We start from the raw sequence: 57671 nt of genomic DNA on the forward strand, positions 1-57671 counted from the left end.
GATATCTTTAGAGAGGAGCCCCCATTTTAGCTTTAAGGTAAATGTCAGATCAAAGTGTGTACTTTGCGCGTACTTTGATCAATTTAAGCCTGCGCCATATTTCCGCGGTTTTATACCCCTGTCAACATGTGCGAACCATTTTCTTAATATGATTTCTCTCTTATAGTGTTTATAAGTCTTTGGCAGGAGCTTTTCCTCTTCCTCTGTAATAGAAAAGCCTAATTCTATCCAACTTTCAATTTCCTTTTCGTTATTCACATTGTATGGTTTATCTCTTTCATCTACATATTTATAACCCTCATGTTCATAAAAAATTCTTAATGCATCAATAATGGTTGTTTTTCCTGCATTGTTAGCACCAACTAGTAGAGTGTAATCAGAAGGATTAAACTTTATTCTATTTATAGTGCGAAAATTCTGTATTTCAATTCTAATTAATTTCATATTAGTCCATTAATAAATTCTTTTGATGTCTCTTATCAAACTGCATTTATAATTTTAGGGTTTGAATTGAAAATTATAGACTATTTAATTTTGCATATGACCTTTTATTCATTACTTAGGAATATGCAAAGAAAATACTCTACGTGATGGACGCAAGGTTAAGGACACTAAACACCAGCGATTAAGGATTAATTTATAAGTAGTTACATATGACCTGAATCAATAGAACGGAGGATCTGCGCTCATCTTATGTCAAAATTTCATTCCTTAAGATAAGGCGAACATCATGCGTTCAAAATCATGTGTTTTTGGTATTCAATAAACCCATTTGATCTTGACCTTACTCAAAAAGATTGCCCTTAGTTAATTTTACAATAGTATAAAATTCTTTTTTCTTTAGATTGGCGGTAATAAAAGGATATTGTGTCGTCGACATTTGAGGTGTTATGTCATAATATTTTCCGTCGGGTGCTTTGATTACGGAATGAGCAACAAATTTCCCAATCATATCAAAGTATAACCATCCATGAACAGCATAGTATCCTGGAATGTTTCTAGTTATGGTAAATACGTTTTGGTGACACAAATTTGGTTGAGGATTCCAATCTCCAATTGATACACACCTTAATGGGACATAAAAAGCCTCTTTTTTTCTTTTTACTAATTCATTTTTATAATTAATAAGTTCGTATTTTTTTTTTAGAAGCAATTCAATAAAATTTAGTTTATTCTTTCTAAATTGAACTTTTGCAGAATTTTTTTTGATTTTGCGATTTTGCTTTTTTTGATTGTCTTGTTTTCTACCCATCTATCTCTCCAAAGCCTTTAGGAAGGTCTTTATATTACTGGTTGAGATATTTATAAAGTGTAGTCTTTCCTACACCAACCATCTTACAAATGGACTGAATTGAATGTTTTTTATTAGCATAAAGCGTTTTAACTAGCTCTTTTTGTTCATCATTGAGCTTTTCTGGCCTCCCTCCTTGTCGTCCCCTAGCTCTTGCAGCTTCAAGTCCTGCAAGAGTACGCTCTTTTATTAAATTACGTTCAAACTCAGAAAGGGCACCAAATACATGAAACATAAATTTTCCAGAAGGAGTTTCAGTATTAATAGCTTCTGTTACACTATGAAAACCAATTCCCTTTTCTTCCAACTTACTTACATAAGAAATAAGGTGTTTGAGAGATCGCCCTAACCTATCCAATCGCCAAACAACTAAAACATCTCCTTCTCTAAGAAAATTTTCGACTTTTTCTAATCCAGGGCGTTCGGATACTGATCCACTAATTTTATCCGTAAAAATTTGTTCACATCCTGCTTTCTTTAACTCATCAAGTTGCAAGTCTAAATTTTGTTCATGTGTAGAAACTCTGGCATACCCTACTCTCATTATTATTCCTTTTGTTCAGAAAAACTAAAAGAATAGATTAAAATGAACTTTGATTAATGTATAGAGTTTTCGAACTAGTTTTTGCAGTGAATTACAAATTTTTGAGCATTAATTTCGGGCGTCCACAAACCCATCATTTTACGAACCATGTAATCTATCGATGAAATGCGTCTTTGAATATAGGATTAAGTTAATCTTTTATTTATATGTAAGGAGCGTGAGGAAGCATCTAGCGTGACAAGACTACCAATTGGTAAAACACAGTTATTCACTCCATGACTATATGGAAAATTTTTAAGACAAGGAATTTTAAAACAAGATGCCCATTCATTAATAACGTCATCAATAGTTCCCTCTGTCTCGTCTTTCGAAATACAATTCTCAAATTGACCAAATACAATCCCTGAAACCTGGGCTAATATTCCTGCCAAATGTAAATGAGAAATCATTCTATCTATATTATAAGGTTCTGTTGCTACGTCTTCTAATAATAAAATTTTATTTTTAAAATCAGGCTGATAAGGTGTCCCTATTAGGGAGGTAATCAGTGATAAATTCCCACCAACCAACTCACCTTTAATTTTACCTGAATGAATCATCTCTCCACCTTGAACGGTATAATCTTCATTAAATATGCACGATAAAAATGTCTTTTCTAATAACGGATTAAACGGGAGAGTTAGTGTATATCCGCTGTAGGAAATTAAGCCTGTTCTTTTAAGAATTCCTAATTGTAAAGCTGTGGTATCGCTGAACCCAACAAGAATTTTCGGGTTATTCGATATAATAGGATAATCAAGCAAGGGTAAAATTCGTTGTGAGCCCTGCCCTCCTCTACTCACAATAATAGCTTTGACTTCAGGGTCTTTAAAAAAATCCATTATATCTTTTGCGCGATGTTCATCGCTTCCAGCTAAAAATCTATCCTCTTCTTTAAAATGAGATCCAAATGCTATCTTAAATCCCAGATCTTGGAGATAATTAATCCCTTCATCAATTGATTTTGCTCTCAACGGACTCGAAGGAGAAACGACTCCAATGGTATCTCCTTTTTTTAAAGGCTTTGGATAAATAATTCTCATAGATACATAAATTGCCACTGTATTAGATTTGTATTTTAATATGAATTTTGTACTATAAACCATATCAAAAGATATATTCTTCTTAGGTTTTGTCGTCACATTTACGATTTTTATCACTTCACTTATCCGAAAAACAGCGGCTTGTCCGAGGAAATCCCAATTCATGAAGATTTGAAAATACTCTTCTCTAATTGTGGTGAAGCCACGATGAATCAATAGTAAAAAATCAATTCTATATCAATTAATTATATGCAAAGGGGGCACTTTTATTACGAACTACTAGCTCTCTCATTGAGCTATTTCCTTCTAATTGATTTGAATTGTCATATACCTTATTATCTCGTCTCGAAATCAAATCCAGAGTATAAAATAAATGCAAAATGCAAGAAAATATTTAGCTATAGCGCTAATCACGCTGACTCCTAGCCTATCTTTTGCGACTCTAAAAAAATTTACTAACAGAGATTGCGCCGCTTTAGCAATGCCTAAAACAGTCTTATTAGTTCATGCCTCATGGTGCTCACACTGCAAGGCTTTCTTGCCAGTTTATGAACTAGTCTCTGATAAAGAAAAATACAAAGATTGGATTTTCTATCAAATGGTAAATGATAAGTTTGTAAATGTTTGTGGTACTGCTATTAAGGGTGTTCCTGTCACTTTTAAAAATAATATGAAAAACAATATTATGGGAAACAGAACGCAATCAGCTCTGGAAGAATTTTTAGATTCGAATGCATAATGAATGCGCTAAGTTCCTGAGCAGTTTGGGGGAATCATTTTCCCCAACAGCAACTCAATAAAAAAACATCAAACAAACCAATGGCGGTCAGGCCCCGAACTGTGAATTATGCTATAGTTTCGTAAATTCACAACTCAAGACCTGACCCCGTAAGTTTCAGAACCGCATCGATTTGTTTAAATTTCATTATGGCTACTTTTAGTAAAAAAGAGCCGGCAGGTAAATTTATAATCATAGGTGATTTCACTAAAATCATTTGAGCAAGAATAAATTCAGTTTGCCAATTTATCTTGACATATAACCTCGGTGCGTTCTTAAGGCGTAACCAAGGTTTTATTTACAGTATGAAAAACAACGTAGCCACTTTTAAAATCATGTGATGGAGTTAATATTTGTTTAATAATTTTCAAGTATAATCAAAAATTACTTTAATTGTGCTTTTTTAGGCCTTATAAGTAATGAATGAGAAACTTGAGACTCTCTCTGAAATGAAACTGACAGTGGATGTATCTTCTGCCTTCGATAATTGTTTCTTTCATGATTATGCCCTCTACTTATTATCGAATAAGTTACCTTTGCCAAAAGATTTATTTCACTTTAAATCTCTTTTGTCTCATAAGAGCCCAGCTGAAAAACTACACCATTTCTTTTCAGATCCTAGTGCGTTAAACCTATTTTCCTCATTAGCACCCCAGGTAGAAGACGAGTCCCCTACTTACATTTTTGAAAAAACCTTGGTGCTAGGCGTTTTATTAAGAGAATGGTTTGCCACACAATTAGTCGCTAATTCAGAACATAAAATAAAGATGCTAAAGGGAGACAGGGGTGTATTAAATGCGTTTAAAAGCTATAAGGAATATAGAGAATATATGCCTAAAGAAGATTTATATTCAGGAGAGTTTGGACTGTTATATGAGTCTAATGCCGCTTTTTTAGAGCATTTTGTTAACCGTGCTCAAGATGAAGACAAAAAATCACCTTTTGAAAAGTATTTTTCTGACTCACAATCAGCTGAAGAGGCAATTAGGAATTATTGGATTGATGAGGGATACGAATTATATTGTCAACGTATAGCTCAACTTTACATTAAACTTTCCCCTTTAGAGATCATGCCGATGATGAAAATCATCGATCAATCATTAACCATATATTACACCAATGGTAGCTCCATACTTGCCGAGTATATCGGTACGGATGAAAAACGTCCTGAATTTAAAATAGCTTTTGATGCTCAACAAGGTCATTATTCTCTTTTCAAAACCAAAGAGACTCAGGCTGATTTGGAAGAATATCAAAGAAGTTATACTCAATATAAAGCTGACCGCAAAGCTCTCCTTCACGGCGACACCCTGCCTGTAACCTCTATATTAGTTAGAGTAATTTGTCCGAAAGGTCTTCTGGATGAAGAACCTTTGGATGTTTTGCTTAAACTCCTTTCAGAACAAACGGAAAAGCAAAGTAATGTTGTATTGTCCAATCAAACCGCACCAAACTACAGTTTCTTAATGCGAGTAGGAGTATCCATGGTAGGTACTACTGCGACAGTAGCTACTTTGTTTGGAATTGCAATTCAAACCAATCAATATGATCAGGGGGCTAGCTTGATGGAAGAGGCCTTTCTAACGCTTGGTTTTTCTACTCTCACGGGTTTGGGCTATGGATTATATAATTTTTTTCAATCCCAGCCGACAATTAAAGCTCCCAAAGACAAAGAATCAGAAATAGAACTGGATCCCTCGGGTTCACCGCATCCAAAATTAAGTTAATTTGGCCGAGCTACACATTGTCTCTTGCGTTCCTCTCTGCCGGCTCCGATACCCTAAACCAGCCCTCTCTAGTTCTAGCTTATCTGTCTTAAAATATCATCCATATATTTATTGGTATCAATCAATTTAATCCATAGGTAAGGACTGGCAATTATTTAGATCTACAGAGCTCAATACTGAATCCATATAATTGATGACATTAAGGTTGGGTCTTTTCGACCCAACAATCAGGTATTCTCAATCCCCTCTTTTTGCTCCTCAATCCAGGCTAAAAATGCCTCACGATCCACATCAGACAGGCTTCTAAATTTATTCTTGACTGATTCAATAGGTGGTAGCTGCTTCCTAGGGGTTGGTGCGGGCAATACATCTTTTAACGCTACTTCGCCTTGCACGACTTTATTGTATGTCTCTTGATCGTTATTCCTCAGCTTAAGAAGCTGGCCATCATTTGATTTAGACCGTGACGGCAAATAGGTGATTGTTTCCTCAATATCGGGATTTGTGTGTTTACTATCTAATGCAAATAAATTTTTATCTAACTCTTTAATTGGAATTTTATTTTTCCTAGCATAAGTCCTGACGGAGCCATCAACTTCATTCAGAACATCACCCCATTCAACGGCATGCTGGCCATGAATATCCATAGCACACTTTAAGAGCCATAACCTGTGATTATTGGTAATACTTAAACCAGAAGATGATTGGGTCAGTGCATACTCTCCGAAGTTTTTATAGTTTTTCTCTTTCCAAACTTCATGTTCTATAATTTGCTCAATGATTTTCGGCAGTTTTTGAAATACAAGATACTGTGCTTCCAAAATACATTGATTGGCTTGTGTATGAATGTCTTCTTCGGATAATTTCACTGAATCCGTGTTGTTACTTGGTGTTTCTACAAAATTGTCCATCGCAATCCTATTTCTTTAAATTTATCAGGGCATCATTAACAAAATATCCACAGTTCCCGCTAAAACTGGTGGTTAGTTCTCAAATAGAGAATATAGCCACTAAGAACATCTCTTCTATTAAAATCAATTTTCACTCATTTGACAAACTTCTAATAATGAGGATTTTATTCAATACAAATTTAAAAAGTAATACTTTATTTAATTCGATAATCAATTAAATTCTGGGTCCCTTTGATTCAATTACCCTAATCTTAATTTTGGACTTTGGGGAATAATCCCATAATCCGCTTTGCTCCATTTTCCTACCATATAAAAAAATTGTATAACCAAGATACAAATTTTCAATTTCATTTTTTATTGTCTCATCGGTAGGATACGGAGCGATCATTTTGTACTGTCCAACGTTGCATCTCGCGGAGCATTCATATCTCCCTTGAGCGATGACTGTCCATAATGGGAACTTCTAAATATTACGTTATGGAAAAAATAACAATGACTGCATTGAAATTAGAAATTTTAAAAAAAAGAGCAAAAATTGAAAATAGCTTTACAAAAGAAGCTCATCATCAGAAACAAATACTACAAGAGATTCAAGAGGAACTCGAGCTCGAGAAAAAAAAGCTATCCCGTAAAGATCGCCTCGCATTAGAGGATGTCTTTTTCTGGGGAACGTTCACAAAGGAGTCCGAGCGGTTATCTCATGCGCTCGTAACAAAAGCAGTATTATATTGTAAGCTCAGAAAAATACTGGAAGAGTTAAACCACTTCATCGATGATCACTTTTATCGAGAACTCGGCATCAAGGAAACGTTAAGTAAAAAAGAAATCGAGCGCATCTTATGCGATTTTTTCAGAGATGTTGATGACGCAATTGAACTTATCAAGGATAATCGATCATTATATGAGTTCGGAGTGGATTTTTTAAAATCAGCCCTTAATATTGTTTGTTATGTATTGTCGTTTACCGCACACCCTGGATTCTTTAGTACATCAGCACAACCATTGTATGAAACCAAATCGAGCGTCATAAAACTCATCAATTTAAAAAATGAATTAGCTCAATTATCCAACCTTGATGCAAAAGATGATGAAGATTTACAGACATCACTAAATACAGGAAAGAAATTCTGAATTGTCGGGCAACCAATTGCCCTACTCTAATCCCGCGCTTTCGAATAAGACCAATGGGGTCAAGCCTTGAATTTTGAATTTAAAAAGCTACATGATTTTTTAACTATTTTACTTACACGGAAATAATGGCCAATTCAAAAATTCAAGGCATGACCCCACTTGTTGCAGGTTTTCGTTAACTAAGCTGATCTTAAACCTTATTTATGGCCTCATTTCAATAATACAAATTCCTGTTACCTTAGCACCTATTTACAAAAGAACTTTGGAAATCCATTTTCATATTCGGCGTTATTTCTTTTAAAAGTTATTTATTCCTTGCTCACCCATTGCTTCCATTTGACGAAATGAAAGATGCAACCATGAGGGCATATCTTTTGCACTAACGGCATATGGAAATGCTGATTTTATTTCCGTCAAGGAAAGATTAGGGTTATCTAACAAATATTGTTGTAAGTTGTATATATACTCTTTCGCCTGATCATTGCTTTCAGGTGTAAAACGGGGAGCATATTGTGACACAGGCCTCATCTGATTAAGATTAAATAAAATTTCTAAAATTTTAACTACAATTTCTGACATATCGAATATTCCTGTGTAAAAGCCTATTTCCGCACAATATTGACTGTTGACACTAATGGTTATGCCCGATCTCCTTAATTGTTCAAATTAAACAAGTTTATGAATACAACAATCTCTCCCTGACCAATGGGGTCAGGCCTTGAATTTTGAATTCAATGATTTCTGAGTGTGTGGCTTCAATTCAAAACTCAAGGCCTAACCCCATTAGTTGTTTCAATTTTATTTATTCATTTTTCTACCTATTTTTAATATAAGCAGTTAACTTGAGCAGAACCCGTAGAGGTCACATGAGAAACTAATCATCGCCTGATACTATACATAAAATAGCAAGTAGCAAGACTGAGACATTTTTCCCCAACAATTTTAAGTTCTTGCCAGAGAGAGTAGCTTAATCCCGACAATTCATTAATAAAATATAGAGAAAAAAGACATTACTTTAAACCAAAGAATTTACTGATAATCGCAATGAATTCTCTTCAAAGCTACATCTGCTAAATCTATTGCCATTTGAAAAGTATCTCCTTCGGTTATAACAGCACACAACAAATTGTCATATCCTTGTGGCGGAACCTTAACAAACTCATTGACCTGTCGCAGAAGTTTAAAATCTCTTACTCCAGGTTGATTGCTCATTTCCTCAGTATGTTTCCAATCCATAACGATACCATTCTTGGTCGCAAATAAATTTCGTTCACATGCGAATTTATTTTTAGTTGCTTTTAACTCAATAGCTTCGCCAAGTGCGGTTTGAATGCTCGCTTTAGCCAAATCAATTCCTGATGCTAATGGAACAAGATGACTTGAAACAAAGCCCCCTGCCATTCGTGAGTTAACTTCAACAATTTTGGGGCCTTCTTTGGTTAATATAACCTCCACATGAAAAGCACAGTTGTTGATTCCCACAGCATCAATAGCCTGTTCAACGACGTTATAAATTGCAGAACACATATCTGTCTCGTAAGGAAAACAATGCATCCATTCTGTAAAACCAGGTTTTTCTACGAATTTTTTGGTTATCCCTGCAAAATGTATTTTGGATTGATTAATGATTCCTTCAACACTTACCTCTTGTCCCTTCATAAATTCCTCAGCAATATACTCATCAGTATACAACCAATAAGATACACGTTCACAGGTACTCATCAGTGTAAATGCATCTTCAAGTTCCGCTTGAGTATTTAATTTAAAAACAGCGACACTTGTTGATGCAGCTACTGGTTTGAATATTAATGGGAACCCGATATTATTTGCAGCATTTTGCAAATCTTGGAATGTTTTTACAAATTGAAATTTTGGATGGGGAACCCCGCTTCTCCTCAAAGCTTCTCGCATTTTGTATTTATGTTTCACTGTAGTTGCCGCTGTAAGTGAGCTACCTGGCAATTTAAATTCTTCAGCGATTGCAGCAACCAATTCAACACTTTTATCTAGTATGGTAATTACACCATCAAAAGGTGTCTCTTTATACTCTTCCTTTAAAACAGAAATAGTCTCACCAAAATTGGTAGTATCAGCCTGGATAAATTTATCAATTATATCTTTTGCCCAATCAGGTAAATTAGGAGCTACCAAAAAAACCTTAACCCCTAGTTTCTTCGCGGCTTCTATTTTTACTAGATTATGTTCATCAGAAACATTCACAAATAAAATCGATCTTCTCATATTTACTCCGTGTTATTAGACTTCTTTTGAAACTCGCTGTAGTAAACAAAATAGGAGGAAATGCAGAACCCGAGTGTATACAACAAAGTACTTGAGGATTCGAGCACCGTATCGACAAGAAACCTGCGCTACAGTAGAGTTTCGAAAAAAGTCTATAAAATGTTCTTCCCTAATGATTGCTCATAAGGTCTGGGTTTTCTGCATTCACCTAAATAAACAAAAAAATATGAAATCAATGACAGAAGTCCAATGATGATAAAAAGAATCTGCCCCCCAAAAAATTCAAGAATCGCTCCGCCTAAAATAGGGCCAAAAGACAAACCTAATTCTCTAAAGGCTAATGCTCCAAAATAAGAACCTTTCAAATGCAATGGAGCCATATCATCAACAAACAAGAATGCAAAAGGAAATATGAACAGCTCACCTACAGTGATAATTAAAATAGAGTAATAGAAGTAGCTTGCTTTATTGCCACAGCAAGAAAAACCCACACAACCAAGAAAAAATAGAAAGCATCCATAAAAAATAGCTTGATGCTTTGGTATTCCTTTACATAAAAGAAAAATAGGCACTTGCCCAATCAGGACAAACAATGCATTTAATGCAATCGTTAAGGAATAAATCCGTGGACCATCGTTGAATTGCTGAGATATGTATTGGGCTAATGTTGAATCAATTTGCGAATAGCATAAGGCAAATACAATGTTAAAAAGAATAAAATTTAATAACCTACGATCTAAAGAAATAACGCGCAAAGTAGCCGATAACGAGACATTACTCTCTTTTTTTCTAGCAAATTGTTTTTGTTCTTTTAGCAGAATGATATATAAAAAACAGCCAAAACCAACATAAATTAAACCCGCGATGTAAAATGCAATGGAAGATAAAGTTACACCTAAATATACTGCTAATAGAGGACCTAATACAGCGCCAATATTCATTGCTGAATAACGTAAATGAAAAAATAATTCTCGATGTTCTTTGTCAACTAATTCGCTGAGTAATGCAAGCGCTGCAGGTTGAAAAAAAGAAGAAAATAAACCAAACATCCCATTTAGAATGCTGATCATTATTAATTGAAGATAGCGAGAATTAATTTGACAGCTCAAACCTATTAATATGAAGATACACGCCGATGTGAAAATCGAAATATATAATAAAGGAATTCGTCCATATCTATCTGATAATTGCCCACCAATAAAACCACCAAATATTGAACAAAAGGGAGCAATTCCACAAACCAGACCACTTATCCATAACGAAACATGAGTGTTATAATTAAGAAATAAGATTAAAAAAGGAAGACACATAAATTTTGCTATATTCACGCAAACAATGCCTGAGAGTAAACACCAAATCAGCTTTAAATTAGGGCTAGAAAATCTCATCATTATTCCCCTAATTAAGCCATTCAATTTTTGTTAAAATTGCATTTACATGTATTTCAATCGTATCAAACAGTGGAAAATTAACATCTGTTTTAGAGATCAATAGAGGAAGTTCTGTACAACCAAGAATCACCCCATCTAAATGGTAACTCGAAGCTAATTTATTAATAATATTTAGAACAGTCTTTTTCGATATATCCGTGACAATACCATGACATAGTTCATGATAAATGATCTGATGAAGTAACTCCCGATCATAAGCATCGGGAATTACAACTTGCAGTCCTTTTTTAAGCAATTTATTTTTATAAAAATCTTGCTCCATTGTATAACGAGTGCCAATTAAACCCACTTTCTTTGCACCCAAATAATGTAAATAATCACCGGTTGCATCAATAATGTTAATTAACTTTTTATGAATCGTTGCATCCAGTTGATTCGCCAGCTTATTCGTAGTATTGGAACAGATTGCGATTACATCTGAACCTGCTTTATCAAGCAAAATCACTTTTTCTTGAAGCAATCTTAACTCCATTACTTCATTTTGTTTTTTTTGATGCTCAAGAATCTCTTCAAAATCAAAACTATATAATACTATCTTGGCTGAATGATTTTTCCCTTTTTCTTTATTGATAGTTACATTAAGTCGCTTATAGTACTCCATTGTAGAAGCCCAACTTACGCCGCCCAGTAAACCAATGCACTTCATGCTGCACCTCGCAAATCCATTTCCTCACTAAACTGAATTGTTTTATTCTTCCTGTTTAAGCTATTTTTATAGGTCATCTGAATAAAATCAGACATAGAGATATTAATTTCTTTGAGCATTTTTGGGAAAAAGCTGGCGTAGCTTAATCCGGGTAATGAATTTACTTCAAGGAAATAAATCTTCCCTTCTGAAACAATAAAATCAAGGCGAAACATATTTTCAAACATCAAATCAGAAAAAATTCGTTTTGAAATATCGGCTATTTGAGTTGTAAATTTATTATAAGATTGGGGAATAATTCGTTCACTCACTCCAAACTTACATAATTTTTCTCGACGTCCAAAAAATCTATTTCGGGTTCGCACCAATATTAGAGGCAGCACTTCGATGTTACTCAGAATTTCGATACAGCCACAAGAATATTCTTCACCTGGAATATACTTTTGCACCAAAGCAATATTATCGACTTTTAAAATGTCAATGATTAAGCTTGAAGCATCATTAATTGATTTCTCATTAAGCACCATACGCTCAGTGAACATACTTGTGCCAAGTGAATTAGGCTTAATCACTATTTCTTGGTTATAAAAAGGCAATAATTTTTCCTTTATACTCGACATATCTGTATCTCTAATAGACACCATCGGTATTGGCTCTAATTGTGGATACATTGATTCAATGTATTTTGAGCAGTGAAATTTACTTTTAGTTAGGCTAGAGGAAAGCACTGAGCCAAAAGAATTTTTTATATCTAATATCTTTCCTAAACCCTGAACATGTCCGTCCTCACCAAATTGTCCATATAATAAAGAAAATATGTATTCGTTATTTTTTTTAATTTGTTGGAGGGCTTCGATAATTGATAACGGGGCTCTTTTGCTCGTCATGTAGTAGTCAGGATCTTTGTCAAAATTAAATGGTTTTCTAATCACAAATCCTTTTTCAGTTATATAGTAGACATATTGATAGAAGTCTTTATTTTTTGCTTCACACTGCAATTCAGAATAAATGCTGTGAAAAGTTCTCAAAGAAAGATCTCGTTCTACTGAAACACCACCAAAGATAAGACTAATTTTTGGATTTACAGTATTGTCCATAATAATTCTCCAATTGATGCAAATAGTTATCTTGAAGATAACAATTTAGTTTTAATATTTTTGTTATTTGAATTTTTTGATCACATTAATTTATAAACAATGTATTAGGTAATTCCTGGTCTGAATGACTATGGATGGTGTTATCTTCATTCATAAAAATAACTTTGGGGATATGATTTGATACCTGATGTTCATTAAGGTTGCAGTAACAAATGATTATAATCTTATCACCTTCGTGAACAAGCCTTGCAGCAGCTCCATTCACACAAATTTCACCACTTCCTTTACGCCCTTTTATTACATAAGTTTCAAATCGAGAACCATTATTGATATTCACAATTTGAACTTTTTCATTTTCTTGGATATCTGTTTCTAATAGTAGATTTTCATCAATCGTAATACTGCCTATGTAATTCAGATTTGCCTGAGTTATTGTCGCTCGATGAATTTTTGCTTTTAACATTGTAACTAACATGATTGCTCCTTTTTATTATTAATTCCTTATCGCCGAGAAATTTAGTCGTAATTGAATTATGAAAAAATTCTTTTTTTTGCATGTAAATTTTTAATGGAAAATAATAGTCTTACTGATGTTTTTATAGACATTTTAGTTAAACTTATCTTGACAGTTCTATTTTTAGAAAATTAGAATGCAACATTTTTTTAAGGTCATGTACGAAGGGAATTGTATTAATGTTTACGGCCATTGATGAACGAAAGGGATTAGTAAAAGTATGTTGGACTGATGTTCGTCTGCGAGTTACAGAAATAGAACCAGTCTTTGCAGCTATTATAGATGAGTTAAGCCCAGATCAATCATATCCTCTTTATTTAGCATATTATCCATATGGTGCAACTGATGCAGATACACAAAGCTCGCTTTTCCCTAATACCAATGGTGGATATTATCGGATAACTGATCCTAATGTGCCAAAAGATATAATTCACCACCTTGGATATAGTGCAAATAACACACCCCTGGGAATAGTTCTTGATAAAGAAATTGAATGTTATATTGATCTGAAAAATGACAACATTACCATCCCCTGGCTTATCTATAAACCCGGAGATATATTTCCTCTTTCTACTGTGTTAAGTAAGGTTAATGATAGAGTTTATGCTCCTAACGGCCTATTGTCATCTACTGCGGGTGTGAGATCTACATTTATGCTTCCCAACATTGGTGCGACAATAAACCATTCAAATTTACAACGTGATTTTAATGTTAAAAGTCGGGTACCAAAATCGCTGTATGAGCATTGGCAAGTTTTTCGGGAAATAGCTAATAGCAAAGTAATCAACTCAGACTGGCGTTGTTGTGTAATGTATTTTTCGGAAAAATGGTTAATTAGTTTACATAACGACATTAAATGGAAAATTTTAAAGCAGTATTTACATGAGTTAGCATGGTATCGATATGAATATGAAAGAAATCGAGTCTTTTATGATATTACATTTTCAATCATACAAAAAAATCGAAATTTGAAACCTAACCCGTATTTAACTGATACAGCTAAACATTTATTTGCGACAGCTCTGGGCGCTGCACCTGGATATGTACCATCAATAGATAATAGAGCTTTACCTGTAGATGTCTTGCAGCAGGTTTTTATAGAGTCATATGGCTTGAGAAAATATATTCCAACAATCATGCAACCAAAACACTTTAATTTTGAGGAAGATTCTTTTCCCATATATTACTCGTTACAGCATCCAGCTACCCATGTGTTTTCACCTAGATCAAGACAGGTTACAAGCACAATTTATGAGATGCGTGAATTAGAGCATATAATGAGGATTTTTATCCACGAATTGTCAAAAGATAATGCCTTATCCTCTGATACAATTATTGGAAAAATAGCAAAGTTTGTTGAGTTTAACTACTTTCATAATACTCAAGACATACACAATGTCATGCAAAGTTCACTTGAAATATTAAATATTGATAGTCGATTTAATAATTCAGACTTCACAAAAGAACAACAAGGAGCTATCTTTGCTGCAGACGCTTCATTCTTACGAGGTTGTGTCAGCATTAAAACGGCTAAAATACCAGCACAGCAGAAAGCAAAATACTCCAATGATTGTGCTACAATACCATAATATATTTCCACCAAAATATTGATAAATAAAGCTTCCTAGCCAAGGACCAACTACATTACTAATAGCAAAAGTAGATTGAAAAAGACCTAAACCTTGTCCTTTTCTCTTATTATCGCTGTTTTCATAACATATCAGTTGAGCGGTAGATATAAATAGCATTTCACCTGTTGTCCAAACAATACAAGATAGAATAGCCACTGAAAATATGAAGGAAAAACGTAAGATCAACATTCCTAAGCCCATGAGTAAAGCACCTAGCCCAGTAATTAGTAGTTTATTTTGTTTACTTACTAATACGGTCAGTGGCGCTTGGAACATCACAATTAAAGCAGTATCTAAAAGAAATAAGATACTAACCGCCATCACATTTAATTCGGGAAATGACTCTTGAACATATAATGGATAAGTGGAGCTCAATTGTGCAATAATAAGCCCTATAAGAAAAACGCAGGAGAGAATTAATATATTAATTTTAGTGGCTGTATTTGTTTTATTTGGATGGAGCTCTACAGTTCTTTGTTCTGAAATGAGATTGGTTATATTGCCTTGTAATATTAGATAAATTGCTGAAACAAATAATATTAAACTTGATAAGCCCAAAAGAATAGTAAAACCATATGCTCCGACACCAGCAATAAAAATACCTGATAACCCCAACCCTAAATTTGCTGCCACATGAGAAATACTGATGGTTCTATATCGTAAATCCAAATCATTGGCGCATAAATTTAGCAAACCCATGTTATTTGATATTTTAAAACTATATGCAGATATCCCAAGTAGCAACAGATCAAGCATTAAGCTAGGGGTGGAATGCAAATACATTAAAAGAAAAAAACTAGCAGATTGAATGCAAAGACTGATGATTGAAACAACATATGGGGTAGTTTTGTCGGAGAGTTTACCTCCCACAATACCACCGATCATGGTACCTAAACCATAACAAGAAAGAAGTAGTCCAACATTTGAAATGTTTAGTTTTTGGTCATTCACAAAATACAACGATAGAAAAAAACAAATGCCTATGGTTGATGCATTGATACAAATTAAGCTTATTTTCTGCCAACAAAATTTAGGTAGTCCCAAATAATTTTCCGAGTATTCTTTGATAAAAGTTATAAAATAGTTGTACATTTTTATACTAGTTCAAGGGCCTTTAAAATGGTTTGATCACAAGCAGTAATTTTAGCAGGCGGTATATATAAAGTTGAAAGATTTGACAATTGAATATCAGACAAATATTTTAATTGAGTTTGTGTGATCACGGGTTCAAATCCAGGATATTGCGCCGCCTCGTAAATAATGATCCTATCTGTAACTTCATAATATTTTGTTAAATAATCGAGTAGCAATAAAATTCCCACTTTCTTATTGTTTGTTGTTTCATGATTTAGAATTCCCACAGCATTAATTTGCCAAAGAATTAAATGAGAGCTTATATCAAATTGGCGCTGATGAATCAGAAAATCGCTAGCTTCAAATGATTGACACCCTGATGAACCAGGATCAACTAACAAATCAGCAAAAAGACAGGCTTCCGCTGAAATTGCAGGTAGAATTTTTGCATAATATCCTTTTTCCTTTGCTTTCTTTACAGCATCTAAACCGGGTTTAGCATATACACTAGGATGTCCATAAAGAACAAAGCATACATGTTTATTTTGATATAAATTTTCTAAAACATAATCTGTTATCAGGGAATAGGAATCAGCGCGATTTGGGCATGAAAAATATACTTGATCTAAGGACTCTGTATATTGATTTTGCTGTTGGATCCACAATTTTAGGATAGGATCATTTACTAGATAAAGTACAACATCAGATTGTTTAATATACGCAATTACCTCTTTCGTCATATGGGCAAAAAATTTAATACCACAACCAACAACAATTAATGAAGCTTTATCTGACATATCATACATTAAATCTATATTTCGAAAATTGTAGTTCGATCAGCGAAAGCTACACTCTCATTTAAATTATTTTTTAAAGATACAGCATCGTTATAAATAAAAGCGTTTTTAATTGTTGAAGGTTTATCCTTTAATAATGTGTCAAGATTGATTTTATGATGGGCTGTAGTAGCTAATTGCTCTAGAAGCGTTATGATACTCATGACTTAACTCCCTTCAAGTTTAAATTAAGCTAAAGCATACCATATTGATTACTCAAGTTTAAGTAAGATAAAATAATCATTAAATGAAATCCATTATTTATTTAATATTTTTTCTTTTTAAGATCGCTCTTTATTCACACTAAACATAATTCTACTATTTCTGTTTTTTCCCAATAAAATTGCATCACATATCGAGCATCAAACATCCTATTCCTCACGACTACTCAACTCCTTACCGCCATCTTTGCTTTTCGAAATGAAGCAATTTAGATATGGCGCGACTAACAATCAAAGAATGAATTGTTCTAAAAAATTGTACTGATACTGAGATACTTCTTGACAAAATTGTTTCATTTGATTCACTTACTCAGAAAGCGTCTCCCCAGTTTCTTCCCGTTTTTGCGGGTAAAATCTTTCATTTTCAAATTACATTATGCCTTATATAAGAAATCCACAAATAATCATAATTTTATAAGCATTCTAGCGAATAAAAACTTATCTGGATTCGAGTGTCTTGATGATTCATCAATGTAGGTGCCTCAATTTATTCTCTTCAACCCCTAAAGAGAAATGTACCTTAAAGGTCGGAGCCCATAATTTTTCATCATAGACGTATTATTTTTTTGCTTTATAGATATTTTATCGATTATTTGATGAGGCGACTTGGGTAATATATAATCACAAACGCTAAATTATTAGCACCAAAAAACAGGGCAATATTCTCGAAATAGGGACTTATATTAGAGGCTACAAATGACTACTGAAACAACACAAGTTAAACCCAATTATGTCATTCATATAATCTATGCCGCGGCATTTGTATTGGCAGTACAGATAGTCGTTGTTTATCTTATATGGAACAAAATTCAAATAAATAATGAGATAAAGGCAAATGAAGAGAAAACCCGGCATGAGCAGGAAGCGCAAGCATTTAAAGAAAAAGAGCGAACCCTAATCGTTTCAACGTGTCAAAAACTTGTCTCTAACTTGCATAAAAAATCATTGACGGAAGCGTGTATTACTCAAAATAATACGAGTATGAAACGATATAAAAATTGTTTAAATGAAGCTAAAAACTGGGTTGACTATAATGCTTATTATCCTCAACAAAAAAATGAACTCTATACTTATGAAGTAAATGAATGTAAAAGACGATACAGCATGAGCTCAAAGTCTAATTCAAATTGTGTTTTACCTAAATCGATAGCAAGTAAAATAAACGCTGATTTTAATAAAATGCAACAAAGTTGTAATAATGTAACCTAGCACATTTACGCCAACTATGTGTCATTCCCGCACAGGCGGGAATGACACCATATTAAAATTTAACCCATCATGACTCGAAGATACCTTAGGTTAAATGACCCACTCTAGCTCCAAAATCAGACTGTTCGCGCTAAATTGATTAGGATAATTATTAGATTGGAGAGAATACTACTTCTCTGTTTTCTTCATTTTGTTTCGTTTTTTGAAGTGCTTGATTTAAGTTATTTGTTTGCGCCAGCGTTATATTATAAGGTATTGGTTGCTTTTGGGCATTCCAAAGCTCAAAATTATCACCAAATACAAACTTACTTTTCTGGGCAAGCATCTTTTGAATCGTCGTGCCAGGGAATAGATTAAGAATACCATCTCGGTTAAATCCCACAGTTTTTCCATACGCTAAATCCGCTTTTGTTTCTATATTTTTATAGAGCTCGCTGGTCGAAACTACTTGATAAGCCGTACTATCAATATCAAAAGAAACAATCTCCCCCTCAAGTTCTTCAGCTAGAGCGATTTTCTCATCATCCAATTCATTAGCAACATCACGATTTTTTCGGAAATCCCCAAAATTACCCAGGACAATGTGGCATACATCCTTAGCACCCACAGGTAAAGTAGCCGTTACAAACTGGTCTTTAAACTCTTCACCAGCAATTTTAATGGAAGGAAATTCTGTCTTGCATGCATTGAAAGCACTTGCCAATGTTGAAATTTCGTGGTCACCAATTTGAGTAATTTCGAGAGACAAAAAATAATCATTTGGAAGTTGTTTTTTTACCCAAGCATCTTTTCGCCCTTCAGTTTTCTGTAAGTGAATCGTTCCTGTTATTTTCATGAGTTCTCCTTTTTCTTGTTACAATTAATTTACCTGCTGGCATAATTCAGGAAAGGCGCGGCGATACTAACATATGATTATTTAAGAACAAAACGACTGACTTACAACTCGTATTTGAAGTAAAACTATAAGTTTTCAGCAAAACTAAAAAATCAAAGTTAAACCTAAATTTCTAACTCAATATTTATATTTCGTCTTCCAATATTTTGTGCAAATCGCAGCATGTAGCCATCAGGATCTAATACTATAAATTGACGATTACAAATTTCCTTGTTACCTGCTCGATACCATTTATCTTCAATAGGTAAAAAAATATTGGCCCCTAACAATATGCAACGCTCATATAATTCATCAACTTTTTTTGTTTTAATTTCCAGGTTTATCCCTCTGCCAAAAGGAGGCTCCATGGGAGCTGATATCCATGTTCTTTTGGTTATGGTTTTCGAGGTATCCGCTATTTCATCCAACATAATCCGTGAACCTTGACGTTCGAGCATGGCGAATCCCTCTTCAAGTCGCTCATATTGAATTTTAAATCCGAGCGTTTCGATATAAAAAGAAAGGCTGGATTTAATATTGGAGCAGCAGAGTTCTGGCGTCAATAATGTGGTCAACTGTTTGCGTGTCATACCTATCTCGCTTAATGGTGAGAGGGGACCGAATATCCTCTATTACAGATTATTCCGCACCCAGAAAATCCATTTTTCCTATTTCCAGACCGTTATGACGCAAAATGTCGTAGGCAGTTGTCACATGAAAATAAAAATTGGGTATTACAAAACTTAGCACATAGTCCTGGCCGGTAAAATGAATGTCTTTACCCCGAGCTTTCAATACAATTTGGCGATCCTCACAGCCATTGAATTTGTCTTTGTTGATGCTTTTTAAAAATTGTATCGTTTTCGTTATGCGCTCGTGTAATTCTGCAAAAGTAGTTTCTGTATCTGCATAAGAAGGTATTTCCATTTCCGCCAGACGAGCACCACAGCCTTTAGCCGTATCTGAAGCAATTTGTATTTGCCGAGCAAGTGCAAACATATCCGGAGCCAGACGTGCATTAATTAAAACAGCCGGATCGATTTTTTTTGCTTCCGCATACTGTGATGCTTTAGCAAGAATAGATAATAAATTATTTAACATGCGGATAAAAACAGGAATAGTAACTTGATACATTGATAAAGCCATTATTTATTTCCTTATTTAGTTTATAAGTAACACGTGGATCACCTAGTTCAAACTGCATCTTATTGATTTATACTTAAATACTGCATTGATTATGCTATCAAAAACACTATTTATCAAAAATATACCCAAATTAGGATAGAGACATTTATCAAATTTTTTCCCAATAGAATGGTGACAAGATATGCAAGAGATGGGGCAAAACCTTTGCGGCTCAAGTAACCCACATGAACTTAATGTAAAGTTGCATGCCACAAAGGTAATTTTTGATTTAAGACTGGCCCATTTATTTTAGGTCTGGACCTTTTTTCTCCGTTTCCAATTCCATTTCCTCAAATAACTCCAAACTCTTTCCTCCTGAAAGGTAAGAAACGATTGCCGCTTTATGCTCCTCACTATAATCAAGCTCTTGAGCTACCTTTAGATAGAAATCAAGTTCTATTTTCCCGTATTTTTTAACTTCATCGGGGTCAGGTTTTTTAGTTTGAATCAGATCATAAAACGTATGTAAAACTTGTTTAAACTCAAGTTTTAACTCTGAGGATAATAATTTTTGATCCACATAGAGCGGATTATATTCAATATCCCAGGCAAGCATGTTTTTGCGATTCACTCTCGCGACGCAAGAAGATATATGAGCAGCACTTAAAGTACATTCATTTTCATGACTATAATCGGTAGGCTCACCCGTAGAATTCACCCCCATTGCACCTTCGATATATTTTTGATGGTATAGCTCTTCTTCAGGGATGTTTTCTAAATCCATTACCATTATTTCATAATCTTTAGCCAAACGATTAGCAAAACTTTTCGCCGAAGATAAAGTTCTTGAGGTAGAAATTCCCTTGATATTACCACGTTGATGTTCAAGCATCTCACTTTCTTTTTCTTCAATTCTAAAAGAGCGAGGACTTCTTCCTACCAAACCATGCATTCTTTGGTTGTATTCACAGTCAGCCTCTAATTTTGACATACCTCTAAATGCAAGATTATATGAACGAGGCATAGAAAAGAGACTAAAGAGATTACATTCATGCAACCTCTTGCCAAAAAAAGTACTCGTTGGAAAACAATGCATCTCAATTGTCCACTGCGAACTAAATGTTGTCGGATAAGATTGAGCTCGAGTCCATAAAGATCTACTTGAAGGACCGCCACCTTTTAAATTAGAAGCAAAAATTGTTCTACTGTGCATATTGCACCTTATTTGGATAATAATCGTACTATAAGTGTAGAACAAATAATCTTCAAGTGCATAATTTAATCAAAAGTAGCCACTTTAATTCTTTTTTCTATATAAAGAAATCAATGACACAATAACTTACGCTAGAAATATTTTACGAATAATCTATGTTTTGACTCTAAAGAAATACTTTCCAAATGAAGCGTAAATAATTATTACCTAAAATTGACCTACGAATTTGATGTTTACAGACTAAACCTGTTTGCAAACAAAGGGGGATTGGGCATGTTTGACAGTGGATTTCAGGAGCTTCCCTTCTTATCTTTATTTTTCAACTACATAAAAATAGTAATTGTTGCATATAATGCATGCAAAACTTAAGTGATTTTTGGAATTATTGTGGAACAAAAAAAAGAGTTTTCTTACCGTTTTTTTAATAATGACAATAAAACAGAACGTTCTTTTATCTCAGCGGAAATGGTACGTCCGAATGATGTTTTGCAAGCGATAGAAACTCAATATCATTACCTATGCCAAAAAGAAAATACTTCCGTTGCAAACGGTGGTTCCTACTATTTTACTGGCGAAAATCGCTCTGGCTATCATATAGCCCCCGGGCCCATAACAACATTAACCACCGAACATGTTATCGAAAAGTTATTAAAAGAACACCCTTCCATTAGGGTTCTTGATGTAGGCACAGGTGCTGGTAGTGTTTTGGCTCATTTAAAAAAAACCTATGGTGAGCGCATTGAAGTGAGTGGTATTACCGCGCCGTTTAAGAATATTTATCCCTCTGTTAAAAAGAACATTCTCATCGAAAATGCGGAACACCTTATAGACCATTTCCATAATAAAAAATTTCATTTTATTATGAGTTCATGTACCGTGATGCATTTTATAGATCCGCTCCATTTTCTTAGTCAGGCTTATGAGTGTTTGGAAGATGGAGGCTATTTTTTAACCAACGAATTTTATATTAATGGTATAACAAATGGTGAAAAAAACGCTTTATTAAATTGGTTAGAAAACAATTACCGTGCAAAATTAAGTGGAACTATGCCCCGCGGTCGTAACTTTAACGAAAAAAATGACAATTATGTAAATTATCTTTTAATTAAAAAAGAAAAAAACAAATCCCTAAAATTTCCAATGAATTATCTCTCTTATGATAACGAGCAGGGTGTTGTACATTATTCATCGACTCTTGCACCCATTGATTCACAAGAGAATTCTTCAGAAAAACTCGAACGTGCTTTTTCACTAACCCTATTTAAGTTGATAAAGTTAAAAGAACAAAACGATTTGAATTATAATATTTGGAATGTTTTAGACTTACCTAAAAAACTACTTACAGCTTATTTATCACTACCAAAAACACAACTTGAACAACGATATTTTGCTATTCTAAACAATAAAGAGCATGTAGGAGTAATTCGTTTAACACGAAATACAGAACAACTTATTCAGGTCTTACAATCAAAAAATTCCTGTGAATCTAAGTATCTAGTATTAGAGCTTCATTTAATAGAATGGGCATTAGAAGAAATTGCTGATAGAAATTTGCGTGTTTTTTTGCGTCAAGAAAAAATTATTTGCACTGAAATTGAGATGGATGACTTTCAGGTCTACCAATTTATTAATGGTATTGACCAATCTGTTATTTCCTCATTTCTGTCTTATCTAAATACACAAAAAATACAGGACTTATTAAATAACAATGAAAAGAAAATACTTGAGCAATATACTCATGAGGACTCAGTTTCTATACCAAAAATGATTTAAATAACACTATGCCCGCTTTGAGAATCCCATAATGTTTTATAAAATCCATCCCTCTCAATTAATTCTTGATGCGTACCCATTTCAATAATTTTCCCTTTATCCATCACTACAATATTATCCATAGAGAGTATGGTAGAGAGCCTATGTGCAATTACAATAACCGTTCTATGTCGCATCGCTACTGCCAATGACTCCTGAATCAGTTTTTCTGTGATTGAATCAAGCGAGCTCGTGGCCTCATCTAATATTAATATTGGGGCATCTTTTAATATTGCTCTTGCAATAGCAATGCGTTGACGTTGCCCACCAGATAATTTCAAGCCTCTTTCTCCCACTATGGTGTCATAACCATTGGGTAAATTGATTATGAACTCATGGGCATGGGCTTTTTTAGCAGCATCGATTACCTCCTGGTAACTTGCATCAACTCGTCCATAGAGAATGTTTTCAAAGATTGACCGATGAAATAAGTGGGGTTGTTGGGGAATAAAAGCAATCTGCTCACGTAAACTGTTCCTATTCACTGCTGAAATATTTTGTTGGTCAATTTTTATTTCACCCCTCTTAAGATCAAATAATTGGGTAATTAGCTGTACAATAGTGCTTTTACCCGCCCCACTATAACCAACGAGACCAACTTTAGTACCACCAGGAATCTTAAGACTAAAATCTTTTACTACTAAATTATCATCTTGGTATGCAAAATAAACATCCTGTAACGATACGTCCCCTTTGGATATGTTTAAGGGCGCATCATGAGAAGTTTGCATATGGGCTGTAAAAATTGTTTCAAGTGCACGCTCACAAATACCCGCTTGCTCCCCAATAACTAATAAGTTTTCAGTCAAATACCATATTTGATCAATCACTGTGATTGATAGTATAAAAATAAAAGCAAAGTCCCCAACGGTAATCAACCCTTTATCGCCAAGAAAAATGAGTAGTAAAATGGATGAGCCTTGCAGCAGCCAAGCAAATGTACCCAGTAAAGAAGCATTCATCATGTTCTTAAATTGCATTTTTGTTTCTTTTAAAACAACATCTTTCGTCGTCAAACTTAAATACTCTGATTCATATTGTTCTCTAGCAAACAACAACATATTTAATACATTAGAAAAACAATCAACAATGCTTCCAGTATTTTTCGTTCTAGCTTCCGCAAAGGCCATTGCATAAGGCTTTATGCTATTTGAGCAATAATACGCGATTAAAATAAACATGATGGAAATGAACAAGAAAATCAAACTGAAGTAAGGATTAACGAGACCCGCCATGAGTATAGAAAGAAAAATAGTTAATCCCTGTCTGGCTATATTAAACCAAGAGTTGACTATGTTTTGAATGTTACTTGTTAAATCTGAAATTTTAGCGCTAATCGACCCACTTAGCTGGTCTTGAAAAAAAGCATAGGATTGCTCCCTAAGATGAGCGGTGGTTACAGCAATGATATCCGCTTTCATTTTAGGCAGTGACTTCAGAACAATATAATTATAGAAACGCCAAACAAACGTAATCAGGAACCCTAAAACAATTAGAATAAGTGCGGGCGTTAAAGAAACATCAAGAAATTTTTTCGTTCCAGAATTAGCTATTGCATCCAATAGGATTTTAAGAACATAGGGTTGCAAAACACTATGAATCGATGAGTAAACACCGACTAAGAACATCGCCAAAAACCAAAAGCGATAAGGCTTAGCCATAGTGATAAAAAAACTCCAAAACTTATTCTTTCCCGTAGTAAATTTTTTATCATTTGTATTTTGCATGGGTTGAACCTTATTTAATAACCATTCCTAACATGTTATCCAATCGGATAAATTATACGGTAACTTCCATAGTTGAGATATTGTTCTTATTTAAACTTCTTTATAATAGAAATAGAATGATTTTGTGGTTTGAGAATTAGCCATGAACAAAGACAAAATATAACTGCTATTGAATTTTTCTGAGCAGGTAGAAACATCAGCCCCTAAAGGTCATTAAAAAATATTAAACCAGTTAAATTTTTGCCTTAAATGATACAGACACCTTTCAGTAGCAAGAGGTGTAACCTGATTGCAAGCAATTGATGCTTAACCATAAACGGATTGAGCTTGATCATCATACGGTTCTTTACTTTCATCAAATTGCATTGCATTTGCTTCAGCCCTTTCCTGCGCTCTTCCTTTGTTTAAATCCTCTTTCAATGTTTTAAATGAATTCATTTTTGATTTCGCATCATTAATCTCTTCTGCTAATCGTATGCCTTTTGATACAAGAGCGAGGGTAGTACTGCGTAGTGTTGCATCAGCATATCTTGGATTTTCTGCTATTACAGCCTGTAACGCTTTCTTATCACCATCTTCAAAAAATTGTAATGTTGCCAACAGCACGTTTCTTTTCTGCTTTTGTAAGTCATCTTTTAAATCCATAAAACTGTGACAATGCTTTAGCATGCTTTCTTTTACTTCATCCAACTTAGCATGAAGAACATGGTAATGGGATAAGCCCCCTCCTCTTAAAGAAGCAGTCGAACGGATTTCTGGATGCTTTTGCAAATCCTCACTTTTTTTTACAATTTCATCAACAAAGATATCTTCTGTATCAAAATACGCAATATTTTTGGGCAATTCCTTTTTTAATAAATCATAATAAGTTTGCTCATTGTCTGGTGGCACTTTGGTATGTAAAAGCATAGGGATCTCTGTGCAGCTGAAAAGCAACGAGGTACATTGATTAGCTCTTGCAAATTGTACTGCAAAGTCAACAAATGCTTGACCGCAAGTACGCTCTTCATTGGGCATAGGATCATTTATTTTACCGGCTTTAGCCTGATTGATAATTGTTTGTAAATAGGTTTGAGCCTCTTCTCCTTGAAATACTCTTTTCGCTTGACTAACAATCCTTTGAAAATATGTTCGAGGCTCCAGCCCTTCAACGACTCCAGTAGGTAAAACTGATTCGAGATTTCTATTGTCTAATAAATTAGGATATAACTTTTTTTTAGCCGCATCTGTGGTTCCCAATACTAATACGCGCTCACCCGGTGGACGAGTTTCTGAGCTTACTTTAATTCGGTGCGCAACTTTTATTGTCATATCATCAACATCTCCAAATTTCTTTTTCCCGAGGAGATAATCATTACCAAAATACGATTTATTAGAATGACCTGTGTTGGTAAGAATGTGCAACGAAGTACACGGTATATCTCTTCGAGCACTTTTGTATAAACTTAGATATGAAGTACCATCATGTGCGTGTTTTACATCTCGTGGCGGAGGCATTGAGTACATCACTCCGGAAAAATTTGCCATGTTCTCCGCAATCGTTTCTCTTGTCCCTTTGTTCCATGGAGTTTCGCCAACCTTACCCATCCGCCGTACCAGATTTTCCAAAGCTGTTGCATCAGATAATGGTCCTGTACCTCCAGCCATCCCCACATCAGCAGGAGACTTCTCACCTTTACGCTTATTCCCTATGATATCCAGGCAAATTAAAGGTCGATCTTGTTCTTCGGGACGTATCTTGGCAATTTCCACCTGGAGGGCTTTGTAATAATCAACATATTCAGGCGGGAAATTTTTGAATAAAGCGATGGTATTGCGCCCCAAAGCTAATACATCTGGCATTATAGCTTGGGCCCATACTTCAGGATCAGGTGATTTATCATTTGGAGGATCGAAAGAGATATATTTAGGATGAGGCATGATCAATCCTTAAACACAATGCTTTATTTTTAAATATAGGCCAGGTTTTCCTTTGTGCAAAGTAAAATTCTGAATTGAGTGAGGAGTAAAACCCCAAATCATTGGGAAATAATTCGAGCATTTTTTTGCAGTTGAATTTCGCATTCCTCTACAGTTAAGGGAGGAGAGTAATAAAATCCTTGTATAGTATCAATATTTTGCTCACGCAAAAGCTCAAGTTGTAATTCATTCTCAACGCCTTCAGCAATAACTTTAATATTTAATTTGTGAGCAATCGTTACAATGGCTTTGATAATTGTTTGATCTAAATAATCATGGTGGCAATTATTAATAAACGCTTTATCTATTTTTATTTTTTTAATAGGTAAGTTTTTTAAATAGGATAAACTGGAGTAACCAGTACCAAAGTCATCAATCACTAAATGAACACCCATTTTTTTTAGTGCATTAATTTCATTATATAGTCTCTGACTGTATTCGATAAAAATCGACTCAGTAATTTCTAATTCAATCCATGACGCTTTGAGATTATTTTCTGCTAACGCATCAGCAATTTTCTTACTCAATGAATGCTGAATAAACTGGATTGTCGAAATATTGATTGCGATAGGTCCTGAGAGAATTTTTTTATCCTGCCAAACTTTTGCTTGCTGGCATACAGTTTTAATTACCCACTCACTTATTGGAATCAAAAGTGGGCTTTGCTCTAAACTTTGAATAAATGTTGATGCTTTGAGGATCCCTTGTTCCGGATGATTCCAACGTAATAAGGATTCAAGCCCTATAATTTCCCCAGTCGATATATCATGAAAAGGTTGATACATTATAAAAAATTCTTGTTTATCATAAGCACGCTGAAATTCTTTACTTACGCCATACGTGTGTTGATATTCTCTATATAATTCCATTGAATAATAATGAAATTGATTTCTGCCTTTGGCTTTTGCCTGATACAGTGCAGTATCAGCTAACTTAAGTAGGGTTTCTATATCTGTTCCATCATGAGGAAAGATACTGATCCCCATGCTGTATCCAATTTGAATTAAATGGTCATCAATAGGAACTGGTTTTGAAATTTCATTGAATAATTGTTCAACTATAACAGTGACCTGTTCCTTTGAAGTAATATTATCCAGTATTACGGTAAATTCATCACCACCGATACGCGCTGCAATATCACATTCACGTAAACATGCATTAATGGTTTTTGCAACATGAATCAGAAGTTTATCTCCATTATCATGTCCTAAGGTATCATTAATCACCTTAAAATAATCGACATCTATAAATAATAATGCAATTTTTTCACGAGGATGCTTCGCTTTCTTGCTGATTTGTTGAAACATTTCATACAACATATTCCGGTTTGCCAATCCGGTTAAGGGATCATGTGTGGCTTGATAATAAAGTTTGGCATTTTCAAGTGATATCATTGCTTGTGAGGCCAATAATTGAAGGCTATCCAAATGACTGGGTGTAAAGGTATGACTGTTACTATTGTTTTCTAAATACAACATTCGAAACAGCTGTCCCTTATAAAATAAAGGCATCATTAGAAGCGAACGGGGATTTCCTTGCTGAATATATTCATCTTGGTAAGTCAGTTCAGATTGAGTTGCATCGTTTAAAATAATTGGTTTTTGTGTTCTTTGAACATAATTCAAAATAGAAGATGGATATTTTGAAGTAACTTGGCTCTCTATAGACTCATTAAGATAAATAATTTGTTGTTCTAAATTGCCTTCTGCTTCAACAACCCATTGTCCATTATCTTTTGTTAAAATAATACTTCGTTGTGCACCTGAATTTTCTAATACAATCACTAAAAGTTTTTGCAGCAACTTATCCAAACGAATTTCACTCGAGATTAGCTGAGTGAATTTTAAAATAGCCAACATATCAATTGAGTGTGTCTTTGCTTTAGATTGAGGTGAATTTATAGGGAGCATTTCACTAGGACCAAAATGCTCGAAGGTAATTGCCTGATAGGATTGTTCCAATAGCTTAAGCTTCGTATTTGCTCCCCAATCTTTAAAATATTGATGGGCATTATCTAGATAAATCTTTGCCATTCGCTTGATATTAAACCTAAAGCAATAAAAACTAGCACGTTCACTTGCAATGGCAGCAAGCAATATTAATCCACTGGAAAGGGCTGCTTCTATTGCCTGTTCGTAAAAAGAAAGCGTTTTCTCATGCTCTTGCTTCAATAAAGAAAACTCTGCAGCAAAAAGCAGTGAATGAGCTTTAAAATTATTGGGACACCAAGTTGCATATTTTTTGATAAACTGGTCCAGTTTTTTTAATTTTTTTAAATAAGCTTGATGCTTTGCCTTAGGGACATGAGGGAATTGACACAGTAACGATAAAGCATAGAAAAATTTACCATCAAAATGACTTATTATACCTTTATCATATTCCGCATACAGTTCATGCTTACTCCCTGCTTTTATTGCTTCAGAAAAATTACCCAGTAAAAAATGCAGTAAAGTTAATGAACTATAAAAAAAGCTTAATTCTGTTTTATTCTTGCCTCTAAGAATACTTTCTTCAAAAAGCGAGAGTTGCTTAATCTTTGTAAGACCAGGTTGTTCCAAACATTGAGTTATGTAATCCCAAAATTTTGCCACATTAATAAAATCAGAAATTTTAACCCGCGAGATAAATGACAGAGAAGATTGTATGTTTTTTTTAATCTCACCGAGGTTTTTACCTATAGAAAAAGAAAGGAGCACTAAGGTTAAGCTACTGTAGTTACTATATACTAAATCACCTACCTCACAGCAAAGCCTAAATGCTTTATTAAGCGTACTATTACATACATCAAGTGACTCTTGGTACGGTTCGATAAAGCTTCCAATTACAAATTGATTTTTACCTTCGAAATGTGAAGCACCGTATTTTTGTTTTAATCGGTTATAAAAGGCAACAAAGGAGATTGCATCGTTATAAAGATTTAATGAATGCATGATAATAAGTGCATACACAGGAATGGACATTGAAGTACTTTCAGTATAACCGTACTTTAAGCTTAAACTTATATTCTTGCTGGTAAGGATGACAAATAGCTGCTGATTCGTAATAAATGCGCTATTGAGTAATTGCGTAATTAAATCAACAATTGCTATTTGTTTTGGGTCTTTCATTAAAGGTAAATCTAATTGTTCGACATTGGTGTTTCTTAGTTGAAATTTTATTTTATAAATAGCAAGTAAAATATGAATTAAATTTGGTTTCTTCGGTAGTTTCACACCAAAATTTCGTAAGGTATTTAACCCCATTTTCAATGCTTCGGTGTGTTTACCCAAAGTAGATAGCATCTCGATTTTTAAGCGATAAATTTCAATTTTATCAAGCGCACTATGTGCATGTTTTAATAATTCGGAAAAATATTTATCTGCGGTGTCGAAATCACCAATTAAATACTTACATACAGCCAATTCTTTATAAATCTGAAATACCAGACTATAATTTTTTGCCCAATTATTAGGCTTTAATAATGCAATACCAGCTGAGAGATATTCATTAACAGTAGAGTATGCGGATGAGCGCTTTGCTTTTTGACCCGCCCATAAATTATATTGGGCTAATTGTAACCTTTCATTTGAATCCTTGATCAAAGAAATACTTTGATTAAAATGCTTCAGAACATCAAATAATCGCTCATCATCCTCCACTAAAGGTTTATCCTTTAACAATAATCTACCTATTTTCAAATGAATATGGGGTCTCTCTTGTACATCAATGAGCTCATAAGTTGCTTGTTGAATCCTGTCGTGAGCAAATTTATAACGAAGCGAATTCATATCAAGATCGATAACCTCTTCGTTTAATCCTATCAAGCCCATTGTTTTATAACTTTCTTCGAGTGGATAAATTAAGTTTACATTAATTGCTTGGCCCAATTGTTCCGCGATTTTACTTATAGATTGATTATTTACCAATTGTAAGGTTTTAAAATCAAATTGATGTCCACAACACGAGACCAGCTTTAAAATTTCTTGCGTAGAAATAGGAAGTAAATGAATTTTAGCGGTTAATAAATCAATTACATTATCTGTGACGCTTTGTTGCTGAATTTTAAAGAAATCCCATTCCCAAGCTCCGTGTGGATAAGAAAAAGTAAGTAAATTCTGCTGATAAATCGATTTAAGAAATTCATTAATAAAAAATGGATTACCGTGGGTTTTATCAAAAATACATTGAGCAAGTTCTTGGATCTGCTCTCGTGAGCCAGACAACGTATGGTGCAGCAATTCTTGAATATTATTTAGCTGTAGTGGTTGTAAGGTTATTGTGCTTATATCAACTTTATTTTTATTTAAGTTATTGATACTCAGGTGTAAGGAATGATTTTCATTGACTTCATTATCGCGATAAGCCCCAATCATAAGCAAATAATTTGTTTCGCGATCTTGTAATAAATTCTCGATAAAATTTAGTGAAGAATTATCTGCCCATTGTAAATCATCCAAAAACATAACCAAGGGATGCTCCGATTGAGCAAATACACGCACGAAATTTTGAAATACTAAATTAAAACGAATTTGTGCTTCTGTTGGATTTAAAGAACGCACTGGAGGCTGCTTTCCTATGATTAGCTCAACCTCAGGGATCACATCGATAACAACTTGACCTACATTTCCTAACGAATAAATAAGAAGTTTTTTTATTTTTTCTAATCTTTTTTCACTTTCCGAGAGTATTTGCTTCACTAAATTCTTAAAGGCAGTAACAATTGCACTATAGGGGGTACTTCGTTGCAAGAAATCAAATTTACCTTGAATATAATAGCCCCGATGTTGAACAATAGGTTTATAAATCTCTTTCACCAGAGAAGTTTTTCCAATCCCTGAATAACCAGCAATGAAGACAATTTCTTTGTTACCTTTACGCACTCGATTAAATGATTTGATTAATTCATGTACCTGTGGTTCTCGACCATATAAATTACGTGAGATGCTCAGATGATCATGAATATCTTTTGCTCCTAGTAAAAATTCACTGTTTATTCCTTTTAATTGCCACTGGTTAAAACATTCTTGAAGATCTGATTTTAATCCGATAATACTTGAATAACGTTCCTCTGGCATTTTTTCTAATAGCTTGTCGATAATTGCCGAAAGCATTTTAGGCACATCCTGTCTAACTTGTACTACCGATGGTGGCTTTTTAGCGATGTGGCAATGGACTAACTCAAGAGTATCCATAGTCTGAAAGGGTAATTGATTGGTCAACATTTCATAAAATGTGATCCCCAACGAATAAAAATCAGTCCGATAATCAACAGGACGGTTAATACGTCCAGTTAATTCCGGTGAAATATAGGCCAAATCTTCAGATTCACTCAAGGACAAATAATCAAACGTTTCTTCGGAAAGTTTTGTGGAAGCACTTAAATCAACGAGTTTAAGTGTCAACTGTTCCGGATCAATAACAATATTGGATGGCTTAATTTCTTTATGAATAATATGACGCTGATGTAACTCTCCAATAATATCAATAAGTTGTAGCGCCAGACTAAAAAAATCACTCATAGTTAATCGATGTGTAAGGAGATAGGAAGTTAATAACTCTCCTTTTACATCCTCAAGAATTAAAACAGGCGAATAAGTATTTTGCAGGAAATCATAAGCCTTAATAATAGTAGGTGCTTCGATCGCTTTCAGGAGATGATACTCATGTTGCAAAATGATTAAATTTTCGGAGCTTCCATGAAGTTTATTTGGCGTTTTAAGTAAAACTTTACATCCATCTTTTAGCCTTAGCGCATGAAAGGTATCAATATTATGGTTATACCGCATTTTTTCTTGTAATGCATATCCGGATATAGAAATCATTTATGTCCTTTACAATCATTAGACAAAAGCGATTCAATGCAAAACAAAGAATGCATCAATATCTTTAAGTATAGAAGAGATTAAAAAATCCAAGGGCTCTCCTAAAATCATAAGGTTACGTAGCTAGGTATAAGACGTGAAAAACTCCAGTTTGATAGAACATATGAATTGAACAAGAGGACCTGATAGAGAAGGCAATTGCGCGTAAAGTAGAATGTTATGAGATGGGACGGATAAATCTTCTAAATTTGAAATTTAAGTGAACAACCTAAACTAATAAACAAATAATTTTTAAAAATCAAAATAAACTATCCGCTCAAGTGTAATCTATTGTAAATAGCAAACTTTTGATAAAAGGGACATTATGCTAATAGAGGCTTTTGTATTTTTTGGGTATAGCCATTCTCATGGCCATTTACAGATTTAAAGGAAGTAATCCTGCACTTATCCTTATAGCAAAAATCATTTTAGATTTTTTCCCTGGCTGCTTTTTTATATTACTGGTGCACGTTCCTAGTTCCGCGCCGCCAAATCCCAATCAGCAAAATAATCTTCCGCTATGAGGCCATGTAAGAAATGCATGTTACAATTTTTATTTATTTCCTGGTGGAAATTAACACGCCAATTGCATTGCCGAAAATCACCAGGATTGAAAAGATGAATATATAAATTACTTCGATCATGATAAATGATCCAATTTTTCCAAGAAAAAATAAATAAATAAATTGGCCAAGAATAATCCCAAGATAGGAGGACAAAAACATGGCGTTACACATCAATCCAATAACTAATCCATAACAAAATAGACAAAAATAATACAAAATGATGCTTTGCATCAATTCTTTATTGAGAATTGAATTAAAAAATAACCACAAACCGAGTCCAACAGAAAATCCCACTATAAGATGCAAAACGATTTTCTTCAAAATTTATAGTCCATTTTCTTAATGTAACGATTGCACTCATCAAGGAATAAAAATGATCCATTTCGAGTTCATCCAGATGCCGAGACTAAAGTGCTTTTTTAGCCAACCGATTTAAAATATGTTTGGGGAGCAGGAGCCAATAATGACCTTCGTTTTTCATATGTTCACCTAAAAACGTGGCAAACTTTCCTGAACCCCAATAAATATCGCCTCGCATAAATCCACGAATTGCACCACCTGTATCTTGAGCGATCATAAGGCGTTGGAATTGTTTTTCACTCGTTTGATCTTTACCTGGTCGTTTCGTATCCAACCAAAGAGGAGCACCAAGCGGAATCCATTTTTTGTCTACAGCCAAAGAATATCCCGGTGTAAGAGCCATTCCCTGAGCGCCAAGAGCCATGGGTTCCTTTAAATCCTCAAAAAAGACAAAGGACTTATTTTTTTGAATAATCGATTTGGCTTTTTCAGGATGGTTTTCTAAATAGCGTATAATCGCCGTTTTAGATGCATTATGCCGAGTCATAATCCCTTTATTAATCATCACTTTCGCAATCGATGTGTAAGGTGCGCCATTTTCACCTGCATACCCTAGGTATATATTTTCACCATTAGGTAATTGAATTACACCAGAGCCTTCTATCTCTAAGAAAAGCCGTTCAGCGGGGCTGTGGATCCATGCAATTACCCGTGCCTTTTTCTTAAGGGCTCCATTATCAATTTGCTCGCGGGTATAGGAAGTTGAATATCTACCCTTTGGTAAACCATAAATAGGCGTATTATATTTGGTGCTTTTGGTTAAATTCCCTTTGATTTTGGGCATGTAATAGCCCGTAAATAAACCATGAACTGGTTTTTTTTGGGCAAACTCAATTGGACGAAACCACTTCTCAAAAAATTCTTTTGCTGAGTCGTCTGAAACTGAATCCAGAGCCAAAGCCGCCTTACATGCCGGATGCCAATCTCGAGCTTTCAATTTAATGTGTTGTGTCTGGATCGTATGAGATGGGGACTGTTTTAAAAACGTCTCACATGATTTCTGAAAAGCGATTAAAGATTTTTTAACATCTGCAGTATCCCAGCCTGGTAATTCCTCAAACGATACCTTTGTTAAAGCAATATTATGGCTCTTCATAATAACCTTTCTTGGAGTGTGCTTAGGCCGAGAGCTTTCTCTCGCATGAGCAACTACTTTATGAGCACCCTTAGATGTCATATTTGCTAGTTTTCCAGCACTCTGATGTGGGCTACTATTTTTTGCCGTAGAGTTCCTTACAGGTTCGGTATTAATAGCTTCTTGTTTAAGACTAAGTGGCTTTTCATAAACCTTTGATTTCTTATAAAGCGACAGTCCGACCAAACCGAATATAAGGCAACTAATACAGATTATTGTGTAACTTAATTTCCTACTCATAGTTGCGCAAGGTTTACATAAGATGAAATTGAAATCAACACTTTTTAGACTTTTTAGATTAAAATAAGACCAATTTAATACAAATTAATTCTATTTTTATTATAAAAGAACAGAAAAAGACCTTAAAGGAAGGATAAAACTCATCACGGATTAGTTTAATATAAGTACATTCTGGACTATATTAGACCAGCATGATGCCTTAAGATTTGACATTTTCTACTGTGGCAAACCACAGATTAATGCCTTCAACTAATGTAGGATGGGCAAACATTACATCTCGAAGTTTTTGATACGTTATACCTAATTCCATAGCCAATTGGATTACTCCAAGGATTTCACCGGCCTCAGCACAAAAAATAGAAACACCTAAAATATGATCGGTTTTTGCATCAATAACAGCCTTTAAAATACCGGTTGTTTCCCCTTGTGTTTTTGCTCGAGGAATAACCGCAGCAGGAATTTTTGCTATCTTTATAGAGTACCCTTGGGCAAGGGCTTGTATTTCTGTCATACCAATACGAGCAAGTTCCGGATCGAGGAATACGGTATAAGGAATGAGCCGTCCTCGAATCGAATGCTTATCTTGTGGATTTTGGAGATTATGTTTGACTAAACGATAATCATCTAAGGATAAGTGTGTAAATTGGGCTCCCCCCTTTACATCACCTAAAGCCCAGATCCCTTTAGTAGTTGTTTCAAGGTACTCATTTACTTTGATAAAACCACGCTCATCAAGCTCCACACCTGTTTTATCTAAATTTAATCCTGCTGTATTCGGGAGACGACCAACAGCAATTAACACATCACTACCACGAATCAGCTCAGAAGTTCCATTCCGATTCGCATGGATCACTATGTCACCATGATCTTCTTGAATACTATTGATTTTAGTATTCAGTGAACAATGAATTCCTTCTTTAGTTAATGTATCTAGAACCTGTTCAGCAATATCTCTGTCTTCACGCCCCAAAAACTTACTATCCGCTTCTATCAATGTGACATCAGATCCTAAACGACGAAATAACTGGGCAAACTCTAAACCAATATACCCCCCGCCCACTATTAGCAAATGCTTAGGAACACGATCAACATTCATTAAACTGTCATTAGTATAATATTTAATTTTATCAAGACCAGGTATGGAGGGAACAAAAGGTAAAGCCCCTGTATTAATAAAAATCTGATCGGCAGTAATTTCCACTACTTTTTGATTATCTCGAGGCGATGATAAACTCACTTCAATTGTCTTAGGTCCAACAAAATGCCCCCGCCCTAACATGAGATCCATTCCAGAATCTAAAAATTGTTTTAAATTAGCCTCTCGCATCGCATTCACAATTGCATCTTTGCGAGCACGTACCGCTTTAAAGTCAATAGGTGCCAGGCTAGCTTCTAAACCATAAGCTGTTGCAGAACGACAATAGTGGGCTATCTTAGCAGATTGTACGAGTGTTTTTGTCGGGATACATGCCACATTGATACAAGTACCACCAATTTGGTTGTCTTCCACCATGGCAACTCTTCGACCCGCTTTTGCTAAATCGATAGCTAGTGTTTTACCACCCTTGCCTCCACCTAAAACGATCACATCATATTTTAAGGTCATAATTCTTTCCTAAATTGCTTTAATTAAAATACATACATTACTAAATTATATTGTCTTATTTTGAAATCTCTATCTTGGGCTTGATATTTGATTGAATAGACATATTGTTTAGTTCCTTAAAAACTTTTTTAAGCGGTACATCTGAAACTTTAAAAACCCTGAAAAGGGAAAACTTAAAACCGTAATAGTAGTCATGTAAATAGCGAGAAAAATACATAAAATAATAAGAAATAAGTGTCCTTTTAAATTGGTTTCTAGAGAATAGATGCCAATTATAAAAAAAGCACCCATAAAGATGATTAGGTACCAAGCAGTGGGAATTGGTGAATGAAGCATATTCAAACGAAAATTACGATATTCTATTGCTTGGTTGAGTGATGAAACCGCATTATTGTAATAGGTAGAAACAGGACCGGCAGGCTTAAACTTCAAAAGTTCATCATACAACTTATCACTTGCTTCTTGCGTTTTCTGACATTCATGTCCCCGAGACATGGCGACTAATTCATCATTTAAAATAGAGGATATATATTGAGTCAAGTTATGTACAATGCCTTGATGAGCCTCAGGAGAAAAAGCACGGGAACTTTCACCAATAATATATAATTGGATCGCTTCAGTAGTAACAAATTCAACAGACTTTTGCTTATATCTATAATGAGATACTATGCGACTAAAAAAGGCAAAAACCAGTAGATAAAAAAGAAATATGAACGTGGGAAAACAATTATTAATCAAACTATAGAGCATTGTAAACTCCTGTAAATAAATTAACCACCATTACGGGATTGCTTATTTAATAGTTATCGTAATGCATCAAAGATGAAAATTCTTATTTTTAATTCTAGCCATAAAATAAACGAATCGCTTCATTACTTGCTGATTTTTTTAATATAATTTGGGCATAGAAACTGAGATTATTAAATCATTGAGAAAAAGAACCCTTAAAGACATGAAGCATGTTACTCACATATGCTCCTGTCTACAGAGGACGAGGTGGTAAGCCGACATATTCTGAAATAAATCTGGACTCGGTTTTTTCATCGATACAGGGTAAGAGTTTATGTGCTTATTACGAAAGTACATTGCTTAGACTACTTGGCTTTTATGCCATAATTAAAAGAATTAATTATGGCATTATGGCTATTAGTCACCCTTCTCCAGAGCAAAATTTCCGGTTAGATTGATGGTGCTTATTCCAAAAGAATTGCTACTCGAATTCGTAGTAGAGGACGAGTTATTATTATTAAAATTAAATGTAGAAACGTAACGAAAATCTAGCCCAATAGTAGTGAAATCGTCGATATAATAATTAAATCCAATAATGCCTTGTGCTGCAAAGCCAAAACTTGAGGTATCGAAGCTTTCGTTGACGATTGGTGAACAAGTCCCCAAGGCAATGCATTGGTCATTACTTTGAAATACAGCATGGTTCAAAATATCAGCGCCTCCCACACCCACCCCCAGATAGGGAACAAAACTCACATTAGGGTCAGAAGATAGGAAATCATAAAACGCATTGAAAAATCCATATAATCCTATAGTATAACCATTAAATCCTAAGCCAGTATTAACAACTTCAGCAGGACATACTCCTTCAGGGCCTAAAACGGCAGGACTTATAAGTGTACAGGAGCCCGCACTTAATTGACCGTAATTATTGATATTAAACAGAAACTCGCCCTCTAATCGGAAGTTCTGTATTTTGTATCCAAGAGAAGTTCCCAATCCACCACCAACCGGCCCTAATTGTACTGTTCCTACAGTTCCTAGAGTAGGGAGTTGGGTCAGTGAAAAACCAAGATCAAGGTTTGTAGCATGACTCACCTGCCCCAGTAACCCCAAATATAACCCCTGAACCGGTTCCCAACAGAACGCACTGCTACTTGCCGCCAAACCCAATATAAATCCAAATTTAATTATCTGTCTCATTCTATATCCTATACTAATCCAAAGGACAAAGTGCGATGTTTTCTACTCAAGTTGAAAAGGCTATATGAAAACATACTTCCCATGCAAATTTTTTATTTAAAGATGTTGGCAGCTACCTCGAAAACTCTTCTTTGAGCAGAAAATTTATCTTGGAATAACTTAAGCCCTTCTTCACGCATCTTCAGTGCAAATTCAGTAAAATACACATTTAAGGACTCTCTATCTTCCAATTGATATTGAACTGTTAATTGCTCCTGATTTGTGTTCTCATTTTCAGGTTTTAAAATACTTGCTTGAATAAAGCCTGGAAGTTGAAGCATTTCTTTGACATGCTTTTTTAGCCATAATTGAAATTGAGGATAAATATCTCCATCAATGGCCAAATTTACTTCGTAGATAACCATACTCTTTCCTAAATTAAGCTCGAAATTAAAGCAACATAAAGACTCATCGCGTTTAGGTCAATACGAAGGTTACAATTAAATTGAATGTTAATCCAGTAAATCAAACAGCTTAAGAAATAAAATTTTTTTTGTGCTATTCTTTTGAAAAACAATGGATTCATAATTAAAGCCATGTAGTAACCAATTGCCCAGAATCGTAAACCCTCGTGTTTTTTAACACGACCATTCTGTTAATCTAGTTATATTCATCGACAATAGATAAGCCAAACAAGTTTCAAAAGTACAGCGTATTCAAAAATAGATTTTCAAAAAGCCCTAACTACATCACAAGTTGACGTAAGCTTTAGTGAGCCTGGCATAGGCATTATTTTATTTTCAGGAAAAATAACACGAAATCCAGGCTCCAAAATTTGTCCCAACGGATTCAATGAAATTTCCGATACCCGAACTTCAGCTCGTCTTTGCACTAATAAATGGTACATTAACAGTACATTTTCGCTATTTTGTAGTTTCAACCGGCAATGCTGTAGATATCTCTTGGCTTTTTGCTGATAAAACTCAGCATTTTTTTGTGGTGAGCTAAGGTTTTTAAGTAATTTTTTAGCAGCCCAAACCTCTGATTGGCTGAGATTTTTAATGAAGACTTCCCGCCAATTAGAAATAACTGTATTAGGGAGCAACTGCAAAAGACCACAGCGTGCTGATGAAAATACTGGATTAGTCCTATCTACATCTAAGACATCCAACATAAATTTTTGATCGATGATCCCATGTTGTATTAAATTATCGATTGCTAATTGGTCTGATTGAGCCTTAACTGGAGTGAGCCATGCGTGATCTGCATCATTCAAATCGGTTTCAGGAAAATAACTACCTCCTGTATTTAATGCAGCGTTATAAGAAGCCCTAGGTATTGAAATAACTTGTTCTTCTTCAGTCTGTAGCACGCGTGGATCAAGAAAAAACTCAACAGGAATATTCACTTCAGCATGCATTGCATGGTTAGGAAAAAAATCGGACATCAAATTGAGTTCAACGGGGCAAAATAGAGGTCGAAGCAGTTCCTGTAATGAGGGCGATTTTTTTGGATACACCGTCTTACTACGATTCAATTTTTTAAGACCAGTTAGGACGTTTTTCGCTAACTCCTCTGAAGAAACAAGGGTTTCCAAAATTTCTTGTAATGAAGCGTCAGGTTGTCTTCCACCAAAATCCAGCCCTCTAATTGGCTCCCACCAATCATTATGTGGTTTAGCTAGCTCTTTCATAATGGGACCTCCTGCACCGTGACAACCGGAACAGCGCAGTCTATTGCCAAATTTTGGATGTTGTGGATCAGGTTGGCGATGAAGTAACTCATTGTCGGCAAAGATATCTGATGAATCTCCTCGATAAAACCATTGACCTTGGATGCCATCACCACGTAATTCATAGAAATTAAATACTTCCTTTTGGGGATCCCACGCCAATGCTTCAACCATCAATGAATTTTTTTCCGGATTTTGATCTGCGATTAACTCATCTTCTGGATTAACTGCTGTAAAATGACCAAAGAAAAAGTCTCCTGCCTCAATAGATAAATGCTCATCTAATGTTTTAAATTCTCCCAAGACCATTTCAAATAAACTAAAGCTACCTTGATTGGGATTATGAAATCCCCGATTTGCTACCAACGTAGTTTCCAATTTCAAACCCGAGCTCTTGAGAAGCTGGCGCAATGCAAAAACATTTTTGGGGCATGAGACATCAGATAAAAGTAAAATCCCTAGTGCATCATGGGTACGTCCTGCAGTTTCCCCAGATGAATTTATGAGGGAACAGGCTGCAAAAGTAGGCTGAAACCAAAACACTACAATCAAGGAAAGCGGAGCTAAAAAATAATATAATCCTTTTTTCACAATGGTATTCCTAGGTTACTTTGCAAAAATTGTTAACAAATGAAAACTCCACTTTTATATTACTAGAGAAGAGGAAGTTGATTTTTGAACCAAGAACCATTTTGCAATTCATAGTTCATACGTGAACCTTTTAAGAAATCATTTTTATTAATTTTCAGAATTTGCCAGACATGTGGAATAACCTCCATGATTCCAAAAGATAAAGGGATTCCATCTGACGTTTCGGAGTTGCTTAAATAATAATTTCGCCAATATTCGTCCAAATAATTTTGCCAATATAAACTAGCTACTGGAAGATTGCTCTGACTTGTATCTAATCGCACGCTCCCCTCTACAATAATTTGGCCAAATTCCGGATTTACCAAACAAATGCTTACATTAGAACAATGATTTAAATGGCTCCATTTCGGTGAACGAGTATCGGTTAGAAAAATAAATGAACCCTTAGGAGTAAAATGATAAAGATCCATAGTTCTAACATAGGGTTTTTGGTTCATGACCGTAGTTACTTGAGCAAATACCCTATTTCTAGGAAAAGAAAACCACTGGCGTAAATAATGTTCAACGGTATGAATCAGTTCTGCTGAGTCGATAAGCATAAATTTCTTTTAATTCAAAATAAAAACACATCATAAAAACAAATACTCAATCAGTCAAAAATCCGCTTAACCCACTGAAAGATAATCAAAAACACAGTCAGGCCAAAATAAATGCACTTTTTACAAAAACTACTATACTTTTAAAACTTGGACGAACAGGAATTGAGTGATATGGATACCATTCAATTAGCACTAGATGTACGTTTTAAAAGGACTATTCAAAATTCGCACCGATTTTTTTTCAAACAACAGGACTTATTAGATGTAACCCACACCTTACTTTTTTCATATTCGGAGTGGCTCAGAAAAATTAATACAACTCTTAATAAAAGGGATGTAATACATCAAAATGAGCAAAAAAATAATGAGTTCAAATTTTTAATCAAATTCAACTTATTATTTTTTCTGACAGTTACAAGACAATTTAATGTCATTGAGCAATTATTTAAAACGCGATCCTTTACACAGAAGCAGTGTCATTCAATTGTTTTAGCTAAAAAAATAGACCGTAAAGCAAAACAAAAGAAAAGAAATCGCTTAACAGCATTATTTGCACCAAAGATTAGAACCTACAACCTGGAAAAAAAGAAACATGACGCTCATGATTTATCAGATATGAATCAGATAAAAATGTTTATGCAATTGTCACCTAAACTCAAGATAAAAAAAATAAAAACACCTGTAGAGGAGTTGGAACAATTGATGCCCGAGTACCATGAGGATGAATTGTGCATAGAAAAACCACATCTTTCATCAGCAGGACATACTAATTTAACTTTCTTTGCGAAATGTACAAAACAATCTATATATATAAAAAATCGTCCTTTTATGGCTCAGCGCCTTACTTTCTTCTCATCATCACCTCAATACAAACATAGAAGCACGAAGCAATGTTCACCAAGCTATAATTTAAACGAACAAAAAATAGAAAATAATATGAGGATTTGTAGTTAAAAGGGACTTACTTGTATGTTTGTTGCAGTTTTACTGCAACAAACCTATCTGTAGAACTAGAATGATTACAGCTTTAAACCGCACATTTAATGCACTCGATCCCACCCATATAGGGTCTTAAAGCCATTGGGATATGAATAGCTCCTTCTTTATCTTGATAATTTTCCATCAAAGCAACTAATGTTCTACCTACAGCAAGTCCAGAGCCATTTAGCGTATGAACCAACTCGATTTCGCGGGTTTGTTCATGTCTGTAACGCGCTTTCATGCGGCGTGCTTGAAACGATTCCATATTTGAACAAGAAGAGATTTCTCGATAGGTATTTTGACTGGGTAACCAAACTTCCAAATCATAAGTCTTTGCAGAGCTGGAACCCATATCCCCCGTACAAAGAGTCATCACTCGATAGGGTAGTTCTAAACGTTGCAAGATTGTTTCTGCATGATTAACCAATTGTTCCAAAGCGGCATAAGAATCTTCAGGTTTTGTAATCCAAACCAGCTCCACTTTTTCAAACTGATGCTGTCGGATCATTCCTTTAGTATCTTTACCATAAGAACCCGCTTCACTACGAAAACATGGCGAATGGCAGGCATATCGAATAGGCAAAACAGGTTCTTCCAAAAGAGCATCGCGAACTGTATTCGTTACAGGAATTTCTGATGTAGAAATCAAATAATATCCCTGATCCCCAGTTAATTTAAATAAATCTTCTTCGAATTTTGGTAATTGTCCTGTTCCCAACAAGCTATCTGCATTGACAATGTAGGGCACATAAATTTCTTGGTAACCATGTTGTTGCGTATGGATATCCAACATAAATTGGATCAATGCTCGATGTAACCTTGCCAATTGATTTTTCATAACTACAAAACGACTACCAGTCAATTTCGCAGCTAAGGAAAAGTCCATTTGGCCTAAACTATCACCCAATTCATCATGAGATTTAACCTGAAAATCAAAAGTTGGAATTTTACCCCAGCGTCTCACTTCCTGATTATGCTGCTCGTCTTCACCAACAGGAACAGATTCATGAGGTATATTAGGCAACCTTAAAGCAATTGCTTCAATTTGCTGTAACAAGCCATCCAACTCATTTTTCTTTTCATCTAACTCTTTAGCAAGACGATTCATATCTTCGCGCATTGGCTCAATATTCTCTCCGCGAGATTTAGCCTCACCAATAGCTTTAGAACGTGAATTACGTTCATTCTGCAATGCTTGTGTTGCAACTTGTAACGCCTTACGTTTTTCTTCTAAAGCAGTAAAAGATGAAACATCAAATTTAAAACCTCGCTTTAATAATTGCGTAGCGACAAATTGCGGATCATCGCGTAATAATTGAATGTCTAGCATAAAATATCACTCTACCTTATTAACCTACTCAGTTTACCTAACAATTCCACGGGTGGATTGATTTAAAGCATCGATCATCAGAACTACTTCAGGACATTCATTTTGCATCAACTCTAATTCAGCAACCGCTTGTTGTACTGTTAATCCCTTACGGAAAATTATTTTGTATGCACGTCGTAAGCCATCGATCGCTTCAGAAGAAAATCCTCGTCGACGTAATCCTACTGTATTAATACCACATGCAGATGTGGTATCTCCGGAAATCATGAGGTAAGGGAGCACATCTTTGGCTACATAAGAAGCTCTAGCAATAAAGGCATAGGAACCCACATGACAAAATTGATGTACTGCGGCATAACCTCCAATATTGGCATAATCACCAACCGTTACATGCCCTGACAACGCAGCATAGCTAACCAAAATAATTTGATTGCCAATCATACAATCATGACCTACATGGGAATAAGCCATAAAGAAGTTCTTGTTACCTATACGGGTAACTCCACCCCCTTTAACAGTTCCTCGGCTAATCATACAATATTCACGAATGATATTATCATCACCGATTTCTAATCGGGTTGGTTCACTTTTATAAGTAATGTCTTGTGGCGCATCGCCTACTGAAGCAAATTGGAAAATTTTATTATTTTTTCCAATTGTTGTTGGCCCCTCAATTACTACATAAGGACCAATCCAGGTGTTTTCACCGATTTCCACATCAGCCCCGATTACACTGCCAGGACCTACTGATACCCCTTTAGCTAATTTTGCAGTGGGGTGAATTATCGCTCGTTCATCTATCACTTTAGAATTTCCTTTGCAGCACTTAATAAATCCGCGGAACAGGCCAACTTATCACCCACATAAGCTTCGCCATGCACACGCCAAAATTCTCTTTTTCTGGCTAATATTTTTACTTCCAAGCGTAGCTGGTCACCCGGAGTAACTACATGTTTAAATTTTGCATTATCTATACCCGCAAAAAAATGCAAAATACCATAATTTTCTTCGGGTGTTTGAGATAATCCTGCTAAAAGTCCACTAGCTTGTGCCAACGCTTCCAGCATTAAAACTCCTGGCATAATTGGATTCTCTGGGAAATGACCAGAAAAATAATTCTCGTTAATTGTGACATTTTTTATAGCCGTCAAACAATCAAATGGGGTGTAATCTAATACCCTGTCTATCAAAATCATTGGATAGCGGTGGGGCAATATACTAAAAATCTGTTTTATATCTACAGGTTCACTCATACACAGTTTCTCGCTTAAATAAGTATGCTTAGCATGGTCCAAAAGTGAGGTCAAAAAAAAAACCATTATCCTAATTTAGAGGGTTCAAATCAATTGCTAATGTTAAAAACTTACTCTTCGTCCATTCTGCTTAACTTTTTCTCTAGGGCACCAAGCTTAACTATATAATCATCCAATCGTCGAAATCGTGCTGCATTACGACGCCAACGCCGGTGTTCATGTACTAAAGTTCCAGAGGAATAAATTCCAGATTTGGCAAGCGATTTACTTACTGTCGACATACCTGTGATTACTATGTCATCGGCCAAATGGACATGAGCCGCGATGCAACTAGCACCACCAATAATACAATCTGCACCAATTTGGGCATAAGCACCTACAGCAGCACATCCAGCAATGATTGTATTTTTACCAACCAATACGTCATGTGCAATCTGGACTAAATTATCAATACAGACCCCTTCTCCCAAATAAGTATCGCTTAAAGAACCTCGATCAATTACCGTATTAGATCCTACATGCACATCATTTGCAATAATTACAGCACCAACACTATATCCTTGTTGCCAGCGCCCTTGCTCCTTTAAATAATTGAAAGGAGAGGCACCAATGGCACAGCCAGAATTTATAACCACATAGTCACCTAACTGACAACCGGAATGGATTACCACTTCATGACCAATCTTACTGTACGCACCAATTCGGACTGAAGATTCAATAACAGCATTTGCTCCTATTGTAACTCCATCAGCAATTTGAGCATCTGCTCCAATTACACTGTACGCACCTATTGATACATCGTGACCTAATTGAACCGATGGATGAATTATAGCTGTAGAATCAATCCCAGATCTTGGAAACATGGGAGGAGATAAAAGCTGGGTAGCTTGTATCATCGCACGTAAAGGATGAGAAACGACGATACAATTTCCTCGATACAAATGCTGATGTTCGGCTCTGAGTAAGACCGCCCCAGCGGATGTAGTATCTAGAGCTTGACGCACTACAGAGTTATCGTAATAAGCAACATCCTGTAATGTAGCTCGGCTAAGGGAAGCAAAACAAAAAATGGCGTGATCCGCATTTCCATGCCACACGCCATCTAAATGATTTGCAAGTTCTACTAAAGTCAGCAAGTTGACATCGCCGAATTAGTTAATTGCTTTAACAACTTTATCAGTTACATCAAGAGTAGTTGCACTGAAAGGAGCCGCATCTTTTTGAACAATAAGATCGTACTTGTCATCTTTAGCAACTTTTGCAATAGCTGCACGAACTTTAGCGTACAATGCTTCCATTGCTTCGTTATTTGCTGTACTTAACTCTTGTTGATATTGTTGCCCATCACGCTCAAATTGTTGTTGTGCACTAACAATTTTCTTTTCCATTTCTTTCTTTTGAGTAGCGCTCAGGATCGCACTATCACGCTTGAACTTCTCCATATCCGCTTTAATGCCTGCTTCAACAGCTACAAGCTTGTCGCGACGCGGCTTAAATTCTTTCTCCAATTTCTTTTGGATTTCTTTGATTTGACTGGAAGTTTGCATGATCTTTTGTAGATCAACTACACCGATTTTTGCTGTATCAGCAAATGCGCCAGCCCCAAACACGCTGAAAACTAAGGCCATTATGACCAGACCTAACCGCTTCATAACTAATCTCCTAAATTAAAGAGCATGATGCTAGCATAATTCGAAATAGGTTGCGATATGTACAACATGATTTTCGATAATTTTGTAATAAATAAGAAATTTTCCTAACCTCACACTAAGCGTGAACGTGAGGTTAAGAAATTATTGATTAAAATCCTGAAGATAGAGCAAACTGGAAGACTTGTGTTTGATCGAATTGTTGAGGATTCAATGCCTTAGCCAAGCTAAATGCCAAAGGTCCAAAAGGAGAACGCCACTCAAGTGAAAGACCTGCTGAGTATCGCAAAGGACCTTCATATTTTCCGGTCAGGGTAGGTAAAGTATTCACCCCAAAGACGTTACCCGCATCAACAAAAACCGTTGTACGTACGTTATCTCGGCTCAGAGGATAAGGTAATATAATTCCCGCAGTTCCAGTAAGTAATAAGTTACCTCCCACTGAATTACGGTAGTTATCTAATGGACCTAAAGAGTAACTGTCATATCCGCGCACCTGACCAGGCTGTGCAGTACCCCCTGCATAATAATTCTCGAAAAATGGCAACCCATTATTGTTGAAGGAGTTTCCATAGCCTGCAAACCCTTGCACGGAGAAAATCCACCCTCGTGCTATAGGTTGATACAATCGCGCTTGATAAGAACCCTTGTAGTAGGATAACGAGTTCGAACTAGCAGGTAATGCAATTACGCCAGAAAGCTGTTGGTTAATGCCTCTTGTAGGATATGGGAATTGATCATAGCTGTTTCGGTTCCATCCTGTTGATAAACGAATTTCCTGGAAATGAGTTCCATAGATTTGCACGAAATTCTTAATAGGCACTACATTACCAACACTTTTGATTTCTACATCCTGATAGCCATAACCCAATTGCCATCTGCTTGTTTCACCAAGAGGTATACTATAATTCACGTCACCGCCATAACGGTTGGAGTTATATGTACTGACATTGAGGTTTCTGGGATCGACGCGTGCATAATAAAGATTAAGGCCACGTCCTATACCTGTCTCGGTATAAAAAGGATTATAGTAATTTACGGTGTAGTCTTGTCCCCATTTACTTGCAGTAAATGCAGCCCCCATGGAACGTCCTGTACCCATAAAGTTATGTTGATTTACTGAGGCATTCAATTGATAACCATTGGTACCATAACCAATAGAAGCACTCGCTTCAGCAGAAGGAGCTTCTTCTACTTGTACATCTAAATCAACCTGGTTGTTTGCTTCGGGTACTGGATTGGTTTTTACATCAACATTTTTTAAATACCCTAATAAGCGCAATTGGCGCTCAGACTCTTTAATATTATGAAGCGATAACAATCCCCCTTCGTCCTGACGAATTACGCTCCTCAATACATAATCACTAGTTTTGGTATTGCCATGGAATTTAATACGGCGAACGTATACATGCCGCCCTGGCTGCACAATAAAATTAATAAATACCGTTTTGTTCTCTTCATCGATTTGCGGTTCCGCATTAATTGCAGGAAAACCGTAACCAATATCTCCTAAAGCCAAACCAATAGCAGAAATTGAATCAGTCACCTTTTTACGTGAAAAAACAGCGCCTTTTTTGATTTGAATTAATGAATTAACTTTTTCAGGCGGCAATATCGGTTTTCCTACTACTTTATAGCCTGAAAAATGATATTGAGGTCCCTCTTCAATATGGACATTGATGTAAACGTCTTTTCTATCGGGTGATAACAATACCTGTGACGAGATAATTTTAAACTTTAAATAACCTCTATCCATGTAGAAGGAACGTAATGCTTCTAAAGATGCATCCATACCTGACTTGGAATATTGATCTTTTTTAGTAAAATAAGTAAAGATGCTAGATTTTGATAAAGCAAACTCTGGCAATAATTCATTAGTAGAGAAATCGTGATTTCCTATTATTTTGATTTGTTTAATCCGTGAAACACGTCCCTCAGAAATCGTGACGGTAATACCCACTCTATTGTCGGTTAAAGGACTAACTCGAGTTTCTATCCGCGCGTTATATTTCCCTCTAGCGTTATAGGCTTGCTTTAATTCTTTTTCCAAACGCTCTAAAGTGGATGTTTGAAATACACGTCCTTTCGCTAAGCCCATGTCCTTAAGGAATTCTTTCATTTTGTCGCTAGGAATTTCTTTATTTCCTACTACACTAATCGATCCTATGGTTGCTCTTTCAATCACATTGACAATTAAAGTGTTGCCTTGTCGCTCCAATGAAACAGACTGAAAGAAACCAGTATCATAAAGAGTTCGAATAATCTCAGCAGTTGATTCAGGACCTATCTCCTCTCCAACTTGAACAGGTATATAATTGAGTACTGTTCCAGTAGAAACACGTTGCAAACCGGTAACTTTAATACTTCGCACGACAAAAGTATCTGCTGCTATCGTTTGTGAAGACCAGGCTATGAGCGAGGAACAACAAACACCTAATATAAATTTACTACTGATTTTTTTCATTATTATTTTACGCCCAGTACTACGTGTACTTTTAATACTCAATCTCTGTACACCGAAAATTGAAACACTTTTTATAGGAAGTAGAAACTACTGTCAAGTTTTTGTTCCCTGACTTTGCCAATACTTTGCGATTGCGGTCTGATTAATCGTCCTAACTATCCAGCAAGTCTCGATAAATCATTCGTCAAAGCAATAAACATCAGCGCAGCTAATAGCAATAATCCCACATAGGCTCCTGCCGATTTTAAACTATCAGACAAGGGCTTACGTCGGACTGCTTCCAGTAGATAATAAAGCAAGTGCCCCCCATCAAGCATAGGAATGGGCAATAAATTTAATGCTCCTAAGCTTATGCTGACCAAAGCAAGGAAAAATAAATAGGAAGTTAATCCACTCCGTCCAGAATCACCTGCGCCCTGAGCAATACCAACTGGACCACTAATACTATTTAATCCTAAGCGGCCGGTAACCAACCTCCCCATCAAAGTAAATGTGGTACCGGTTAATTGTACTGTTTGTTTTAATGCGGTGCCTACAGCGGTTAAGGGATCTTGTCTTTCTAAACGTAACCAATGTGCTGGCCATTGGACCTTTTGTGAGCGCACACCTAAAAACCCTTCAATTTTATCTTTATTTTTTTGGCTTCCAGTGTGGACTATTATTTTTTGTATATTGCCTTTTCTATTAATAGATAAGGTTAATTGTTTATCTGGACGTGTCTGCACATAATCAACTAAAAATAGCCAATCATTAAAAGGTTTGCCATCCACGCTCAATATTTTATCGCCATTCTCTAATCCTGCTTTTGCTGCCGGAGTATTAGGAACGACTTCCCCAACTATTGGAGGGATTGAGGGGATAAAAGGTTCAATGCCTAGGCTTTGCAGGGCATCTGGTTTTTTACTATCTAATTTCCAATCAGTCAAAGGCAATGAAACCTGACGTTTATGCCCATCAGCCAAAGACTTCAATGTTAATTGAATTGTTTCCTGAGAACCAACAAGAGGCATGATTGCATACTGAAAATCGCGCCAGCTGTTTATTTTAGTATCATTCAGCGCGATGATTTCTTCTTTCGCTTTTAATCCAGATTGCGCCGCAATGCTATTAGGCTTTACCGATTCAATCATCGGTGCTAAAGATTGCATCCCGATAACTAATACCCACCATAAAGCGACAAACGCAAAAATAAAATTAAAAAAAGGACCAGCAAGAACAATTGCAGTTCTTTTCCAAAGAGATTGATTATTAAAGGCTAAATGACGCTCGTTCTCAGGAACATCTCCTTCGGATTCATCAAGCATTTTGACATAACCACCAAGAGGAAATAATGACCAGGCATATTCTGTTCCTTTTTTATCACACCAACGTGCCAAAATAGGGCCGAAACCAAAAGAAAAACGCAGTACTTTAACGCCGCACCAACGCGCCACTTGAAAATGGCCATATTCATGTACTGTAACTAGTAAGACTAAGGCCAAAAGAAAATACAGCAATGTTGAAAGCATAGTGGTATCCCAAATGAAGTAATACTCGAGAATTACTCTCTCAGAATTCTCCGGAACCTAGAAAGAAGTGCTTTTTACTATTGCACACTCGCGAAAAAACATCCTGTTTTATCGATTTATAAGCCCGGATGGTTTGAATAACCCTTGTGAGTAGTTACAAAGTTAGTCCGAAATAAAATAAAGGTAAAGCTGCAATTAAACTGTCTAAACGGTCTAAAATACCCCCATGACCAGGAATAATAGCGCCTGTATCTTTTAAATGACAACGACGCTTTAATATACTGATGAATAAATCACCAAAGATCGCAATAATTATAGTACATAAGGCTAAAATGAACCAATAAACACCGGAAACTGGATGAAAATAACTATAGCCAGCCCAAGCAATCAACATCGACAAGATAACCCCACCAGCGACCCCTTCCCAAGACTTTCCAGGACTAACTTGAGGAATTAACTTATGTTTCCCCATAAGTTTCCCACTAAGGTAAGCTCCTGTATCTGAGACCCAGATTAAAAACAACAAATACACCAGGGATGCCTTGCCATTAGATAAAGAATATAAATGAATAAGACTTTGAGCGAATAAGGGTAAGAGAATCAAGCATACAACTGCGACAATGCCAGGGTACCCCCAATATTTCTGTGAACCGGGAAAACTGAGGATGGCAAGAATATTCAAAGCCCAAACAATTAACCCAGCATATAACCAATATGAAAACAGATAACCACATGCCCATAAACACAAAAGCATCAACACAACAAATCCGGCTTGCAACTGCCAATTTTTTAAAGGGATCAATTGAAAACATTCTCTTACTGCAGCTAGAAAAATAACCAAAACGATACCAGCCAAAAGCCATTGATTACCATAAAAAATAAGCCATAAAACCAAGGGTACTAAAATGAGGGTTGTAATCAAGCGTTGTAAGAACATCTCTTGGTCCTTAAAGTTAGGATCAGTTCACATTTTACTAAAAATGTAATTAGACCCTAGAGTTAATTAGGAAATTTGCCCAAATCTTCTTTTTCTTTTATTAAAGGCAGCTAAGGCCAATTCAAGCTCATGCTCACCAAAATCTGGCCAATGCACTTCAGTAAAATAAAGCTCTGTATAGGCAAGCTGCCAAAGGAAAAAATTACTAATTCGTAACTCACCGCTGGTACGAATAAATAAATCAGGATCAGGCAATCCTACTGTGTCCAGATAACGAGCAAAACTAGTTTCATTTATATCATCTACTTTCAACTCACCATTCAATACCTCTTTGGTTATTTTTTTGGCAGCATTCACCAAATCCCACTTACCACCATAATTAACAACCACATTCAGAATTAATTGCTCATTTTTTGCGGTCAAAAGTTCTGCTTCTTGCATTTGTTTTTGCAATACAGGCGAGAGTAAACTTCGGTCCCCAGTAAATCGTAAGTGAATCCCGTGTTGATCCAATTCAGGAAGTTCCTTTCTTAATGACTCGAGAAACAATTCCATTAAAAAATTAACTTCTTCAGCAGGCCGAGACCAATTTTCTGAACTAAAAGCAAATAAGCTAAGACAAGGAATAGCTTTGGTCATACAACAACGAATCATTTTTTTTACTGATTCAACACCCGCTTTATGACCTTCTATACGCGGTAAACCTCGACTTTCAGCCCAACGACCGTTTCCATCCATAATAATGGCAACATGCTGAGGAATTTTTTGTTCCAAACTACTCATCCCAATATAATAAATGGTGCATAGTCTAACCTCTTTAATACAAAAATGTCACTACTGACAGCAGGAACAGTTGAGTAAGGAGACACTGCGTAAGACAGCAACCTATAGAGTTTGTTAAAGAAGCCACATATCAAAATGATAAATCGCTTCTTAAGAAAATTAGATGAGCACAAAGCATTATTTTGTGTGTTTAATATAAGGATACCGTTTTAAAGAGTAATTTAAGAGGCGATAGCTAAAGACATTATATGTTTAGATATGAAACTATGCCTCTTTAATTAAACTATCTCCTATTACCACCTGGGTGATATCACTTCCTCTTTACCTGTAATTGATTTTTCTGGTTCATCAGTTTTATCTTTAACTAACATTCGATAATTTTCTGGACTTTGAGAAAAGAAAACAAGCTGTCTGACCATATTCAGCGTGGGGTAAGCTCCAATAATTTTTTCATACGCTTTATCGGGCATAACTTCAGAATCTTTTGTAAATTTCTGTAACAACGACAATGCTTTTTCCTGATTTATAATTCCCCATTGCCTCAATATCTCATCAGCATTCTCAAATTGATAGCCAGGTTCAAAAAGAGGATTATTTTGTGGTGCAGCGCTGAGGTATAAATTACCAATAAAAAATAATGCAAGTAATCTCGTTTCCTTAAAATTATGCGCTTTAGCCCCAAGCACTGAAGGGATCATGAGTTTAAATATGAGGAAAATATTATCAATGTTACTAATAACAAATCGCGCATTCCAACTTATGTATAAATCTTGCCAAAATTTATCAACTTTGAACTGTGAAACTATCTTAGGAGCACCATTAATCTTCAAACCTGGAATCAATGGATAAGCCTTTGCATCCCCCATTTGCGCTTTAACATGCTCTGGTAAAATACATTCTTTATGCTTTGCGGCAGTAGGATAATTTAACTGTTCCATTAAACCAATTAAGCCTAATCCTGATTTTGAGTTTTCTTTTCCGCCACGCTCCTCGTGTCGCGGACTAACCACATCTGTACGACATGCTTCAATTATATTAATTGCCATGGGCGCAATTGATAAGGGTTGTTCATCAACGTTTGGAACAATAATAGAAGAGGCATTCCAACTGGATAAGTTATATTTCTCAATAAATTTTTTTACATCATCCTGAGTTATCTCATCTTTACCGCTCAATTCCCGTTGAAAAAGAATTTGCAAAAAACCAGGCTCAATAGAAATGAGTTTTAAACGTTCGAATAAAGATGCATCCCAGGGAGCCCCGAATAAAAAATTGGTCCAGGTATTACCTTTGTTAAACGGATTATTGCGATGGCTGAGAATATGTTTTAAGGCATCTTCAGCAAATTGACTACTATTCGTTAAAGTCACTACAAAAGCTTCAAGTATACACAATAAATGAAGCTGGAGCTCTATAGTACCTGCTGAATGTTCAATTTCTTCTTGGGAAATTAATTGATTGTCTTCGATGTAGGCTAAAAGAGAGCAGATTTCATCATTATTCAAGATAAATTCTTGAAATGCATTGATGAGCTGCGTCAAATCAAGTCGTGTTGTACTCAGTGTTTCAATAAAATCCGCAAACTCTTTGTCTTGAGTTTTTAAATCATTCAGTTTTAACAGTCCTAATAAATGCCTCATTAGTATAGGACTTGTTTTCACATCTAATTTCGAATACAACTTCACTTTATCTAAAAATTTCGCAGCCGATTGCTGCGTTACATTCAGATTGGTATGTTGAGATGAATCTGTATTTTCTTCTTTTGAGCTTGGTGTAAAAAACTTAAATGATGAGTTTTTAGTAAACATTAAAATCGCTCCTTTTCGTTCATATTGTTTATCGATTAAAAGAGTTTGCCGCATCACATCTGACTCAAAACAAGACAAACTGGGCATATTTTATAAACAAAACATTAAGAAATTATTAAATCGACATCAGAATTTAGGTCAAAAAGTAAATTAATAACTCAGGGCACATTTCATTCCTGCAAGAAACGTGACCGAAATCGAGAGAAGGCATTACGAAATACTTATTAAGTAAGGTATAATTCCCACCAAAAAATTTGGATTGTGTTCTGGAGAACTTCATGCAAAAAAAAGCAACATTGTTGCTCATGATCTTAGATGGCTGGGGATATAACGAAAATAATAAACATAATGCTATTGCCCAAGCCTACACACCCCAATGGGACGAGTGGTGGAAAAACTGCCCCCATATTCTTTTAGAAGCATCCGGGTTTGCTGTTGGTTTACCTGACGCGCAAATGGGTAACTCAGAAGTAGGACACATGCATATAGGCGCAGGCAGAGTAATCCAACAAGATTTCACGCGCATAAATGAGAGCATAAAGCATGGAGAGTTTGCCAATAATCCTGTGTTCCATGATGTAATTACCACATTGCAAAAAACCGGGAAATCATTACATCTCATGGGTTTATTTTCTCCAGGAGGAGTCCACAGCCACGAACATCATTTATTTTCTTTGCTTGACTTTTGTGCACAGCAAAAATTTACTTCAGTATATTTACATTTATTTTTAGATGGACGAGATACGCCACCACAAAGCGCATTACGAAGTTTAGAGCGCCTCAATGCAAAGTTAAAAACACATCCAGTAGCCCGAATTTGTTCGATTAGCGGACGCTATTATGCGATGGACAGAGACAACCGCTGGGAACGAGTAGAACCTGTCTATACTTTATTAACCCAAGGCGATAGCAAGCATCATTTTCAGGATGCAGAAACGGCAATAAAATCTTATTATCAACAAAATCTTTCTGATGAATTCATCCCACCTACCCTTATTGGTGAGAAGAAAGTCATCGAAGATGGAGATACTGTTTTATTTTTTAATTTTCGTGCAGACAGAGCCCGACAATTAACTACTGCTTTTATTGATCCATCGTTTAAAAAATTTAATCGAAGGGTGCAACCCCATTTATCCTATTTCGTCAGCATGACCCAATACGATAAAAACTTACCAACAACCCAAGCTTTTCCCCCTATTCCTTTAAATAATACCTTAGGAGAAGTGCTTTCAGTTCATGGCTTAAGTCAATTACGCATTGCAGAAACGGAAAAATATGCCCACGTAACTTTTTTCTTTAACGGAGGGAACGAGAATATTTTTACTAATGAAGAACGAATTTTAATTCCCTCTCCTAAAGTTGCCACCTATGACTTGCAACCTGAAATGAGCGCCCCTCAATTAACAGATCGTTTGGTCGAGGCAATTAATAGACAAGATTATGATGTCATTATTTGTAATTACGCCAATGCCGATATGGTAGGACATAGCGGAGACTTTAAAGCCACAATTCGTGCAATCGAATGTCTTGATCAATGCATGAGTAAAGTCTGGCATGCACTGGCAAGACAAGGTGGAAAATTACTCATTACTTCCGATCATGGCAATGCTGAAGAAATGTTTGACGAAACAACGCATCAAGCACATACTGCTCATACTAGTGAACCTGTCCCATTAGTATACGTTGGAGGTAATTGGCACTTTACCCAAAGCGAAGGAAGCTTGATTGATATCGCGCCAACGATGCTGGGCTTACTCGGAATTACTCCCCCGGCGGAAATGACAGGTCATCAATTGTTAGAAAAAAATACTCATGAATAAATGGAATGACACAGTTTCTTTTAATTTATGTCGCTCAGATGTTAAAAATTACTGCTTAGACAGCGCAATTACAATCGGACAGAAATTAGAATGCCAGGATTCGGACATCATATCAATGAAGAACTATTCTTCTGAAATAATGGCTCAAAAAAGACCTATTACTGAACATGGTACAACTTATTTTACTGGATTACTCTTTAGTATATTGCTTTGCTTCGGGGGGTATGCAGAATCTGCATCAACTGTAGTACAAACACAAAATAAATTAAAACAATTGGATGCGCAAATTAACAGCCTCCAAAAAACATTGAATACAGCGCACGATAAACAAGGTATTTTAAATAAGGAACTGTCAGAAACTGAAAAGCAAATCGGTACAGGAATTCATAAATTACGCTCCATTCAAGATGATATCAAGAATAAAGAAAGTAAAATTACCGACCTACAAGAACAAGTAAATCAATTAAATCAACAGTTGGTTACCCAACAACAATTATTAGCGAATCATGTACGTGCTCGTTATCAAATGGGTGAGTATCAACCACTTAAGTTGCTACTGAATCAGGATGATCCCAATAAAGTCAGTCGAACCTTAACTTATTATCAGTACATCGTTAAATCACGGCAACAGCTTATCGAGAAAATTGATAAAACTCGTGCGAACCTTAGTGATAGTAAAGAAAAACTCAGAACAGAACTCATTGCCAATAAACAATTAAAAAAAGAACTTACTCAACATCAGCAGCAACTGCAACAAAATAAAAGTTATCATACCGCTCTAATTCAATCACTGAATCATGAAATTCAAGACAAACAAAACACTTTACGCGAGGTACGAAAAAATAAAGAAAATCTAGCACGTTTACTCAAATCATTAGCAACACAACAAAGCATTACTCCTACGAGTACACCCTTTAGTCAGATGCGCAAAAAATTGCCGCTTCCAATCCACAGCCAGAGCCGCTCTCTACGAAAAATGAACCAAGGAGTGACATTTTTTGCCGAGGAAGGCGCAGTAGTCACTGCCGTTTATCCTGGGAAAGTAGTATTCAGTGACTGGCTTAAAGGCTATGGTTTACTGCTTATTATTGATCACGGACAAGGCTTTATGACCTTGTATGCTCATAATCAATCTCTCTTTAAGAGCAAGGGCCAGTATGTACGCCAAAATGAACAAATTGCAAGTGTTGGTCATAGCGGCGGAATTAAACAAAACGGTCTATACTTTGAAATAAGACTAAGGGGAAAGGCTATTCCACCACTTAACTGGTTGTCATAGATAACCCTGGCACCTTAATTGCATTTCAATAATTATAATAAAAGAAGATGGCTTATTTTGTGGCCTTGCATCTGAGGAGATCGCTATGTTGATAAGAAAACTATACCCAGGCAAGCTTGCGATAGTATACGCGTTTACTCTTATGTTACCTCTCACAAGCTTTGCTGAAGATGAGGCTAATACAG

The 57671-nt window shown here is 35.5% G+C and carries 49 protein-coding genes (1 of these 49 running past the window's edge); 10 read left to right on the plus strand and 39 right to left on the minus strand.

What is annotated here, in order from left to right; genetic code table 11:
• Positions 1 to 78 precede the first annotated feature (78 nt).
• From ACWTEW_RS36075 to ACWTEW_RS36090, 4 genes are all read right to left on the minus strand, one after another.
• Complete coding sequence (locus tag ACWTEW_RS36075; protein WP_454782807.1) at positions 79 to 444, minus strand: AAA family ATPase; 366 nt, start codon at positions 442 to 444, stop codon at positions 79 to 81.
• A 340-nt stretch (positions 445 to 784) separates the two neighbouring features.
• Positions 785 to 1252 carry a hypothetical protein gene (locus tag ACWTEW_RS36080; RefSeq protein ID WP_454782808.1) on the minus strand — a complete coding sequence of 156 codons (468 nt, stop codon included), beginning with the start codon at positions 1250 to 1252 and terminating at the stop codon, positions 785 to 787.
• Positions 1253 to 1286: 34 nt separating this feature from the next.
• Positions 1287 to 1835, minus strand: a complete 549-nt coding sequence (locus ACWTEW_RS36085) for a recombinase family protein (protein ID WP_454782809.1) — start codon at positions 1833 to 1835, stop codon at positions 1287 to 1289.
• Positions 1836 to 2020: 185 nt separating this feature from the next.
• The gene (locus ACWTEW_RS36090; protein ID WP_454782810.1) at positions 2021 to 3034 is read right to left on the minus strand and encodes a S66 peptidase family protein; all 1014 of its coding nucleotides are present in this window, start codon (positions 3032 to 3034) and stop codon (positions 2021 to 2023) included.
• 256 nt (positions 3035 to 3290) lie between these two features.
• On the opposite strand from ACWTEW_RS36090, the gene ACWTEW_RS36095 reads away from it, so the two are divergent.
• Positions 3291 to 3656: a thioredoxin domain-containing protein gene (locus ACWTEW_RS36095; protein ID WP_454782811.1), complete on the plus strand. Its 366-nt coding sequence runs from the start codon at positions 3291 to 3293 to the stop codon at positions 3654 to 3656.
• Positions 3657 to 4114: 458 nt separating this feature from the next.
• Positions 4115 to 5422, plus strand: a complete 1308-nt coding sequence (gene ceg23 / locus ACWTEW_RS36100; RefSeq protein WP_454782812.1) for a Dot/Icm T4SS effector Ceg23 — start codon at positions 4115 to 4117, stop codon at positions 5420 to 5422.
• A 227-nt stretch (positions 5423 to 5649) separates the two neighbouring features.
• On the opposite strand, the gene ACWTEW_RS36105 is transcribed toward ceg23, so the two are convergent.
• On the minus strand, positions 5650 to 6333 hold the full coding sequence (locus tag ACWTEW_RS36105; RefSeq protein ID WP_454782813.1) for a hypothetical protein: 684 nt from the start codon (positions 6331 to 6333) through the stop codon (positions 5650 to 5652).
• A 492-nt stretch (positions 6334 to 6825) separates the two neighbouring features.
• Here ACWTEW_RS36105 and ACWTEW_RS36110 point away from each other — a divergent pair, with 492 nt between their 5' ends.
• Positions 6826 to 7464: a hypothetical protein gene (locus ACWTEW_RS36110; protein WP_454782814.1), complete on the plus strand. Its 639-nt coding sequence runs from the start codon at positions 6826 to 6828 to the stop codon at positions 7462 to 7464.
• A gap of 297 nt (positions 7465 to 7761) precedes the next feature.
• On the opposite strand, the gene ACWTEW_RS36115 is transcribed toward ACWTEW_RS36110, so the two are convergent.
• From ACWTEW_RS36115 to panD, 6 genes are all read right to left on the minus strand, one after another.
• On the minus strand, positions 7762 to 8043 hold the full coding sequence (locus ACWTEW_RS36115; protein WP_454782815.1) for a hypothetical protein: 282 nt from the start codon (positions 8041 to 8043) through the stop codon (positions 7762 to 7764).
• A 450-nt stretch (positions 8044 to 8493) separates the two neighbouring features.
• Positions 8494 to 9705 carry an ATP-grasp domain-containing protein gene (locus ACWTEW_RS36120; RefSeq protein WP_454782816.1) on the minus strand — a complete coding sequence of 404 codons (1212 nt, stop codon included), beginning with the start codon at positions 9703 to 9705 and terminating at the stop codon, positions 8494 to 8496.
• 152 nt (positions 9706 to 9857) lie between these two features.
• Complete coding sequence (locus ACWTEW_RS36125; RefSeq protein ID WP_454782817.1) at positions 9858 to 11096, minus strand: MFS transporter; 1239 nt, start codon at positions 11094 to 11096, stop codon at positions 9858 to 9860.
• 7 nt (positions 11097 to 11103) lie between these two features.
• Positions 11104 to 11802, minus strand: coding sequence for an aspartate/glutamate racemase family protein (locus ACWTEW_RS36130; RefSeq protein ID WP_454782818.1), 699 nt, complete (start codon positions 11800 to 11802; stop codon positions 11104 to 11106).
• Entirely contained in the window at positions 11799 to 12899 is a 1101-nt protein-coding gene (locus tag ACWTEW_RS36135) for an ATP-grasp domain-containing protein (RefSeq protein ID WP_454782819.1), read from the minus strand. Before ACWTEW_RS36135 ends, ACWTEW_RS36130 begins: the two co-directional genes overlap by 4 nt.
• An 85-nt stretch (positions 12900 to 12984) precedes the next feature.
• Entirely contained in the window at positions 12985 to 13374 is a 390-nt protein-coding gene (panD, locus tag ACWTEW_RS36140) for an aspartate 1-decarboxylase (protein ID WP_454782820.1), read from the minus strand.
• A gap of 218 nt (positions 13375 to 13592) precedes the next feature.
• On the opposite strand from panD, the gene ACWTEW_RS36145 reads away from it, so the two are divergent.
• Complete coding sequence (locus tag ACWTEW_RS36145; protein ID WP_454782821.1) at positions 13593 to 15002, plus strand: hypothetical protein; 1410 nt, start codon at positions 13593 to 13595, stop codon at positions 15000 to 15002.
• On the opposite strand, the gene ACWTEW_RS36150 is transcribed toward ACWTEW_RS36145, so the two are convergent.
• Genes ACWTEW_RS36150 through ACWTEW_RS36160 form a run of 3 tightly spaced genes read right to left on the minus strand, consistent with a single transcriptional unit; the run spans position 14916 to position 17118 of the window.
• A complete protein-coding gene (locus ACWTEW_RS36150) occupies positions 14916 to 16136 on the minus strand; it encodes an MFS transporter (RefSeq protein ID WP_483099570.1) in 1221 nt (406 codons plus the stop codon). The two genes, ACWTEW_RS36145 and ACWTEW_RS36150, sit on opposite strands and share 87 nt — an antisense overlap.
• Positions 16137 to 16138: 2 nt before the next feature.
• On the minus strand, positions 16139 to 16915 hold the full coding sequence (locus ACWTEW_RS36155; protein WP_454782823.1) for an SAM-dependent methyltransferase: 777 nt from the start codon (positions 16913 to 16915) through the stop codon (positions 16139 to 16141).
• Positions 16916 to 16929: 14 nt separating this feature from the next.
• Positions 16930 to 17118 carry a hypothetical protein gene (locus ACWTEW_RS36160; protein WP_454782824.1) on the minus strand — a complete coding sequence of 63 codons (189 nt, stop codon included), beginning with the start codon at positions 17116 to 17118 and terminating at the stop codon, positions 16930 to 16932.
• A 753-nt stretch (positions 17119 to 17871) separates the two neighbouring features.
• Between ACWTEW_RS36160 and ACWTEW_RS36165 the strand changes: the two genes are divergently transcribed.
• A complete protein-coding gene (locus ACWTEW_RS36165; protein ID WP_454782825.1) occupies positions 17872 to 18384 on the plus strand; it encodes a hypothetical protein in 513 nt (170 codons plus the stop codon).
• 151 nt (positions 18385 to 18535) lie between these two features.
• Here the strand turns inward: ACWTEW_RS36165 and ACWTEW_RS36170 are convergent, their stop codons facing one another.
• The 4 genes from ACWTEW_RS36170 to ACWTEW_RS36185 all read right to left on the minus strand — a co-directional run bounded on the left by ACWTEW_RS36170 (position 18536) and on the right by ACWTEW_RS36185 (position 21596).
• A complete protein-coding gene (locus ACWTEW_RS36170; RefSeq protein ID WP_454782826.1) occupies positions 18536 to 19219 on the minus strand; it encodes a hypothetical protein in 684 nt (227 codons plus the stop codon).
• A gap of 164 nt (positions 19220 to 19383) precedes the next feature.
• Positions 19384 to 19848, minus strand: coding sequence for a bleomycin resistance protein (locus ACWTEW_RS36175; protein WP_454782827.1), 465 nt, complete (start codon positions 19846 to 19848; stop codon positions 19384 to 19386).
• A gap of 49 nt (positions 19849 to 19897) precedes the next feature.
• Positions 19898 to 20404, minus strand: coding sequence for a DUF1993 domain-containing protein (locus ACWTEW_RS36180; protein ID WP_454782828.1), 507 nt, complete (start codon positions 20402 to 20404; stop codon positions 19898 to 19900).
• A gap of 283 nt (positions 20405 to 20687) precedes the next feature.
• Positions 20688 to 21596, minus strand: a complete 909-nt coding sequence (locus ACWTEW_RS36185; protein WP_454782829.1) for a hypothetical protein — start codon at positions 21594 to 21596, stop codon at positions 20688 to 20690.
• Positions 21597 to 21983: 387 nt separating this feature from the next.
• Here ACWTEW_RS36185 and ACWTEW_RS36190 point away from each other — a divergent pair, with 387 nt between their 5' ends.
• Entirely contained in the window at positions 21984 to 23369 is a 1386-nt protein-coding gene (locus tag ACWTEW_RS36190) for a methyltransferase domain-containing protein (protein WP_454782830.1), read from the plus strand.
• On the opposite strand, the gene ACWTEW_RS36195 is transcribed toward ACWTEW_RS36190, so the two are convergent.
• The 11 genes from ACWTEW_RS36195 to ACWTEW_RS36245 form a co-directional block, all read right to left on the minus strand.
• A complete protein-coding gene (locus ACWTEW_RS36195) occupies positions 23366 to 25135 on the minus strand; it encodes an ABC transporter ATP-binding protein (RefSeq protein WP_454782831.1) in 1770 nt (589 codons plus the stop codon). The two genes, ACWTEW_RS36190 and ACWTEW_RS36195, sit on opposite strands and share 4 nt — an antisense overlap.
• A gap of 306 nt (positions 25136 to 25441) precedes the next feature.
• Entirely contained in the window at positions 25442 to 27055 is a 1614-nt protein-coding gene (locus ACWTEW_RS36200; RefSeq protein ID WP_454782832.1) for a hypothetical protein, read from the minus strand.
• A 98-nt stretch (positions 27056 to 27153) separates the two neighbouring features.
• On the minus strand, positions 27154 to 32895 hold the full coding sequence (locus tag ACWTEW_RS36205; protein WP_454782833.1) for an EAL domain-containing protein: 5742 nt from the start codon (positions 32893 to 32895) through the stop codon (positions 27154 to 27156).
• Between the two features lie 596 nt (positions 32896 to 33491).
• Positions 33492 to 33821, minus strand: coding sequence for a hypothetical protein (locus tag ACWTEW_RS36210; RefSeq protein ID WP_454782834.1), 330 nt, complete (start codon positions 33819 to 33821; stop codon positions 33492 to 33494).
• A gap of 85 nt (positions 33822 to 33906) precedes the next feature.
• A complete protein-coding gene (mltA, locus tag ACWTEW_RS36215; protein ID WP_454782835.1) occupies positions 33907 to 35235 on the minus strand; it encodes a murein transglycosylase A in 1329 nt (442 codons plus the stop codon).
• 199 nt (positions 35236 to 35434) lie between these two features.
• Positions 35435 to 36841 (minus strand): mercuric reductase, encoded by a 1407-nt coding sequence (locus tag ACWTEW_RS36220; RefSeq protein ID WP_454782836.1) that lies wholly within the window; start codon positions 36839 to 36841, stop codon positions 35435 to 35437.
• A gap of 108 nt (positions 36842 to 36949) precedes the next feature.
• Complete coding sequence (locus ACWTEW_RS36225) at positions 36950 to 37591, minus strand: bestrophin-like domain (RefSeq protein ID WP_454782837.1); 642 nt, start codon at positions 37589 to 37591, stop codon at positions 36950 to 36952.
• A 396-nt stretch (positions 37592 to 37987) separates the two neighbouring features.
• Complete coding sequence (locus ACWTEW_RS36230) at positions 37988 to 38773, minus strand: outer membrane beta-barrel protein (RefSeq protein ID WP_454782838.1); 786 nt, start codon at positions 38771 to 38773, stop codon at positions 37988 to 37990.
• Between the two features lie 92 nt (positions 38774 to 38865).
• Positions 38866 to 39177 (minus strand): DUF4286 family protein, encoded by a 312-nt coding sequence (locus tag ACWTEW_RS36235; RefSeq protein ID WP_454782839.1) that lies wholly within the window; start codon positions 39175 to 39177, stop codon positions 38866 to 38868.
• A gap of 305 nt (positions 39178 to 39482) precedes the next feature.
• On the minus strand, positions 39483 to 41075 hold the full coding sequence (locus ACWTEW_RS36240; RefSeq protein WP_454782840.1) for a hypothetical protein: 1593 nt from the start codon (positions 41073 to 41075) through the stop codon (positions 39483 to 39485).
• A gap of 62 nt (positions 41076 to 41137) precedes the next feature.
• On the minus strand, positions 41138 to 41674 hold the full coding sequence (locus tag ACWTEW_RS36245) for a pyridoxamine 5'-phosphate oxidase family protein (RefSeq protein WP_454782841.1): 537 nt from the start codon (positions 41672 to 41674) through the stop codon (positions 41138 to 41140).
• Between the two features lie 171 nt (positions 41675 to 41845).
• Here ACWTEW_RS36245 and ACWTEW_RS36250 point away from each other — a divergent pair, with 171 nt between their 5' ends.
• Positions 41846 to 42628: a hypothetical protein gene (locus ACWTEW_RS36250; protein ID WP_454782842.1), complete on the plus strand. Its 783-nt coding sequence runs from the start codon at positions 41846 to 41848 to the stop codon at positions 42626 to 42628.
• A 73-nt stretch (positions 42629 to 42701) separates the two neighbouring features.
• On the opposite strand, the gene serS is transcribed toward ACWTEW_RS36250, so the two are convergent.
• The 10 genes from serS to ACWTEW_RS36300 all read right to left on the minus strand — a co-directional run bounded on the left by serS (position 42702) and on the right by ACWTEW_RS36300 (position 54387).
• Positions 42702 to 43985, minus strand: coding sequence for a serine--tRNA ligase (gene serS, locus ACWTEW_RS36255; RefSeq protein ID WP_454782843.1), 1284 nt, complete (start codon positions 43983 to 43985; stop codon positions 42702 to 42704).
• A gap of 33 nt (positions 43986 to 44018) precedes the next feature.
• On the minus strand, positions 44019 to 44789 hold the full coding sequence (gene lpxA, locus ACWTEW_RS36260; RefSeq protein WP_454782844.1) for an acyl-ACP--UDP-N-acetylglucosamine O-acyltransferase: 771 nt from the start codon (positions 44787 to 44789) through the stop codon (positions 44019 to 44021).
• Positions 44786 to 45238, minus strand: a complete 453-nt coding sequence (gene fabZ / locus ACWTEW_RS36265) for a 3-hydroxyacyl-ACP dehydratase FabZ (RefSeq protein WP_454782845.1) — start codon at positions 45236 to 45238, stop codon at positions 44786 to 44788. The genes lpxA and fabZ overlap by 4 nt, the downstream gene beginning before the upstream one ends.
• Before the next feature lie 110 nt (positions 45239 to 45348).
• Positions 45349 to 46374, minus strand: coding sequence for a UDP-3-O-(3-hydroxymyristoyl)glucosamine N-acyltransferase (lpxD, locus tag ACWTEW_RS36270; protein WP_454782846.1), 1026 nt, complete (start codon positions 46372 to 46374; stop codon positions 45349 to 45351).
• A gap of 15 nt (positions 46375 to 46389) precedes the next feature.
• Positions 46390 to 46890: an OmpH/Skp family outer membrane protein gene (locus ACWTEW_RS36275; protein ID WP_454782847.1), complete on the minus strand. Its 501-nt coding sequence runs from the start codon at positions 46888 to 46890 to the stop codon at positions 46390 to 46392.
• A gap of 148 nt (positions 46891 to 47038) precedes the next feature.
• Positions 47039 to 49351, minus strand: coding sequence for an outer membrane protein assembly factor BamA (gene bamA, locus ACWTEW_RS36280; RefSeq protein WP_454782848.1), 2313 nt, complete (start codon positions 49349 to 49351; stop codon positions 47039 to 47041).
• 155 nt (positions 49352 to 49506) lie between these two features.
• Positions 49507 to 50859, minus strand: a complete 1353-nt coding sequence (gene rseP / locus ACWTEW_RS36285) for an RIP metalloprotease RseP (RefSeq protein ID WP_454782849.1) — start codon at positions 50857 to 50859, stop codon at positions 49507 to 49509.
• A gap of 154 nt (positions 50860 to 51013) precedes the next feature.
• Complete coding sequence (locus tag ACWTEW_RS36290) at positions 51014 to 51796, minus strand: phosphatidate cytidylyltransferase (RefSeq protein WP_454782850.1); 783 nt, start codon at positions 51794 to 51796, stop codon at positions 51014 to 51016.
• 66 nt (positions 51797 to 51862) lie between these two features.
• Positions 51863 to 52570 (minus strand): isoprenyl transferase, encoded by a 708-nt coding sequence (locus tag ACWTEW_RS36295; protein WP_454782851.1) that lies wholly within the window; start codon positions 52568 to 52570, stop codon positions 51863 to 51865.
• A 302-nt stretch (positions 52571 to 52872) separates the two neighbouring features.
• On the minus strand, positions 52873 to 54387 hold the full coding sequence (locus tag ACWTEW_RS36300) for a symporter (RefSeq protein WP_454782852.1): 1515 nt from the start codon (positions 54385 to 54387) through the stop codon (positions 52873 to 52875).
• 278 nt (positions 54388 to 54665) lie between these two features.
• Between ACWTEW_RS36300 and gpmI the strand changes: the two genes are divergently transcribed.
• The 3 genes from gpmI to ACWTEW_RS36315 all read left to right on the plus strand — a co-directional run.
• On the plus strand, positions 54666 to 56207 hold the full coding sequence (gpmI, locus tag ACWTEW_RS36305; protein ID WP_454782853.1) for a 2,3-bisphosphoglycerate-independent phosphoglycerate mutase: 1542 nt from the start codon (positions 54666 to 54668) through the stop codon (positions 56205 to 56207).
• The gene (locus ACWTEW_RS36310; RefSeq protein WP_454782854.1) at positions 56200 to 57486 is read left to right on the plus strand and encodes a murein hydrolase activator EnvC family protein; all 1287 of its coding nucleotides are present in this window, start codon (positions 56200 to 56202) and stop codon (positions 57484 to 57486) included. The genes gpmI and ACWTEW_RS36310 overlap by 8 nt, the downstream gene beginning before the upstream one ends.
• 85 nt (positions 57487 to 57571) lie before the next feature.
• Positions 57572 to 57671: the start of a S41 family peptidase gene (locus ACWTEW_RS36315; protein ID WP_454782855.1), read on the plus strand. 1250 nt of this gene lie beyond the right edge of the window; 100 of the gene's 1350 nt are visible here — the first part of the coding sequence; its start codon is at positions 57572 to 57574; the stop codon falls past the right edge of the window.

The sequence above is a fragment of the Legionella stuttgartensis genome (assembly GCF_977063405.2).

Bases quoted from the DNA above. Each gene is read 5' to 3' on its own strand.
- ACWTEW_RS36225 (WP_454782837.1), bottom strand. From the start codon at position 37,591: ATGCTCTATAGTTTGATTAATAATTGTTTTCCCACGTTCATATTTCTT.
- ACWTEW_RS36185 (WP_454782829.1), bottom strand. From the start codon at position 21,596: ATGCACAGTAGAACAATTTTTGCTTCTAATTTAAAAGGTGGCGGTCCT.
- ACWTEW_RS36085 (WP_454782809.1), bottom strand. From the start codon at position 1,835: ATGAGAGTAGGGTATGCCAGAGTTTCTACACATGAACAAAATTTAGAC.
- ACWTEW_RS36160 (WP_454782824.1), bottom strand. From the start codon at position 17,118: ATGAGTATCATAACGCTTCTAGAGCAATTAGCTACTACAGCCCATCAT.
- ACWTEW_RS36125 (WP_454782817.1), bottom strand. From the start codon at position 11,096: ATGATGAGATTTTCTAGCCCTAATTTAAAGCTGATTTGGTGTTTACTC.
- ACWTEW_RS36205 (WP_454782833.1), bottom strand. From the start codon at position 32,895: ATGATTTCTATATCCGGATATGCATTACAAGAAAAAATGCGGTATAAC.
- ACWTEW_RS36150 (WP_483099570.1), bottom strand. From the start codon at position 16,136: ATGTACAACTATTTTATAACTTTTATCAAAGAATACTCGGAAAATTAT.
- fabZ (WP_454782845.1), bottom strand. From the start codon at position 45,238: ATGAGTGAACCTGTAGATATAAAACAGATTTTTAGTATATTGCCCCAC.
- ACWTEW_RS36220 (WP_454782836.1), bottom strand. From the start codon at position 36,841: ATGACCTTAAAATATGATGTGATCGTTTTAGGTGGAGGCAAGGGTGGT.
- bamA (WP_454782848.1), bottom strand. From the start codon at position 49,351: ATGAAAAAAATCAGTAGTAAATTTATATTAGGTGTTTGTTGTTCCTCG.
- ceg23 (WP_454782812.1), top strand. From the start codon at position 4,115: ATGAATGAGAAACTTGAGACTCTCTCTGAAATGAAACTGACAGTGGAT.
- ACWTEW_RS36165 (WP_454782825.1), top strand. From the start codon at position 17,872: ATGACTACTGAAACAACACAAGTTAAACCCAATTATGTCATTCATATA.
- ACWTEW_RS36180 (WP_454782828.1), bottom strand. From the start codon at position 20,404: ATGGCTTTATCAATGTATCAAGTTACTATTCCTGTTTTTATCCGCATG.
- ACWTEW_RS36290 (WP_454782850.1), bottom strand. From the start codon at position 51,796: ATGTTCTTACAACGCTTGATTACAACCCTCATTTTAGTACCCTTGGTT.
- ACWTEW_RS36145 (WP_454782821.1), top strand. From the start codon at position 13,593: ATGTTTACGGCCATTGATGAACGAAAGGGATTAGTAAAAGTATGTTGG.
- ACWTEW_RS36095 (WP_454782811.1), top strand. From the start codon at position 3,291: ATGCAAAATGCAAGAAAATATTTAGCTATAGCGCTAATCACGCTGACT.
- ACWTEW_RS36115 (WP_454782815.1), bottom strand. From the start codon at position 8,043: ATGTCAGAAATTGTAGTTAAAATTTTAGAAATTTTATTTAATCTTAAT.
- gpmI (WP_454782853.1), top strand. From the start codon at position 54,666: ATGCAAAAAAAAGCAACATTGTTGCTCATGATCTTAGATGGCTGGGGA.
- ACWTEW_RS36245 (WP_454782841.1), bottom strand. From the start codon at position 41,674: ATGCTTATCGACTCAGCAGAACTGATTCATACCGTTGAACATTATTTA.
- ACWTEW_RS36235 (WP_454782839.1), bottom strand. From the start codon at position 39,177: ATGGTTATCTACGAAGTAAATTTGGCCATTGATGGAGATATTTATCCT.
- ACWTEW_RS36170 (WP_454782826.1), bottom strand. From the start codon at position 19,219: ATGAAAATAACAGGAACGATTCACTTACAGAAAACTGAAGGGCGAAAA.
- ACWTEW_RS36075 (WP_454782807.1), bottom strand. From the start codon at position 444: ATGAAATTAATTAGAATTGAAATACAGAATTTTCGCACTATAAATAGA.
- ACWTEW_RS36300 (WP_454782852.1), bottom strand. From the start codon at position 54,387: ATGTTTACTAAAAACTCATCATTTAAGTTTTTTACACCAAGCTCAAAA.
- ACWTEW_RS36230 (WP_454782838.1), bottom strand. From the start codon at position 38,773: ATGAGACAGATAATTAAATTTGGATTTATATTGGGTTTGGCGGCAAGT.
- ACWTEW_RS36275 (WP_454782847.1), bottom strand. From the start codon at position 46,890: ATGAAGCGGTTAGGTCTGGTCATAATGGCCTTAGTTTTCAGCGTGTTT.
- ACWTEW_RS36155 (WP_454782823.1), bottom strand. From the start codon at position 16,915: ATGTCAGATAAAGCTTCATTAATTGTTGTTGGTTGTGGTATTAAATTT.
- serS (WP_454782843.1), bottom strand. From the start codon at position 43,985: ATGCTAGACATTCAATTATTACGCGATGATCCGCAATTTGTCGCTACG.
- ACWTEW_RS36080 (WP_454782808.1), bottom strand. From the start codon at position 1,252: ATGGGTAGAAAACAAGACAATCAAAAAAAGCAAAATCGCAAAATCAAA.
- ACWTEW_RS36310 (WP_454782854.1), top strand. From the start codon at position 56,200: ATGAATAAATGGAATGACACAGTTTCTTTTAATTTATGTCGCTCAGAT.
- ACWTEW_RS36250 (WP_454782842.1), top strand. From the start codon at position 41,846: ATGGATACCATTCAATTAGCACTAGATGTACGTTTTAAAAGGACTATT.
- ACWTEW_RS36135 (WP_454782819.1), bottom strand. From the start codon at position 12,899: ATGGACAATACTGTAAATCCAAAAATTAGTCTTATCTTTGGTGGTGTT.
- mltA (WP_454782835.1), bottom strand. From the start codon at position 35,235: ATGAGTAGGAAATTAAGTTACACAATAATCTGTATTAGTTGCCTTATA.
- ACWTEW_RS36120 (WP_454782816.1), bottom strand. From the start codon at position 9,705: ATGAGAAGATCGATTTTATTTGTGAATGTTTCTGATGAACATAATCTA.
- panD (WP_454782820.1), bottom strand. From the start codon at position 13,374: ATGTTAGTTACAATGTTAAAAGCAAAAATTCATCGAGCGACAATAACT.
- ACWTEW_RS36195 (WP_454782831.1), bottom strand. From the start codon at position 25,135: ATGCAAAATACAAATGATAAAAAATTTACTACGGGAAAGAATAAGTTT.
- rseP (WP_454782849.1), bottom strand. From the start codon at position 50,859: ATGCTTTCAACATTGCTGTATTTTCTTTTGGCCTTAGTCTTACTAGTT.
- ACWTEW_RS36110 (WP_454782814.1), top strand. From the start codon at position 6,826: ATGACTGCATTGAAATTAGAAATTTTAAAAAAAAGAGCAAAAATTGAA.
- ACWTEW_RS36200 (WP_454782832.1), bottom strand. From the start codon at position 27,055: ATGCCTCATCCTAAATATATCTCTTTCGATCCTCCAAATGATAAATCA.
- ACWTEW_RS36175 (WP_454782827.1), bottom strand. From the start codon at position 19,848: ATGACACGCAAACAGTTGACCACATTATTGACGCCAGAACTCTGCTGC.
- ACWTEW_RS36105 (WP_454782813.1), bottom strand. From the start codon at position 6,333: ATGGACAATTTTGTAGAAACACCAAGTAACAACACGGATTCAGTGAAA.
- ACWTEW_RS36130 (WP_454782818.1), bottom strand. From the start codon at position 11,802: ATGAAGTGCATTGGTTTACTGGGCGGCGTAAGTTGGGCTTCTACAATG.